The 55,821-nt window shown below is 58.7% G+C and carries 57 protein-coding genes and 1 riboswitch (1 of these 58 only partly in view); of the genes, 41 read left to right on the plus strand and 16 right to left on the minus strand.

Translation table 11 applies throughout. The features are described from left to right. The first annotated feature begins 189 nt into the window (after positions 1 to 189). The 5 genes from FHR87_RS12395 to rimI are packed head-to-tail and all read left to right on the plus strand — an operon-like array spanning position 190 to position 4,968. Entirely contained in the window at positions 190 to 834 is a 645-nt protein-coding gene (locus FHR87_RS12395; RefSeq protein ID WP_183167043.1) for a paraquat-inducible protein A, read from the plus strand. Beyond that, complete coding sequence (locus FHR87_RS12400) at positions 834 to 1,451, plus strand: paraquat-inducible protein A (protein ID WP_183167044.1); 618 nt, start codon at positions 834 to 836, stop codon at positions 1,449 to 1,451. The genes FHR87_RS12395 and FHR87_RS12400 overlap by 1 nt, the downstream gene beginning before the upstream one ends. Beyond that, positions 1,444 to 3,750, plus strand: coding sequence for a PqiB family protein (locus FHR87_RS12405; protein ID WP_183167045.1), 2,307 nt, complete (start codon positions 1,444 to 1,446; stop codon positions 3,748 to 3,750). Before FHR87_RS12400 ends, FHR87_RS12405 begins: the two co-directional genes overlap by 8 nt. 13 nt (positions 3,751 to 3,763) lie before the next feature. Beyond that, positions 3,764 to 4,519 (plus strand): energy transducer TonB, encoded by a 756-nt coding sequence (locus FHR87_RS12410; protein ID WP_183167046.1) that lies wholly within the window; start codon positions 3,764 to 3,766, stop codon positions 4,517 to 4,519. Next, entirely contained in the window at positions 4,516 to 4,968 is a 453-nt protein-coding gene (gene rimI, locus FHR87_RS12415; protein ID WP_183167047.1) for a ribosomal protein S18-alanine N-acetyltransferase, read from the plus strand. The genes FHR87_RS12410 and rimI overlap by 4 nt, the downstream gene beginning before the upstream one ends. Positions 4,969 to 5,063: 95 nt before the next feature. Here rimI and FHR87_RS12420 read toward each other — a convergent pair whose 3' ends face one another. Further along, entirely contained in the window at positions 5,064 to 5,558 is a 495-nt protein-coding gene (locus FHR87_RS12420; protein ID WP_183167048.1) for a hypothetical protein, read from the minus strand. Positions 5,559 to 5,704: 146 nt separating this feature from the next. Between FHR87_RS12420 and otsB the strand changes: the two genes are divergently transcribed. The 8 genes from otsB (at position 5,705) to FHR87_RS12460 (ending at position 14,042) form a co-directional block, all read left to right on the plus strand. Continuing rightward, on the plus strand, positions 5,705 to 6,481 hold the full coding sequence (otsB, locus tag FHR87_RS12425) for a trehalose-phosphatase (RefSeq protein ID WP_183167139.1): 777 nt from the start codon (positions 5,705 to 5,707) through the stop codon (positions 6,479 to 6,481). Positions 6,482 to 6,491: 10 nt separating this feature from the next. Beyond that, a complete protein-coding gene (gene otsA, locus FHR87_RS12430; protein ID WP_183167049.1) occupies positions 6,492 to 7,919 on the plus strand; it encodes an alpha,alpha-trehalose-phosphate synthase (UDP-forming) in 1,428 nt (475 codons plus the stop codon). 136 nt (positions 7,920 to 8,055) lie between these two features. Continuing rightward, positions 8,056 to 8,589 carry a single-stranded DNA-binding protein gene (ssb, locus tag FHR87_RS12435; RefSeq protein WP_183167050.1) on the plus strand — a complete coding sequence of 178 codons (534 nt, stop codon included), beginning with the start codon at positions 8,056 to 8,058 and terminating at the stop codon, positions 8,587 to 8,589. Positions 8,590 to 9,357: 768 nt separating this feature from the next. Beyond that, positions 9,358 to 9,918, plus strand: coding sequence for a 4Fe-4S dicluster domain-containing protein (locus tag FHR87_RS12440; protein ID WP_183167051.1), 561 nt, complete (start codon positions 9,358 to 9,360; stop codon positions 9,916 to 9,918). A 1-nt stretch (position 9,919) separates the two neighbouring features. Next, positions 9,920 to 11,821, plus strand: coding sequence for an anaerobic carbon-monoxide dehydrogenase catalytic subunit (gene cooS, locus FHR87_RS12445; RefSeq protein ID WP_183167052.1), 1,902 nt, complete (start codon positions 9,920 to 9,922; stop codon positions 11,819 to 11,821). Then, entirely contained in the window at positions 11,818 to 13,053 is a 1,236-nt protein-coding gene (locus FHR87_RS12450) for an NAD(P)/FAD-dependent oxidoreductase (RefSeq protein WP_183167053.1), read from the plus strand. Before cooS ends, FHR87_RS12450 begins: the two co-directional genes overlap by 4 nt. Next, positions 13,044 to 13,850: an ATP-binding protein gene (locus FHR87_RS12455; RefSeq protein ID WP_183167054.1), complete on the plus strand. Its 807-nt coding sequence runs from the start codon at positions 13,044 to 13,046 to the stop codon at positions 13,848 to 13,850. The genes FHR87_RS12450 and FHR87_RS12455 overlap by 10 nt, the downstream gene beginning before the upstream one ends. A gap of 54 nt (positions 13,851 to 13,904) precedes the next feature. Further along, positions 13,905 to 14,042, plus strand: a complete 138-nt coding sequence (locus FHR87_RS12460) for a hypothetical protein (protein WP_183167055.1) — start codon at positions 13,905 to 13,907, stop codon at positions 14,040 to 14,042. 232 nt (positions 14,043 to 14,274) lie between these two features. Here the strand turns inward: FHR87_RS12460 and FHR87_RS12465 are convergent, their stop codons facing one another. From FHR87_RS12465 to FHR87_RS12475, 3 genes are all read right to left on the minus strand, one after another. Then, a complete protein-coding gene (locus FHR87_RS12465) occupies positions 14,275 to 14,610 on the minus strand; it encodes a TrfB-related DNA-binding protein (protein ID WP_183167056.1) in 336 nt (111 codons plus the stop codon). A gap of 167 nt (positions 14,611 to 14,777) precedes the next feature. Beyond that, on the minus strand, positions 14,778 to 16,112 hold the full coding sequence (locus tag FHR87_RS12470) for an NTP/NDP exchange transporter (protein ID WP_183167057.1): 1,335 nt from the start codon (positions 16,110 to 16,112) through the stop codon (positions 14,778 to 14,780). A gap of 51 nt (positions 16,113 to 16,163) precedes the next feature. Further along, positions 16,164 to 17,084, minus strand: a complete 921-nt coding sequence (locus FHR87_RS12475) for an aldo/keto reductase (protein WP_183167058.1) — start codon at positions 17,082 to 17,084, stop codon at positions 16,164 to 16,166. A 205-nt stretch (positions 17,085 to 17,289) separates the two neighbouring features. On the opposite strand from FHR87_RS12475, the gene FHR87_RS12480 reads away from it, so the two are divergent. From FHR87_RS12480 to FHR87_RS12495, 4 genes are all read left to right on the plus strand, one after another. Next, entirely contained in the window at positions 17,290 to 17,505 is a 216-nt protein-coding gene (locus FHR87_RS12480; RefSeq protein ID WP_183167059.1) for a hypothetical protein, read from the plus strand. 57 nt (positions 17,506 to 17,562) lie between these two features. Beyond that, a complete protein-coding gene (locus FHR87_RS12485; RefSeq protein ID WP_183167060.1) occupies positions 17,563 to 18,531 on the plus strand; it encodes a 2-hydroxyacid dehydrogenase in 969 nt (322 codons plus the stop codon). Positions 18,532 to 18,818: 287 nt separating this feature from the next. Then, a complete protein-coding gene (locus tag FHR87_RS12490; RefSeq protein ID WP_183167061.1) occupies positions 18,819 to 19,703 on the plus strand; it encodes a sugar nucleotide-binding protein in 885 nt (294 codons plus the stop codon). Continuing rightward, entirely contained in the window at positions 19,696 to 20,625 is a 930-nt protein-coding gene (locus FHR87_RS12495) for an NAD-dependent epimerase/dehydratase family protein (protein ID WP_183167062.1), read from the plus strand. Before FHR87_RS12490 ends, FHR87_RS12495 begins: the two co-directional genes overlap by 8 nt. 69 nt (positions 20,626 to 20,694) lie before the next feature. Here FHR87_RS12495 and FHR87_RS12500 read toward each other — a convergent pair whose 3' ends face one another. Beyond that, on the minus strand, positions 20,695 to 21,378 hold the full coding sequence (locus FHR87_RS12500) for an OmpW/AlkL family protein (RefSeq protein WP_183167063.1): 684 nt from the start codon (positions 21,376 to 21,378) through the stop codon (positions 20,695 to 20,697). A gap of 370 nt (positions 21,379 to 21,748) precedes the next feature. Between FHR87_RS12500 and FHR87_RS12505 the strand changes: the two genes are divergently transcribed. Beyond that, complete coding sequence (locus tag FHR87_RS12505) at positions 21,749 to 22,093, plus strand: hypothetical protein (RefSeq protein ID WP_183167140.1); 345 nt, start codon at positions 21,749 to 21,751, stop codon at positions 22,091 to 22,093. A gap of 55 nt (positions 22,094 to 22,148) precedes the next feature. Here FHR87_RS12505 and trxA read toward each other — a convergent pair whose 3' ends face one another. The 4 genes from trxA to FHR87_RS12525 form a co-directional block, all read right to left on the minus strand. Next, on the minus strand, positions 22,149 to 23,021 hold the full coding sequence (gene trxA, locus FHR87_RS12510; RefSeq protein ID WP_183167064.1) for a thioredoxin: 873 nt from the start codon (positions 23,019 to 23,021) through the stop codon (positions 22,149 to 22,151). 85 nt (positions 23,022 to 23,106) lie between these two features. Continuing rightward, the gene (thpR, locus tag FHR87_RS12515; protein ID WP_183167065.1) at positions 23,107 to 23,628 is read right to left on the minus strand and encodes an RNA 2',3'-cyclic phosphodiesterase; all 522 of its coding nucleotides are present in this window, start codon (positions 23,626 to 23,628) and stop codon (positions 23,107 to 23,109) included. 68 nt (positions 23,629 to 23,696) lie between these two features. Next, positions 23,697 to 24,353, minus strand: a complete 657-nt coding sequence (locus FHR87_RS12520) for a class I SAM-dependent methyltransferase (RefSeq protein WP_183167066.1) — start codon at positions 24,351 to 24,353, stop codon at positions 23,697 to 23,699. Continuing rightward, positions 24,350 to 24,787, minus strand: a complete 438-nt coding sequence (locus FHR87_RS12525; RefSeq protein WP_183167067.1) for a YbaY family lipoprotein — start codon at positions 24,785 to 24,787, stop codon at positions 24,350 to 24,352. Before FHR87_RS12525 ends, FHR87_RS12520 begins: the two co-directional genes overlap by 4 nt. Before the next feature lie 231 nt (positions 24,788 to 25,018). On the opposite strand from FHR87_RS12525, the gene FHR87_RS12530 reads away from it, so the two are divergent. The 13 genes from FHR87_RS12530 to FHR87_RS12590 all read left to right on the plus strand — a co-directional run bounded on the left by FHR87_RS12530 (position 25,019) and on the right by FHR87_RS12590 (position 37,085). Beyond that, positions 25,019 to 25,357: a hypothetical protein gene (locus tag FHR87_RS12530; protein WP_183167068.1), complete on the plus strand. Its 339-nt coding sequence runs from the start codon at positions 25,019 to 25,021 to the stop codon at positions 25,355 to 25,357. Positions 25,358 to 25,609: 252 nt separating this feature from the next. Continuing rightward, positions 25,610 to 26,098 (plus strand): transcriptional regulator NrdR, encoded by a 489-nt coding sequence (nrdR, locus tag FHR87_RS12535; RefSeq protein ID WP_183167141.1) that lies wholly within the window; start codon positions 25,610 to 25,612, stop codon positions 26,096 to 26,098. Further along, positions 26,085 to 27,200 (plus strand): bifunctional diaminohydroxyphosphoribosylaminopyrimidine deaminase/5-amino-6-(5-phosphoribosylamino)uracil reductase RibD, encoded by a 1,116-nt coding sequence (gene ribD, locus FHR87_RS12540; RefSeq protein ID WP_183167069.1) that lies wholly within the window; start codon positions 26,085 to 26,087, stop codon positions 27,198 to 27,200. The genes nrdR and ribD overlap by 14 nt, the downstream gene beginning before the upstream one ends. 135 nt (positions 27,201 to 27,335) lie before the next feature. Then, positions 27,336 to 27,480: riboswitch (FMN riboswitch) on the plus strand. A gap of 119 nt (positions 27,481 to 27,599) precedes the next feature. Further along, a complete protein-coding gene (locus tag FHR87_RS12545) occupies positions 27,600 to 28,265 on the plus strand; it encodes a riboflavin synthase (RefSeq protein ID WP_183167070.1) in 666 nt (221 codons plus the stop codon). Between the two features lie 11 nt (positions 28,266 to 28,276). Continuing rightward, positions 28,277 to 29,368 (plus strand): bifunctional 3,4-dihydroxy-2-butanone-4-phosphate synthase/GTP cyclohydrolase II, encoded by a 1,092-nt coding sequence (gene ribBA, locus FHR87_RS12550; RefSeq protein WP_183167071.1) that lies wholly within the window; start codon positions 28,277 to 28,279, stop codon positions 29,366 to 29,368. A gap of 174 nt (positions 29,369 to 29,542) precedes the next feature. Beyond that, the gene (gene ribH, locus FHR87_RS12555) at positions 29,543 to 30,019 is read left to right on the plus strand and encodes a 6,7-dimethyl-8-ribityllumazine synthase (RefSeq protein WP_183167072.1); all 477 of its coding nucleotides are present in this window, start codon (positions 29,543 to 29,545) and stop codon (positions 30,017 to 30,019) included. Continuing rightward, positions 30,016 to 30,498, plus strand: coding sequence for a transcription antitermination factor NusB (gene nusB / locus FHR87_RS12560; protein WP_183167073.1), 483 nt, complete (start codon positions 30,016 to 30,018; stop codon positions 30,496 to 30,498). The genes ribH and nusB overlap by 4 nt, the downstream gene beginning before the upstream one ends. Positions 30,499 to 30,509: 11 nt before the next feature. Then, positions 30,510 to 31,466: a thiamine-phosphate kinase gene (thiL, locus tag FHR87_RS12565; RefSeq protein WP_183167074.1), complete on the plus strand. Its 957-nt coding sequence runs from the start codon at positions 30,510 to 30,512 to the stop codon at positions 31,464 to 31,466. A gap of 136 nt (positions 31,467 to 31,602) precedes the next feature. Next, positions 31,603 to 32,247 carry a retropepsin-like aspartic protease family protein gene (locus FHR87_RS12570; RefSeq protein WP_246336027.1) on the plus strand — a complete coding sequence of 215 codons (645 nt, stop codon included), beginning with the start codon at positions 31,603 to 31,605 and terminating at the stop codon, positions 32,245 to 32,247. 148 nt (positions 32,248 to 32,395) lie between these two features. After that, a complete protein-coding gene (gene ribA, locus FHR87_RS12575; protein WP_183167075.1) occupies positions 32,396 to 33,013 on the plus strand; it encodes a GTP cyclohydrolase II in 618 nt (205 codons plus the stop codon). A gap of 22 nt (positions 33,014 to 33,035) precedes the next feature. After that, positions 33,036 to 33,509: a WbuC family cupin fold metalloprotein gene (locus tag FHR87_RS12580; protein ID WP_183167076.1), complete on the plus strand. Its 474-nt coding sequence runs from the start codon at positions 33,036 to 33,038 to the stop codon at positions 33,507 to 33,509. Next, the gene (locus FHR87_RS12585; protein ID WP_221189833.1) at positions 33,506 to 35,278 is read left to right on the plus strand and encodes a DUF1302 domain-containing protein; all 1,773 of its coding nucleotides are present in this window, start codon (positions 33,506 to 33,508) and stop codon (positions 35,276 to 35,278) included. The genes FHR87_RS12580 and FHR87_RS12585 overlap by 4 nt, the downstream gene beginning before the upstream one ends. A 127-nt stretch (positions 35,279 to 35,405) precedes the next feature. After that, positions 35,406 to 37,085 (plus strand): methyl-accepting chemotaxis protein, encoded by a 1,680-nt coding sequence (locus FHR87_RS12590; RefSeq protein WP_183167078.1) that lies wholly within the window; start codon positions 35,406 to 35,408, stop codon positions 37,083 to 37,085. Between the two features lie 29 nt (positions 37,086 to 37,114). On the opposite strand, the gene FHR87_RS12595 is transcribed toward FHR87_RS12590, so the two are convergent. Beyond that, positions 37,115 to 37,573, minus strand: a complete 459-nt coding sequence (locus FHR87_RS12595) for a DciA family protein (protein WP_183167079.1) — start codon at positions 37,571 to 37,573, stop codon at positions 37,115 to 37,117. A 250-nt stretch (positions 37,574 to 37,823) separates the two neighbouring features. Here FHR87_RS12595 and secA point away from each other — a divergent pair, with 250 nt between their 5' ends. The 6 genes from secA (at position 37,824) to FHR87_RS12625 (ending at position 45,734) form a co-directional block, all read left to right on the plus strand. Beyond that, entirely contained in the window at positions 37,824 to 40,598 is a 2,775-nt protein-coding gene (gene secA / locus FHR87_RS12600) for a preprotein translocase subunit SecA (protein ID WP_183167080.1), read from the plus strand. A gap of 134 nt (positions 40,599 to 40,732) precedes the next feature. Next, complete coding sequence (argJ, locus tag FHR87_RS12605) at positions 40,733 to 41,950, plus strand: bifunctional glutamate N-acetyltransferase/amino-acid acetyltransferase ArgJ (protein WP_183167081.1); 1,218 nt, start codon at positions 40,733 to 40,735, stop codon at positions 41,948 to 41,950. 49 nt (positions 41,951 to 41,999) lie between these two features. Continuing rightward, positions 42,000 to 42,944 (plus strand): Nudix family hydrolase, encoded by a 945-nt coding sequence (locus tag FHR87_RS12610; RefSeq protein WP_183167082.1) that lies wholly within the window; start codon positions 42,000 to 42,002, stop codon positions 42,942 to 42,944. 183 nt (positions 42,945 to 43,127) lie between these two features. Next, positions 43,128 to 43,691 (plus strand): alkyl hydroperoxide reductase subunit C, encoded by a 564-nt coding sequence (gene ahpC, locus FHR87_RS12615; protein WP_183167083.1) that lies wholly within the window; start codon positions 43,128 to 43,130, stop codon positions 43,689 to 43,691. Between the two features lie 170 nt (positions 43,692 to 43,861). After that, on the plus strand, positions 43,862 to 44,986 hold the full coding sequence (locus FHR87_RS12620; protein WP_183167084.1) for a DUF3182 family protein: 1,125 nt from the start codon (positions 43,862 to 43,864) through the stop codon (positions 44,984 to 44,986). Beyond that, on the plus strand, positions 44,973 to 45,734 hold the full coding sequence (locus FHR87_RS12625) for an alpha/beta hydrolase family protein (RefSeq protein ID WP_183167085.1): 762 nt from the start codon (positions 44,973 to 44,975) through the stop codon (positions 45,732 to 45,734). The genes FHR87_RS12620 and FHR87_RS12625 overlap by 14 nt, the downstream gene beginning before the upstream one ends. A 21-nt stretch (positions 45,735 to 45,755) precedes the next feature. Here the strand turns inward: FHR87_RS12625 and FHR87_RS12630 are convergent, their stop codons facing one another. The 5 genes from FHR87_RS12630 to FHR87_RS12650 are packed head-to-tail and all read right to left on the minus strand — an operon-like array spanning position 45,756 to position 51,285. Beyond that, positions 45,756 to 46,778 (minus strand): ion transporter, encoded by a 1,023-nt coding sequence (locus FHR87_RS12630; RefSeq protein WP_183167086.1) that lies wholly within the window; start codon positions 46,776 to 46,778, stop codon positions 45,756 to 45,758. Beyond that, positions 46,771 to 47,355, minus strand: a complete 585-nt coding sequence (locus tag FHR87_RS12635; protein WP_183167087.1) for a cob(I)yrinic acid a,c-diamide adenosyltransferase — start codon at positions 47,353 to 47,355, stop codon at positions 46,771 to 46,773. Before FHR87_RS12635 ends, FHR87_RS12630 begins: the two co-directional genes overlap by 8 nt. Positions 47,356 to 47,368: 13 nt before the next feature. Next, a complete protein-coding gene (locus tag FHR87_RS12640) occupies positions 47,369 to 49,384 on the minus strand; it encodes a sensor histidine kinase (RefSeq protein WP_183167088.1) in 2,016 nt (671 codons plus the stop codon). 33 nt (positions 49,385 to 49,417) lie between these two features. After that, the gene (locus FHR87_RS12645; protein WP_183167089.1) at positions 49,418 to 50,329 is read right to left on the minus strand and encodes a putative 2-dehydropantoate 2-reductase; all 912 of its coding nucleotides are present in this window, start codon (positions 50,327 to 50,329) and stop codon (positions 49,418 to 49,420) included. Further along, the gene (locus FHR87_RS12650) at positions 50,326 to 51,285 is read right to left on the minus strand and encodes a GGDEF domain-containing response regulator (protein WP_183167090.1); all 960 of its coding nucleotides are present in this window, start codon (positions 51,283 to 51,285) and stop codon (positions 50,326 to 50,328) included. Before FHR87_RS12650 ends, FHR87_RS12645 begins: the two co-directional genes overlap by 4 nt. A gap of 128 nt (positions 51,286 to 51,413) precedes the next feature. Between FHR87_RS12650 and FHR87_RS12655 the strand changes: the two genes are divergently transcribed. Beyond that, the gene (locus FHR87_RS12655) at positions 51,414 to 51,893 is read left to right on the plus strand and encodes a YajQ family cyclic di-GMP-binding protein (protein ID WP_183167091.1); all 480 of its coding nucleotides are present in this window, start codon (positions 51,414 to 51,416) and stop codon (positions 51,891 to 51,893) included. 44 nt (positions 51,894 to 51,937) lie between these two features. On the opposite strand, the gene FHR87_RS12660 is transcribed toward FHR87_RS12655, so the two are convergent. Further along, positions 51,938 to 53,653, minus strand: a complete 1,716-nt coding sequence (locus FHR87_RS12660; protein WP_183167092.1) for an AmpG family muropeptide MFS transporter — start codon at positions 53,651 to 53,653, stop codon at positions 51,938 to 51,940. A gap of 374 nt (positions 53,654 to 54,027) precedes the next feature. Here FHR87_RS12660 and FHR87_RS12665 point away from each other — a divergent pair, with 374 nt between their 5' ends. The 3 genes from FHR87_RS12665 to groL form a co-directional block, all read left to right on the plus strand. Further along, positions 54,028 to 54,483, plus strand: a complete 456-nt coding sequence (locus FHR87_RS12665; RefSeq protein ID WP_183167093.1) for an FxsA family protein — start codon at positions 54,028 to 54,030, stop codon at positions 54,481 to 54,483. Between the two features lie 257 nt (positions 54,484 to 54,740). Beyond that, positions 54,741 to 55,034 (plus strand): co-chaperone GroES, encoded by a 294-nt coding sequence (locus FHR87_RS12670; RefSeq protein WP_183167094.1) that lies wholly within the window; start codon positions 54,741 to 54,743, stop codon positions 55,032 to 55,034. 42 nt (positions 55,035 to 55,076) lie between these two features. Continuing rightward, positions 55,077 to 55,821: the beginning of a chaperonin GroEL gene (gene groL, locus FHR87_RS12675; protein WP_183167095.1), read on the plus strand. The gene runs 896 nt beyond the window's last position; 745 of the gene's 1,641 nt are visible here — the first part of the coding sequence; its start codon is at positions 55,077 to 55,079; its stop codon lies beyond the right edge, outside the window.

A 55,821-nucleotide genomic window follows, 5' to 3' on the forward strand; every position in this document is an offset into this window, starting at 1 on the left:
TGTGGGGTTTCCCCATGTGAGAGTAGGTCATCGTCAAGCACCTATCCCGACCCCCTGGTACGCACGTGCCAGGGGGTTCGTTCGTCTGGATTCCAGAACAACAGCCGCTCGACAACTCCGCCTAATCACTTTTCCTATGTGCTACTGATTGATCTAATATGCTTCGTTTAAATTAGCGATTGATCTGATATGGCAGAGCTTGCTGATTCAGCGAAGACAGGTGGGTTGTCGCTTGACCAGTTGATAGGATGTCCAGAATGCGATTTGCTTATGGAGAAGCCTACGATCAGTGTTGGCGAAAAAGTCATCTGCCCTTGCTGCGGATATGAGCTTTATGCTCTGCATCATCAAGTTGTTGGGCGCAGTCTGGCACTTGTTATTGCTGCACTATTATTTTATGTCCCTGCAAATTTTCTACCAATCATGCACTTGAATCTTCTTGGACGAGTCAGTCATGAAACGGTATGGAGTGGAGTGCTGAGTCTTTATCGTAGTGATATGGCTGGCTTGGCGCTTATTGTCTTTCTATGCAGTATGGCTGTTCCTCTTCTCAAGTTGCTGTGTCAGCTTGCAGTCCTTCTGACGATTTTTACCGGTTATTTTAAAGGCTATGGCTTATGGTGGTATCGGAGCTATCACCATTTGAAGGAGTGGGGGATGCTGGAGGTTTATTTGCTTGGTATTCTCGTTTCGATCGTCAAGCTTGCTGGAATGGCTGATTTGGGGGTTGGCAGCGGGCTGATCTGTTTTATCGGTTTGCTTGTCGTGCAGATCCTGCTGGAATTGATAATGTCACCAGAGCAAATCTGGCAGGCATTGTCGGAATCTTCGTAATGCGGGCCATCAACGCAGGGTTGCTGTTATGCCCGGAATGCCACAAGCTGGATCGTATCCAACCTGGACAGCGCAAGCAGTTCTGTAAGCGTTGTGGCGCTCGTGTTTTTGTTCGGCGCCCTAACAGTCTTGCAAGAACTTGGGCCTTATTGATCGCGGCTACGGTCATGTATTTTCCGGCGAACCTGTTGCCAATCATGACAGTTCGAAACCTGGGGCAACACAGTCCGGATACCATCCTGTCAGGTATCGTGATGTTGTCCAAACAAGGTATGTTTGGCATCGCCATCGTTGTATTTCTTGCCAGTATTCTCGTCCCTACTCTGAAGCTTGCCGGAATTGCCCTGCTACTGTTCTCAGTGCAGCGGCATGTGCAATTATCGGCTCGGCAACGGGTTTTCATGTTTCGGTTTATTGAATGGATCGGTCGCTGGTCGATGCTGGATATTTTTGTCATTGCCGTATTGGTAGCAATCGTCAATTTTGGAAGTCTGGCCAATGTCGAGGCAGGTTTTGGGGCATTGGCTTTTGCTAGCGTGGTTGTACTGACAATGCTTGCCGCCCTCAGTTTTGACCCTCGCCTTATTTGGGACAATACGGGAGTAGAGCATGAGTGATTTGCCGAAGGCGAGCGTCCGTCCGGTTTCCAATTTGTCCGTGATCTGGATATTGCCTTTTCTGGCTCTAGCTATTGGCGCATGGCTGGCCTGGCAGGCTTATAACCAACGCGGTATCGAAGTGGATGTCGTCTTCGAAAGCGGAGAGGGTATCGAAGTCGGCAAAACTGCGGTTGTCTACAAAGGTATGTCGGTTGGCACAGTGCAGAATCTTCGTCTGACGGAGGATGGCTCGCGCCAGGTTGTCGTTGTCACGTTGGAAATGAAAAAAGAATTCCAAGACCATTTGCGTGAGCGAACGCGTTTCTGGCTAGTGAGGCCGAGCATTACCCTGGCCGGGATAAGTGGCCTGGAAACGTTGGTTTCTGGAAATTACATCGGTGTCAGTATTGGCGAAGGAGAAAAGGCTCGGCGTTTTTATGCATTGGCCGAAGAACCACCGATGCCTGACAGCCGTTTTGGGCTGCATTTGACTCTCGAAGCTGACACTTTGGGCTCTATTAGCCGAGGAAGCCCAGTGTTCTATCGTCAGATAGAGGTTGGCCAAGTGAAGAATTATCAACTGGCTGCTGATCAAAGTACTGTCGAGATAAAAGTTTTTATCAAGCCGGAGTACACGTCGCTGGTTCGTAAAAATACACGTTTCTGGAATGCTAGCGGTGTGAATGTCGAAGCGAATCTGACCGGCGTGAAACTCCATACGGAAAGCCTTGCCAGCATTGTTGCTGGTGGAATTGCTTTTTCCAGCCCGTCGAATACCACTGGAAATGAAGAGGCCGTTGATCCTTTACAGCCTTTTCGTCTATATGAAAATTTCGAGGCCGCCCAGATCGGTATTCGCGCGCAAGTTACTTTTGAGGATTATGAAGGCTTGGAGGCTGAGCATACGCCAGTAATGTACAAGGGCATGCGAGTGGGTGTGTTAAAGCATTTGAGTGTCGAGTCGGGATTTGCAAGTGCTGAAGCAGAGCTTTCCCTTGACCCATTGATCGAGCCATATTTGGTCGAGGGTACGGAGTTCTGGTTGGTCAAACCGTCCATTTCTCTCGCGGGGATTACGGGACTGGAAGCCTTGGTCAAAGGTAACTACATATCCATTCGACCTGGGGAAAAGGACGCCGCACCGAAACGCTCTTTCCAGGCGAGGGCAAAAGCTCCTCCTCTGGATATCAGTTCTCCTGGCCTGCATTTAGTGCTTTTTGCCGATACGTTGGGATCAGTCGATATAGGCAGTCCGATTCTTTATAAGCAGGTGAAAGTTGGCTCCGTACAAAGCTATCAATTCTCGCGTGATCAGAAGAGTGTCATTATCGGTGTCCATATCGAGCCTTCCTATGTCGGACTGGTCAATAGTTCCAGTCGTTTCTGGAATACCAGCGGAATTGCGTTAAATGCCAGCATTGCCGGTATACAGATGCGCAGTGAGTCTCTGCAAAGCATCTTGCTTGGCGGTATCTCTTTCGAGACACCAGACCGGAATGCTGCTGTCACTGGCAAGATCCAGCGCTTCCAGTTGTATAAGGATCGTGATGGGGCCCTGAAGCAGGGAGTACCTATTGAGATCAGCCTCCAGCGTGCCGACGGTTTGCATCCGGGAGTGCCCATTCGCTATCGAGGACTGGAAGTCGGGCGTATCGACTCGGTTGACTTGAGTGAGGACTTGCAGTCGGTTCGCCTCAAGGCTCTGATTACCGAGGCACAAGAGCAGATAGTTCGCGCAGGGTCAATATTTCGTGTTATCAGGCCTGAGCTTGGTCTGTTGAAGACAGCCAATCTGGATACGCTGGTATTTGGCCCTTATATCGAGGTTCAGCCTGCAAAGGGGAGCGCGGCCAAACAAACGCGCTTCGTTGGTCTGGAAGGCCCGCAAGCTCCTCTGGCAGACGAAGGATTATCTTTGGTTCTCAGCGCTCCTCGTCTTGGCTCGATAAAGCCAGGTAATCCGGTTACTTACCGGGAAATAGTGGTAGGGCGTGTGGTCGATTACGAGTTGGGTCCCAATGCTGATCGAGTCTTGATCAAGGTGCGTATCGAGCCTCGCTTTTCGCCTCTGGTTCATACCGGTAGCCGCTTTTGGGAAAGCAGCGGTCTCGACATGGATTTCGATTTGCTCAAAGGTGCTCGTATCCGTAGTGAATCCCTTGAAACGTTGCTGCAGGGTGGAATTGCCTTTGCCACTCCTGCTGGCGAAAAAATGGGACGTTCAGCACTTCCCGGACAAACCTTCGTTCTTTTCAAGTCACCACAGGACGAGTGGTTGGAGTGGGCACCGAAAATTGCCCTGGACAAAAAAAAGTAGTCAGGCCTCTTTTATGATGAGTGATGCACGGCGGCGCGCTTATCTGAATGCCATGCAGGTTGATAGCTGGGTTTCCCGGCTGCAGTTGCCTTTTGCTGCCCCCTTGCGTCCGGGGGCAATTGCCGAGCCTGAGCCCCTTCCTGAAAGCAAGAGCCAGATCGTCGTCGCAAAGAGTCTGGTCACCGAGATGGTTCGAAAAGAGGCTCCTGGGCCGCTGGCTCGGAAACCTGCGTCCCCAGTGCCGGTACCTGTCAAGCGAATCGATCAGAAGTCGGTGGAGCCCACGCCGCATTTCACTTTACAGTTGCTGCGCGCCGGCAGTTGCCTACTGGCCGTGACACTACCTACTGGTGGATCTTTTCAGAATCGTGATCCAGCCTATCTTTTGCTCAAGGATCTGCTGCGTGCTGCTCGATTACCGGACAAACCGCAACTGATTGGTGATGGTGAGCCCATCCGCTGGCCGCTATGGCAAGGGGGCGATTTTGGCCAGGGGGCAGAAGATGCGCGCGATTACGTCCAGGGAGTGATACTTTCCGAGCGAGATAATATGGGTTACTCCTGTTTGTGGCTGGTAGGTCGACCTGCCTGGCGCTTTGCTGGTGGAGTGAGTATAGAAGTCGGCAACAGCATTGAAATCCAGACGGATTTGCTCGGAATGGCCCTGGCTATTCCTGGTTTGGAGGAATTGATGGAAAAGCCGGTGCTCAAGGCCGAATTATGGCGAGCTTTGTGTCGCAACATACCGATCTGGACGGGCGAAGCATGAGCGAAGCCATCCATTTTCGTCCCATGATCGAAGCTGATCTGGATGCGGTATTGAAAATCGAATATGCCGCTTTCAGCCATCCCTGGACTCGCGGTATTTTTCTGGATGGCCTGAACAACTACGAATGCTGGTTGATGTTCGAAGGTTCCCAGCAGGTTGGCCATGGCGTGATTCAGGTGATTGCCGGCGAAGCGCATTTGCTCAATATAACCGTGAAGCCGCAAAACCAGGGCAGGGGACTGGGGTTGCATTTGCTGGAGCACCTGATGGTTCGGGCAAAAGCGAGACAGGCCACGGAGTGCTTTCTTGAAGTACGTGCCGGCAATACTTCTGCCTACCGGCTATATGAGCGTTACGGATTCAACGAAATCGGTCGTCGGCGTGGTTACTATCCCGCTACCGACGGCCGTGAAGATGCGTTGGTTATGGCCTGTACCCTGGTCGATTAATTTGCGGTTCAATCGTGCCGGTTGGGCTGGTTCGCCATGAAAACAGCCAGCGAAGCCGCCCAGTCCGACAACTGGATATCTCGTTTGCCAAAAGTTTACCGGCGAGGCTTTTTATAGCGGCCTGAATCCAGCGGAGCATCGCCTTCGAGCTCTTCATCCGATAAGGGATCCTCACCCTTTGTGTGCCATGGCTTGCCGTCAAGAGGGTCCACTTGTGCCTGCTCTGCTTCATCCAGCCCGCCCCCGGCGCCGATGCGGTCTGCCGAGGTTATGCTCAGATCCTTATCCATAGGCCCGCCATGACCTCGCTCGGTCGGGGAGCGTGCGCCATCCTCCTGGATAAGCGTTTCTGGGGTCAGATCATCCATGGTGGTATGGCCGTCAGGCATTTCTCCGGATGTCCTGCCTGCTTCCTGGACACGTTCAGGCGGAAAATCATCATCCAGCTCGTTTTTCGAATGCACATCGCCGACATTTTCCTGCCGTTCGTCTGTTTCCTGGTCGAAATTCAGCGGTGTGACAGAGCCCATCCGGTCTTCGATATTATCGATTTCTGCTGGAGTGCGTGACTTGCGCTTGGCCTTGTTCATAGGGCTTCTCCTGCTTCAGGGATTCGATTTCTCCCTATGGTGGACCCGGTTCTGACGGAATGATTCGAGTATTTATTTGTGGTAAGACAAGCGTAGGAATATTGCAATGTTGAGAACCTAAAGGGGCGAGCATGAGTCTGATGAGCATGACAGACCATGACGCTAAAGATGCGCTGGACCTGCAGCGCTGTAGTTTCTTCTTCGATCTGGACGGAACGCTGGCTGAACTTCAGCCTCGACCGGAACAGGTTTTCATCCCCTCCGCTACGCTTCTGGCCTTGGCTCGCTTCCAGGCTGAAGGCATACCCGTTGCGGTGGTATCCGGACGGCAATTGCAGGATATCGACCGCTTGCTTGCGCCCTTGCAACTACCCGCTGCCGGGGTACATGGCGCAGAACGTCGCCACGGTGACGGACAGATTTCACGCTTGGCCATCGATCCGCAGGTTTTCCAGGAAATCCAGGAAGCCTTGATTGCGGCATGTCGGAACTATCCGGGTGCCTATCTGGAAAACAAAGGTATGGCATTTGCCTTGCACTACCGGCAGGCGCCCGATTTGCAGGAGCCATTGCGAGCGCTGGCGGAAGATTTCGTCAATCGCCATGCCGATCATCTGATGCTGCAGCCGGGTAAGTGTGTATACGAATTGAAGCCCCGGGGTGCCAGTAAAGGCGAGGCAATCAAGGCTTTCATGCAGGAGCTGCCGTTTCTTGGGCGGCAGCCGGTCTTCCTTGGCGACGATCTTACCGACGAGGCTGGTTTCAAGGTAGTGAACCAGTGTGGTGGACTTTCGATAAAAATCGGTTCGGGAGAAACCGAAGCTTGTCAGCGACTGGATTCGGTGGCCGATGTATCCAAATGGCTGACCGGATTGCTTGTGCTTCTCGATGAGAGGCCGCTTTCTTTTTCCTATAAGAAATAAGGGGATCGCCATGAGCCGTCTAGTGGTAGTTTCGAACCGAGTCGCCCCGATCAAAGAGGGCAAAATTGCGGCAGGTGGCCTGGCTGTCGGTGTTTACGATGCCTTGCGCCAGTCAGGAGGTATTTGGTTCGGCTGGAATGGAGAGGTCAACAAGAACCCCCAGATGCGTACCGAGACGGTCGGCAATGTCGATTACGTCACAATGGCGCTGAACAAGACTGATTACGACCAGTATTACCGAGGGTTTTCCAACGCGACACTGTGGCCGATCTTTCACTATCGCGTCGATCTGGCTCGTTATAACCGAGAGGAATACGAAGGTTATCGTCGTGTCAACGCCATGATGGTGGAAAAACTCAAACCGCTGCTGCGGCCTGACGACACCATCTGGATTCATGACTATCATCTCATTCCTTTTGCCGAAGCCTGCCGCATGAGCGGTATTCGCAATCGGATCGGCTTCTTTCTACACATCCCTTTCCCTGCGCCGGGAATTATCACGGTTATCCCGCCGCACAACGAATTGCTCAAGACGCTTTGCTATTACGACCTGGTCGGCTTTCAGACCGAGTGTGACCGCCTGGCTTTCCAGGACTACATCACTCGTGAAGTTCGCGGTGTAATCGAGCGGGATGGCAGCCTCACAGCCTACGGGCGTAATTTTCATACAGGGGTCTATCCCATTGGCGTCGTACCGGACAATGTCCGCCAGTTGGCAAACTCCTATCGGGAGCGTCGTCATCTGGTCGGATATAACAGCGATGGCCGTCGCCGCAAGACCATTGTTAGCGTCGATCGACTGGATTACTCCAAGGGTCTGGTTGAGCGATTCCGTGCTTATGCTGCTTTTCTGGAGAATTTTCCCGAACATCGCCGCAAGGTCGAGTTCATTCAGATTGCACCAACTTCGCGTTCGGATGTGAAAACCTATCAGACCATCCGCCGGCAACTGGAAAGCGAGGCCGGCCATATCAATGGCCGTTTGTCCGATCTGGACTGGACTCCATTGCACTATCTCAACAAGAGCCATGATCGTCGGGTATTGATGGGGTTGTTCAGCCGGGCTGAAGTTGGCTTCGTCACACCACTGCGCGATGGCATGAACCTGGTCGCCAAGGAATACGTCGCCGCGCAGAATCCGGATGATCCAGGCGTCCTCATTCTGTCGCGTTTTGCCGGGGCGGCGCAGGAATTGAGCTCGGCCCTGATCGTCAATCCCTACGATTGTATCGGCATGGCCGAGGCGCTGGATCGGGCCCTGCGCATGCCGCTGGCCGAGCGCAAGGACCGCTACGAACATATGATGCAAGCGATTCGCGCGGCAGATCTTGATACCTGGCGAGACGATTTCCTGCGTGATCTGCAATCTTTCACGATTCATCAAGCGGTTGAAGCTGAAAAAGGCAAGTCGGTGAATGAGGCTGTGTTCGTTTCCTGAATGACGGATCGATGAGGCTGCAGGAGCGACCATCACTGTGATGATTCTCGCTGCATCAGGAATTTTTTCTTGGCCGGCGGCTGGCCTGAGGTAGAATTCCAGGCCATCCCGAACGAATCAATTAAAGGAGTTACCCATGGCTAGAGGGGTGAACAAGGTCATTCTGGTCGGCAATGTCGGCGGTGATCCGGAAACCCGCTACCTGCCTAACGGCAATGCGGTAACCAACATCACACTGGCGACCTCCGATAGCTGGAAAGACAAACAGACCGGGCAGTTGCAGGAGCGTACGGAATGGCATCGTGTAGTGTTTTTCGGCAAGGTTGCCGAGATTGCCGGCGAGTATCTGCGTAAAGGTTCGCAGGTCTATGTCGAGGGCCGGCTCCAGACGCGCAAATGGCAGGACCAGAGTGGGCAGGACCGCTACACTACTGAAATCGTCGTGGATCTGGGCGGTAGCATGCAGCTTTTGGGCAGCCGTAATAACGGCGACGATGCTGGCATGCGTCAACCACCTCCGGCTCAGCCGCGCCCGCAGCGAGACCCGCAACAGCAGGCTGCCGCCACACCTAGACAGCAAGCCGCTGTACCTCACCAGCAAGCACCCGCACCGGCCGCGCAGCAGCCGGCTCCGGACTACGATAATTTTGATGACGATATACCGTTTTAGCACCTGTTGAGGTTTTGCTACGCGCGGCGGAGTTTCGTTTGGCGCAGGCTGGCGTTATTCGTCGTGCATTTGGAATAGCCAAGCTTCTTTTGGGTTCATCGCATTTTCCCGGGGAATGCAGCCAACCTGTCAGGAGCCAGCGCTGCCCAGGCTGAGCGCTGGCGTGGCTATGCTGAAATGCCTTTCCTATTTAAAGTCGGCTGCGTGCAAGTGCGCGTTTCGGTGCGGTAGTGCCGCTATGGCCGATAGTCGAATCGTGTGTGTCCAAGCCGCAAGCTCATAGCCAGGTCGGGAATAAGTTACTTGACTTGCTTATCCCGTTCAGCTCACGGTTTTTCCTTCATCCTGGTAGACCGGTGGTGAGAGACTCTCGCCTGATAGCGGCCAGTGCCGCACTTCGAAACAATCAACGCGATGCAGCGCACTCCTGAGCATCAGTGCTATTTATCTTGATCTGCATGTGAGTGTCGGCCAACTGACAGACAGAGGCTGGCTGGCTTCGATATGGTTCCTTTCAACCCACCTTGGAAAGGAGAGTCCCCTCTCTATGAGAAGGTATCGACCTGCATTCTGGAAACTTATATGAAACGGCCCTGCCTGCCCTTGCTGCCAGTGGCGTACGAGTGATGATCCGGACACACGCTTGAGAAGACGTGATGAGCCGCATCTGCGAGAAAGCTGCCGATGCGTAAAGATGTTGCGCCGAGCTTTCGTTGTTACCGCGAAACCGGGTGGGCAAAGGTGAGTCAAGTATGAATGGAGAAGACTGTGTCTAAAACCATCTTCACCGTGGTCGAGAATTGTGTCGCCTGCAAATCCTGCGAAATCGCCTGCGCGGTCGAACATTCCTGCTCGAAAACCCTGGCGGGAGCCATTCTGGAGACGCCGCTTCCACAGCGACGGATCACCGTGGAAGGCGTCGGCGCCTACAGCTATCCATCCCGCTGCCAGCATTGCAGCGATGCCTCCTGCATCACTGCCTGCCCGACTGGCGCGATGCAGCGCGATGGCAATACCGACGCGGTCTTTTCCGATCACGATCGTTGCATCGGTTGCTGGATGTGCGTCGTCGTCTGTCCGTTTGGCGGGGTGACTGCCGATCCGGTCAACAAAAAAGCCTTGAAATGCGACCGTTGCCCTGAGCGTACGGCCAAGGGCGAGGCACCTGCGTGCGTATCGGCCTGTCCGACTGGCGCGCTCTTGTTCCTGACGCCAGAAGAATTCGCGGCGCAGCGTCGGCAAGCAACGGCTCATGCTGCTGTTTGCGGTGAATCGACGACCAAGCTCAACGGCATGGACATCCTACGATCCTTGAAAGGGGCCAACTGATATGGACGCTACTATCCTGCCTGTTATCGAAACGGCTCTTCTTCAGGTTTCCGCCGATAAAGGACTGGCCACCGCTCGCGACCGCCTGGAAGTCATGAGTCCGCAGTGTGGGTTTGGGGAGTTGGGGACCTGTTGCCGAATTTGCTATATGGGGCCGTGCCGTATCGATCCGTTCGGCAATGGCCCGAAAACCGGCGTGTGTGGTCTGACTCCCGACGCCATGGTAGCCCGTAACCTGTTGCGCGATACCGTAGGCGGCACCGCCTCGCATGTCGGCCATGCTCGCCATGTGCTGTTGACGCTGCGTGACACCCTGAAAGGCAAGGCGCCTTATCAGATCAAGGGGGTGTCCAAGGTAATGTCGCTGGCCAAAACCTTCGATGTTCCAACCGAAGGCCGGGAGGTGAATGACATCTGCCGCGATCTGGTGAATATCGCTCTGGAAGATTTTGGCCGCCAGGACGATGAACAGCCCAACAATTGGCTCAGCAAACGCGCTCCAGTGGCCGAGCAGGCACTCTGGAGCAAGTTGGGGCTGATGTATTCCAATCCGCATAACGAAATCGAAACGGCGATGCATGCCTCTTCCATGGGTAACGACGCCGATCCGTTATCGCTGATGATGCGGGTGCTGAAAATGAGCCTGATCGACGGTTGGACCGGCCTGGCCCTGTGCGTCGATCTGCAGGACATCCTGTTCGGCGTGCCGGAAATCGCGGTGACCGAAGCGGCCGTTGGCGTACTGGAGGAAAACAGCGTCAATATTGCGGCCCATGGGCATAACCCGGTGCTATCGGAAAAGATTCTCGAATGGGCCGAAAAGCTGGAAGGCGAGGCGCTGGCCGCCGGTTCCGACGGAATCAATGTGGTCGGCGTGTGCTGCACCGGCAATGAATTGAGCATGCGCCACGGCGTCAAATTGGCGGCGCACAACTCGCAAACCGAGCTGATTCTCGCCACCGGCGCTGTCGATGCCATGGTGGTGGATATCCAGTGTATCTGGCCGCAACTGGCGCAGGTGGCCAAGTGCTTTGATACGGCGTTCATCACTACCGATGCCATGGTCCGGATTCCCGATGCCCGGCATATTCCATTCGAGCCACACCATGCCGACGAAAGCGCTCGTGAGATCGTCCAGACCGCCATCGAAGCCTTCCGCCGCCGGCGTGGCAAACCGGTAGATATTCCCCAGCTCAAAAGTACTGCGGTCGCTGGCCTGTCAGTCGAAGCCATCATCGATTTGTTGTCCCGGCTGGATGCCGAAGACCCGCTGAAGCCGGTGCTCGATCAGGTGGCCAATGGCAATATCTTCGGCTTCGTCGGGGTGGTCGGCTGTTCCAGCATCAAATTCCGCGACAACGCCATGACCGAGGAGATGGTCAAGCATCTCTTGCGGCAGAACGTTCTGGTGCTGACTACCGGTTGCACTGCGCATATCTGCGCTCAGGATGGGCTGATGACCAGTGAGGCGACCTACCGCTATTGCGGCGAGGGCCTCAGAAGCGTGCTTGAGATTCTGGGCGAGGCAGCCGGACTCGGCGGCCCGCTGCCACCGGTGTGGCACATGGGGGCTTGTGTCGATAACTCGCGTATCGTCGATCTGATGGTCGTGCTGGCCGAGCGACTGGGCGTCAAGGTCGGCCAGCTTCCCGCCGTGGGGTCGGCACCTGAGTTAGTGCAGGAAAAAGCGGTTTCCATCGGCGGTTCGTTCCTGGCAATGGGGGTTTCCTGTCACATCGCGCCGGCGCCAAAAGTGCTGGGCGGGCCAATGGTCACCAAGCTGCTCACCGAGGATTTGCAGGATCTGCTCGGCGCGGTGGTCCGGGTCGAGCTGCAGCCCAAGGCCGCAGCAGACTGGATGGTGGCGCATATCGGCGAAAAGCGTGCGGCGCTCGGCATATGAAGATTGTCATCATTGGCAACGGCCCGGCGGCAATAGCCGCTGCCGAGACTATTCGCGGGCAGGACAGGAGCTGCGAGATCGTCATGCTCTCCAGGGAGAGCGTGCCATTTTATTCACCCTGTCCTCTCGCCGAATATGTGGAAGGTAGCGTACCGAAGGATCATCTCTTTCTGCGTGATCCGGCTTTCTACAGCCGCAGCGGGATCGATATTCGCTACGGTCGTCCGGTCATACGCATAGAGCCACAAACCCGACAGGTATGGCTGGCAGGAAATGAAGCCGTCGCATATGACCAGTTACTGATTGCTTCTGGCTCCAAGGCATTCGTTCCACCGATTCCCGGCCTTGCCACCGCCAAAGGCGTTTTCGAACTGAAAACCCTGGATGATGCCGAAGGCATTCTGGAGCGCATCAAGACCGCTCGGCGCGCGGTGGTGATCGGTTCCGGTTTCATTGGGCTGGAAGCTGTTCAGGCGCTGATCCGGCAAGGGCTTGACGTTACATTGCTGGAAGCTCAGGCGCAGGTTCTGCCAGCCATGCTGGACCGTGAAATGGCGGCCATCGTCCAGCAACGCCTCACTGCGCACGGTGTGCAGGTTCATACCGGTTGCGGTGCTGAACGGATTCTCGAAAATGAAAACGGTGTGCGGGCCGTCATGGCGGGTGGCTGTGAAATTCCTTGCGAACTGGTCATCTGCGCCGCTGGCGTCAGGGCGGATCTTTCAATCCTTGAAGGCAGCGGCATCGCCAGCAATCGGGGCATTCTGGTCAATGACCACATGCAAACCAATGTCGATGGTGTTTTCGCTGCTGGCGATATCATCGAGCGCCCCGACGTGCCGGAAAAATACCGGGTCTTGCCCATCTGGCCGAATGCGGTATCCACTGGCCGAATTGCGGCGTGGAACATGCTAGGGATCGCCACACGTCACCCGGGGCTGGAAGCGGTCAATGTGGTACGAGTCTTCGATACGCCAATCGCTTCGTTCGGGACGCAGACGGCTGAAGACTGCTTGCGCTGGCAAGATGGTAACGGCGCGGTACGCAAGGTTCTGTTGCAAGAGGGACGAGTGATCGGTGGCCAGTTGATTGGTGAAATCAATGGCACCGGCGTGCTGCATGAAATGATGAAAAAAGGCATCGCTGCCGAGCGATTCGGTGAGGCACTGGCTCATCCCGGCTTTAGTTATGCTCACTTTATGCAACCATCGAGGGCAGTCAAATGGGCCTGAAAATCGCCATCAGCGGCAAGGGCGGCGTCGGCAAGACGACGCTGACCGGCTTGCTCGCCCACCATTACGCCAGGCAAGGCCGCCGGGTCCTGGCTATCGATGCCGATCCGTCGCCTTGCCTCGGGCCGGCCCTGGGCTTCGCCGATTCCGCGCTGTACGACCTCTCGCCGATCTCTGAAATGACGGATCTGATCGCCGAACGTACCGGAAGCGATCCGCGCTCCGGTGGCGGCGGGATGTTCAAGCTGAATCCCAAGGTTGCCGACATTCCCGATCGCTTCTCCGCCAGTCTGGGAAATATCCGCTTATTGCTGTTGGGGGCCGTGCAAAAAGGCGGGTCGGGCTGTATCTGTCCGGCCAGTACCTTGCTGAAGCAACTGGTCCGGCATGTCCTGCTGGACCGCGACGAGGTGGTTCTGCTCGACCTCTATGCTGGCGTCGAGCATCTTGGACGGGGGACGGCTGAAGCTGTGGATGTCATGCTGGCGGTCGCCGAGCCAACCAATCGCAGCATGCGCACCGTCCGGCAAGTACAGGTCCTGGCCCGTGATATCGGCATCGACAAGCTCATGCTGGTCGGCAACAAGCTGGCCGGCCCCGAAGATCGGGCCTTCTTTCAGGACGCCTCTGGAAATATCCCGCTGGCGGGATGCCTGGAGCTGTCACCGGCAGCCGTGACGGCCGACCGTTCCGGTGAGCCTTTGTATGACCTGTCAGCCGAACTGGCCCGGGAGGTCGCCTCCATTGCCGGGGCCATCGAGCGGTTGGCCGAAACACGCGAGCTTGTAAAGGAGTAAACGACCATGTGCGAGAACTGTAATTGCAGCGCTACATCCTCTGCCGCCAATACCGTGAAGCGACCAGACCCCGAACGTGACTATGAGTACGTGCGCGTGGACGGGACGGTGCATCGCCATTCCTATGTGTTGCATGAGGCTGCTCATCACCCTCATCTGCATCCCCACGATGAAGTTGATAAAGCCAAGTGACGGGGTAGTTATCTATCCCAGGGGCGCGGCGTTGATGTCTTTCCTCGCCTGAGGCGAGTCGATGGAAAGGCGCAAACTCGTATTGTTGTGGTTTCTATACTGGAACAAATGAGTTTGCTCTTTTCTACTTTATGCCAGCCATGGGGCGGATCATCGGTATTGACTGCCCTGGCAAAAATGTCTCGCCAAAGCCCCGGTCACACTATTGATCAGGGCGATTTTTGCGGATATCTCAGCCGTGGATTGCCGCTGCTGCCTGTTGTTTTCCCAGAAGCAGGGCTTCATAGGGCTCGGCCATCGATTTGATCTGCTCTGCCAGCTCCGGCGGCAGCCATACCATGACCGGCACCAGGCTTTGCCCCTCGCTTCGATTTTCATTGAAGATTTCGCGTACCTGCTTTGCCGCTGCCTGGACGGCTTGCAAGGATGGTCCGAAATCGTCAACCAGTTCGAGCGGCCGGCGACCTTCGACCAGAATGGCATACGCCGCTTCGACGGTACCGATGGGCAAGCTTCGCAAGGCGGGTGAGAGTTGTTCCCACTGTTCGACGGTATATTCAGGGTGCATGTGAATCGTCTCCAGAATATCGAGTGTCTGTGAACCGAAATGCTGAAATGCTTCGATTACAGCTGACAGCCTACAAATCGAGGGCGTTCCGTGCTGTTCGTCAATAGTCGAATGCCGGTCATGACGCCTGATGTGGCATGGCAATACCCGCTGCGGACAAGGGGTGATTAACTGGCGCGAGCGGCTTCTTTGGGCTCGCCAGCTTCTGTTGCAAGCGGAGCTTGATCGGTACGGCTGCCCAGATACCAGCCCAGCAGCCCCCAGACAGCGGCACAGGCGGCACCGACCAGTGCCGCCAGCCAGGCCCCCTGGCCCAGCATGTCCAGCAGGTTCTTGGCCCAGCCGCTGATGGCATCGCCAGCGCGGTAGATCACCGTATCGATGAAATTCTTCGCCTTGTATTTGGTTTCCGCATCCAGGGGAGCGAACAGCATTTCCCGGCCTGGACGCACAAAGGCGTATTCGCCGATACGCCGGACGATCATGAGCGCCGCCAGTACACTGAAGGTCGGGAGCAGCGCGAGGGCCAGGAAACCCAGGCACATCAACGCAGGTACGCAGGCCAGTAATACGTGTACCCCCAGACGCTGGGCAATGCGGCCGGTAATGAATATCTGTGAGAGCAGCGCGCCGGCCTGCACCACGAAATCGATCAGGCCAAACACGCGAACCTGCTGGTTACGGTCTGGAAACAGCTCCGACACCAGACGTGCCTGCTCGAAATAGAGGAAAGTGCTGACTGTCGCCAGCAGGATCACGAAAACCCCGACGCCGATCAGATAAGGCGAACGCAGCACGCGGGTCAGGCCACTGAACGGATTGCCCGGGACCGGGCTACGCGGATTTTCGGAATGCGCAGCGCCAGGGCGACCGGCCCCCTGGATATCGCGCCAGTGCATCAGGTAATGCTTGATCGCAATCGCCACCGCCAGTAGGACGGCGGAGATCACCATCAGGCCGGATTGCCCGACTGCTTCCACCAATAGAGTGCTCAAGGCCGGCCCGGTCAAGCCGCCGACACTGGCGCCGGCAGCGATGAAGGCGAACAGGCGCTTGGCCTGCGGTGCATCGAATACATCGGCCATGAGGCTCCAGGCCACCGAGACGACGAACAGGTTGTAGACCGAAATCCAGACGTAGAACACCCGGGCCAGCCAGACGCTTTCGCCAAAGTTGCCGAAAAAGCTGGCGAACAGCAGCAGGTTGAGACAGAAAAAGCCATACACCCAATCGATGAAATAGGTTCGCGGTACGCTGGAGTTGAGCCAGGCGAACAGCGGCACGGCCAGCAGCATCACCACGAAGGTGGCAGTAAACAGCCATTGCAGGTTTTCCACGCCCCCCATGATGCCCATGGATTCGCGAATCGGCCGCAGCATGAAATAGCCAGCGAACAGGCAGAAGAACAGCGCAAAACCGGACCATGTTGCCAGCAGCTCGCCAGGTTCGGCATTGATCAGGTTAGCCAGGCGCCTGGGCAATGGTTGCTGGGTCGAAGACATGCGAACTCCTCTTGGCAAGGCATGACATGCGTGGTCGCCGCTCTCTCTGGATCAACTGAACAGCTTGACGATCTGCTCACGCTGTTCGGCATCCGGTAGCGGACCACGTCCGGCGAGCAGGTTATCGGCCATATAGCGCGGATTGGCGGTGGCCGGAATTACCGTGGTCACTGCCGGATTGGCGATCACGAATTTGAGCAGTAATTGAGCCCAGGAGGTTGCCTGAAGTTCTTTGGCCAAGGGTGGCAGCGGCTTGTCCTTGACGTTGGTCAGCAGATTGCCCTGCATGTAGGCCCGGTTGACCAATGTGGCGATGCCATGGTCGGCGCAGTAGGGCAGCAAGCGGTTCTCGGCATTGCGTGCGCCGACCGAGTAATTGAATTGGACGAAGTCGACCTTTTCCTTTTGCAGCACTTCCAGCAAATCGTCATGGGAGGACTCCACGTAGTGGGTGATGCCGATGTAGCGTACCTTGCCCATCTCCTTCATTTCGCGCAGCAGAGCCAACTGGGTCCGGGTATCGAGCAGGTTGTGCACTTGGATCAGGTCGATACGCTCGGTCTGCAGGGCTTTGAAACTGGCCTGGATCTGCTTGCGCCCGGCATCGCGGCCGACCGAAGAAACCTTGGTCGCCAGAAACAGTTTGTCCCGGGCTCCAAGCCGATGGATCAGTTCACCCGTGATCTGTTCGGCGCGGCCATAGCTCGGCGCGGTATCGATCAGGGTGGCGCCACCCTCGACGAAGGTCTGCAATACCGCTTCCAGAGGCGCCATTGCCGTATTGTCTGCGGCAGCGACATCGAACGTGCGTGACGTGCCCAGGCCGATCACCGGCAATTCTTCGCCGCTGGACGGAATCTTGCGCTTGATCAGCCCTTCGGCAGCCAGAACTGACGCTGGCAGCCATGGGGCCAGGGTTGCCATGGCCGCGAGCGTGGTCGAGCTTTTGATGAATTGTCGGCGTGTCTGCATGGGTCTTCCTCTGGTGGCGAACAGGGTCTTCGATCAAGCACTGCATCCAGACAGATGCTTCGAAGAAGTAGTGCGGCAGTCTCCATTTTTTTCGTCGACGTAGAAAACATTTATAAAGCGACTTGCAATAACCGTTGAAAATTCATCATGGACAGTTTTCGCCTGTCGATTTTCTGCGTAACGGGAATGATTATCCGAGCGGATCTTGAAAATACTGCAGCATTTATCCGCCAAGGCAGTAATTGCCACACTGTTGCAGCCAGTACCGGTGGCGTTGTTCCTGCTTGATGGTATTGTCGATCCCTTCCTCGGTAAGGTGGAAGACCTTGGCGATTCAAACAAATACCCAGTTCCTTCCGGCAGCAGGCTGCAGACTGGCCACCTTGAGCATTTTGGTTGTTGCAAAATGCTTTTAAGCTAAAGACAGATAGTTGCTGATTAGGTGGTCGCAAGGCCGCTACAACTGAAAGGATATGTCATGAAAAAGAACGTGGTGATATTCAGCCGAGCCTCGTCCGAGGCGGTGATGGAGGATCTGCGCGAGCGTTACAACCTGAGTGTGTTTCTCGACCCGCTGGGGAACGACCGTGAGGCTTTCATGGCGGCGCTGGCTGAAGCCGATGGCATGCTCGGCGCCAACCTGAAGCTGGGCGAGGAGATTCTCAAGCACGCGCCCAGGCTGAAAGTGATTTCCAGTATCTCTGCCGGCTACGACAACTATGATCTGGAATACCTGCAGTCACGGGGCATCCAGCTCACCAATACGCCGGATGCGGTGACCGAGACCACTGCCGATACTGGCTTCATGCTGCTGATGATGACCGCGCGCCGCGCGGTCGAACTGGCCGAGCATATAAAGACCGGACAATGGACTGCCAGCATCGGCGCTGCCCATTTCGGTGTCGATGTGCATGGCAAGCGCCTGGGCATCATCGGCCTCGGACGTATCGGGGCAGCCCTGGCGCGGCGTGCGCATTTCGGTTTCGAAATGTCGATTCTCTATTGTGGCAACAGCGACAAGCCGCAATATGAAGCCGAATTCGGCGCCAAACGGCTGGAAATGGACGAGTTGCTCGGCGAGGCGGATTTCATTTGCGTCTGCGTACCCTTGTCGGAGCAGACTCGCCATCTGATCGGCGCCCGGGAGTTTGCCCTGATGCGTCCGGACACCCTCTTCATCAATATCGCCAGGGGGCCGGTGGTCGACGAGGCTGCCTTGATCGAAGCACTCCGAGCCGGGCAGCTACACGGCGCTGGTCTCGATGTATTCGAGCAGGAGCCGCTACCGACTGATTCCCCCTTGCTTGCCATGCCGAATGTCGTGGCTCTGCCACATATCGGTTCGGCTACCGTCGAGGCCCGCGAACTGATGGCGCGAACCGCCGCGAACAACCTGATTGCCGTACTCGACGGCGAGACCCCGGCTTATCCGATACTTATTTTCTGATGCTTGCCTTGTCCGGTTCCGGATGGTGCGGGCGAACATCGTTCCGTTTCCGGTGCCGGCCGCACGTCGCGCCTACAGCTCAAACCGAACTTTCGCGCTGTCTTGCCGCTCTCTGCTGGCTGATGTTGTCGTTGCCCGTGCTTTCTCTTTACACTGGTCGGCCTTGTTGATTTCGAGTCCCTGGCCGAGGTCAGGTAATGCAGTTTTCTTCTGGCGTCGCTGCGAGCTTCAGGCAGGGCGCGAAAGCGTCTTTATATGAACCACTTTCTGACAGGACTTTTCCAGCGATGCGCATGCGCCTGATGCTGTTGGGTGGCGGTAATGCCCTGGGTCAGGCAATTGTCCGCCTTGGTGCCGAGGAAGACATAGAATTCTATGCGCCCCGGCCACCACTGGGCGGTTGGGATGCACCGAGCCTGACCCGGCTACTCGATGAGAACCGTCCCGACGCGGTGATCAACCTGGCCTACTACTATGATTGGTTCCAGGCCGGCCAGGTTGACGAATGCCGTTTCGTCGGCCAGGAGGCGGTCGTCGAGCACTTGGCGATACTTTGCCGGGAACTTGATCTGATTCTGCTGCAACCTTCTAGCTACCGCGTCTTCGATGGCATCCGTACCACGGCCTATACCGAAAAGGATGAGACAGCACCACTGGATTTCCGTGGTCGCCTGCTTTGCCGTACCGAGCAACTCGTGCGTGAGCTGAATCCGAGGCACATCCTGCTACGCTTTGGCTGGCTGCTCGATGACAGCTCGAAAGGTTTGATGGGGCGTTTCCTGCACCGGCTGGAGCAGGAGGACGAACTGCTGCTTGCCGATGACCGGCGTGGCAATCCTACGCCGGTCGAGGATGCGGCGCGGGTCATCATGGCTGTGCTCAAGCAACTCGATTGCCAGGCCGGGCTCTGGGGAACCTATCATTATGGTGGCCATGAAGCGGCCACGCCGATGGCGGTCTGCCAGTCGCTCATGGCTGAAGCGGCCGCGTTCCGCCGGCCGCGCCTGAAAGGGTTGGTGCCGATCGCCCATGCCAAGTGTGATGATGCGACCACTGAACCCCAGTACGGCGTGCTGGCCTGCAAGAAGATCTTCAATACCTTCGGCATCAAGCCGCGTCCCTGGCGTGCCGGCCTGTCGGGGCTTTTGCATAGCTATTACCGGCATGACTGATTCTCCTGTATTGATTACCGGTGGAGCTGGCTTCATCGGTTCCAATCTGGTCGATGCGCTGTTGGCGCGTGGGGTTGCTGTGCGTGTGCTGGACAATCTGTCGACCGGCAAGCAGGGCAACCTGCCACGCAACCCGCGTCTCGAATTGATCGTCGGCGATGTCGCCGATCCCGGCTGCGTGCGCAAGGCTGTACGCGGTTGCCGCGCGGTGGTGCACCTGGCAGCGGTCGCGTCGGTACAAGCCTCGGTGAACGATCCCGTCGGGACCCACAAGAGCAACCTGATCGGCACGCTGAACCTATGCGAAGCGATGCGTGAGGCCGGTGTGCATCGGGTCGTCTATGCTTCCAGCGCAGCGGTCTATGGCAACAATGGTGAAGGGGAATCGATTGGCGAAGACACGCCCAAGGCGCCACTGACACCCTATGCCGCGGACAAGCTGGCCAGCGAGCACTATCTGGATTTCTATCGTCGCCAGCATGGGTTGGAGCCGGTGATTTTTCGTTTCTTCAATGTCTACGGCCCACGCCAGGACCCGTCTTCTCCCTATTCGGGCGTAATCAGCATCTTTACCGAGCGGGCTCGCCAGGGCTTGCCGATCACGGTATTCGGTGACGGCGAGCAGACGCGGGATTTCATTTATATTGGCGATCTGGTCGATGTACTGGTGCGGGCATTGATGGCTGGGCAGGTGGAGTCGGGAGCGATGAATGTCGGCTTGAACCGGGCTACGACGCTCAACCAGTTGCTGGTTATCATCCAGGATCTGCTTGGCGGATTGCCGTCGGTCGAATACCAACCGGCGCGCTCTGGCGATATTCGTCATTCGCGCGCCGATAATTCACGCCTGTTGGCACGCTATCCATTGTCCGAGCCAACCGGCATGCGCGAAGGCTTGGCAAAGCTGATGGATTTGTCCTGAGGCTTGCCGCTATTGCAGAAAGCACAACGGCGCCTTCGGGCGCCGTCGTTGTGCTGGGTGGGGCGGGTTTCAGAAGCGATAGCCGACGCTGAACATGTAGACCATTGGATCGATGTTGACGTCCACATCCACTTTCTGGCCATTCAGTTTGGTCGTGGCCTGGGTGGAAATGTCGATATAGCGTACCTGGGCATTGACCAGGAACTGGTCGGTCAGCATGTAGTCGAGTCCGACCTGAGCCGCCAGACCGATAGAGTCATCGATCTGTAGCTGATGGAAACCATCCCGGTGGGCCGAGGTTCCCAGGCTTTCCTTGAAGAAAGCCGTGTAGTTGACCCCGACTCCGACATAGGGCTGGAAGCGATACAGGTCGCTCAACGGAAAATAGACCACGCTGAGGGTTGGCGGCAGGTATTTGGTGTCACCCAGACGACCATTCAGGCTGGAGTAAGGGCCAGGCATGCCTTTGAGCTTGACTTCCCCCAGGAACGGCGTGGCTGCCAGCAGTTCGACTCCGAAATGATCGGTCATCATGTAGGTGTAGTTGAGGCCCAGTTGGGTTTCACTGTCGAGACTGACCTTGCTGCCGGGGACTTTGCCGAGTGTGGCATGGTCGATTTCTTCGCTGCGTTCGTGAGGGTCGACCGTGACCAGGCCTGCGCGAAAAATCAGGTCACCTTGCTGATAAGCGTGAGTAATAGAGGGGGCCAGCAGACTGACTAAAACTGAAGCGGCGAGCAGAAATTTACGCATGGTGTAGCCCCACTATTGTCGCAAAGGTGACGTTTGTTACAAAACCTACAGTTGCAATGTTAGGGGTTCGAAACGAGCGAATCTTGACGTAACTCAATGGTTGAAAGGGGCTTGAATAGGGCCTTTGATCTGGCTCAAAAGATATGGTGAACCTGTGAGTCGAGCTTTGTCAGTGCTTGCCAGCCCGTTGTGCGAGGCGTAGTTTTGATCGATTTAGCTACTTTCAGACAAAGCGCTTCAGGTGTTTTCAGCCCAGCTTGCCGCCGCTGAAGTAGGGGATTTCGTTCTCTGCTACACACGATGGCGAAGTAAATGTCCGTTCGACTGACAAGACGGACCCCAATGAAAGAATTGCCAAGGGAGGAAAATGATGATCCGTATTCGTGGACGCGTAGGTGACTGGCCGGTGGATCTGGAAATCGAATTGGATGCCGCCGATTGGGCTGGGCTGGGACAAATCCTGCCGGAGGTTCAAACGATATCCAGCCCGGCGGTCAAGACACCAACTGCCGTGCCGGTGGATACCCTTTGGCAAGCCGCCCAGGATCTGCTGCGTCAGGCCGGAGAGATCAGCGGTCCTGAATTGCTCGGCCAGCTCGAGGCTTTGGCGGGTAACGTTCAAGCTGCCAAGCGTCTGGTCGTACGCTTGCGCCACTGTGTCCAGGTAGAGGTGAAAAACGGCGCGGATGCGCCGGTTTATCGCTGGATAGGGTAAGCGGCTGTAGATGGCAAGCCTATGGGTAAAAGTAGAAACAGCTTGCCGCCTGCCGTCAGTAGATCGCTTGGTACAGCTTCCGGCGATAAGTCGTTACCAAGGGGTGGTCGTTGCCCAGCAGTTCAAAGACTTGCAGCAGCGTCTTGTGCGGCTGGCCTTCTGCGTAGCTACGGTTGCGGATAAAAAGCCGGAGCAGGCCTTCCAGTGCGGGCTCGTATTGTTGGCGGGCGAGTTGCTGGATGCTTAATTGATAAAGCGCTTCGTCATCCTGGGCGTCCTGTGCCAGGCGGGATTTCAGCAAGGCGACTTCCGGCAGGTCGTTGGCCTGGCGCAGGAAGGTCAATTGTGCACGGGCTCCGGCCAGGGCTTGCTTGTGCTCATCGCCGCTGACGGCATCAAGGAGCGTTTCGGCTTCGCCAAGCTCACCGCGCTCGGCCAGGCAGCGGGCATAGAGAATCAGCGCGGCGCCGTTGGTGTTGTCTTCGCTGAGCAGTTGTTGCAGCAGGTTCTCTGCCTCACCGAAGCGAGCCGCATCGAACAGTGCCTGGGCGCTTTCCAGTGGATTGGCTGGGGGAACGGCAACCGGAGCCTGTACATGTGGCTCGAGCATGGCGAGGATCGCCGATTCCGGTTGCGCGCCACTGAAGCCGTCTACCGGCTGGCCGTCGCGAAACAGCACTATGGTAGGCAAACTGCGGATGCCGAGCTGCATCACGATCTGTTGTTCGATATCGCAGTTGACCTTGCCCAGCAGCAACTCGCCCTGATAGTCCTCTGCGATTTTTGCCAGTAACGGCATCAAGGCTTTGCAAGGGGCGCACCATTCGGCCCAGAAATCTACCAGAACAGGCTTATTGAAAGAGCTCTCGATGACCAGTTCGTTGAAGGTGGCATCGGTGACATCGAAGATATAGGGGCTTTGGCTCATCGTGGTTCTCTACATCGGCACATGCGGCGGAATATGACGTGCATGGTAAGTGGCCGGGCGCTCGACGGGAAGCGAGAGCCGGGCTTCAACCGGTAAGCGGCCAGCTTGCCAGGGGGCGGTAGTGGACGCCTTGCTCGGTGATTTGCGAAGCGTACAGGCCGAATTCGCGCACCGGCCAGGCGAATGCTGGGGTGTCAGGTAACGACGATCCGCGAGCCTCGCGTAGCAAGGTCACATGGGCACGGAACGGCTTGCTGTCGTCGAAGGCAATCCCGGCAGCGCTCAAGGAGTTGCGCAGGCGTTCGGCCAGTTCAAGCAGCGGTGCGGGAGCATCGCTCGGTTCGATCCAGACCAGCCCGTGACTGGCAATATGCAGGCGATCGAGGCGCAACTCGAAAGATGCAGGGGAGAGGGCGTTGCCCAGTTGCTTGAGCGTGGCCAGCGCTTCGGGCGGCTGGGCGCCCAGAAAGGCCAGGGTCATATGCAGGTTGGCTTTGGCCACTGGCCGGCCGGGTAGGTCGAGTGCGGCGCGCCAGGTGCACATTGCCGCGGATAATTCGGGGGGGCAGGGCAAGGCGAAGAACAGGCGCAGCGGGTCGGCAGGCATGAGGCTTTCTGCGAAGGTCGTTGTGGTTTGTATGCTGGAAACGCCAGCGAAAGACAAGCGCGGGGCGCTCAGTTTCGCGCAGCATGATAAAGATTCACCTGGCGGAATTCATCCGGCTCGGCGAGATCCGGCCAGGTGCAAGCCTCGAGCCTGGCGAGGCGTCGATAGCCTGGATAAGTGAAATCCTTCACACGTGAGTCGGCCACCAGCACCTCGCGACCATGATCGAGAAAATGCTCGAGCAGCGGCAGGTTGGCACGGTCGTAGAGTACGTCGGCGACGAGCACGAGATCGTAGCCGTCGTCTGCGGCAGGCAGCTCCGTCGCATAGCCCAGCCGCACGCCATTGAGTTCTGCATTGGCTCGGCACGCTGCCAGGGCCAGCGGATCGAGATCGCAGGCCACGACTTCGGCTGCTCCGGCCTTGGCGGCGGCGATGGCCGCGATGCCACTGCCTGCACCGAAATCCAGTACGCGCCTGCCGCGAACCCATTCGGGCCGTTCGGCCAGCCACCGTGCCAGCGCCAGGCCGCTGGCCCAGCAAAAGCACCAGTACGGTGGCTCAGCGAGAATGCAGCGGGTTTCTTCCGGGCTGAAGGCGCGTTCCATGTTGTGCGAGTCGATCAGCCAGAGGAGCAGTTCGGTACCGGGCAGGGATGCCGCGTGTAAACGGGCGTCCCCCAGCAGCCTGTGCAAGGTGTCTTGCAAAACGACAGGAGCAGTCAAGGCGCCGGAACCAGCTGTAACTGTCCCAGCGATTGATTGATTGCGCTACCGATGGTTCTGGGCGGTAGTTGCATGATCAACTGACCAGACTGGATAACACGCCCTCTGAGTTCCACGCGCCGGCTGGCATTGAAGATTTCCGGATTGAAATGCAGGAGAAATGGTAGCTCCTTGCCCAGGCTTTTCAGACGAGTGTTGCTCAACAGGCGCTCGGGTTTCTCACGCTCGTTCACCTCGAGCAGGGCCAGTTCGATTTCAGCACCGGCGGGGGCGCCGATCAGGCTGCCGCTGAGGGCGCGCATGTTTGGCGATCGCGGGTCGTACGCGGCCGGTGCCGAAGGCGCGAGCGGCGGTATTTCAGGATCTGTCGGCGCACTCGAGCAGCTGGCCAGCATGATCAGCAGGACGGGCAGGAGAAGGGGGCGAAAGGACACGCAGGAAACTCCTATCGACGACTGAAAACTCTATTGAATCAGGCACGCACTATAGGGGGGACATCTGGTTTTACCCAGGCTTTTCTATTGGGGAAGCTGTCGCTGGCAAGGCTGCATCGGGGCGGGACGGGTTTACCGAACGAGACAGGTGTCCGTTCGGCGCGTTCTTCTGTGATTTTCGTCGGGACAACTAGACTTTTATCACGTAAGGGCTCGACGGAGGGCTTCAACATGAACCACAGCAATGCAACCTATTACAAGTATGAGTTCGATGGGCAGAACAGAGGCGTATTTGCTGTTGATCTTCCTTATCCCGAAGATGAAAAGAATGTGGATGACTACACCGATCTGCTTACGGAAATAGGCCGTGATATCAGCAACAGAGAGCACTGCATCGTGTTGGTCGGAGGCAGGCGGATCGTCCCGGATTTCGACGATTTCCTGGAAGACGATGTCATCCAGTACAACAATGAAAAACTGCCGGTGTACTTGAGCTATGAAGAAGCCAGGAAGCATTGGCCGCTGGCGCTGATGGAAACGTTCGAAGTCAAGCGGATCGCAGAGCATTAGCCCTAGGCCTGTTGAGGCTACTGATACGGCAATGTGGCTCGCGACAACAGTAGTGGCAACAGGCCCTGGAGGTTATCCGGCAAGCAGGAACGGGCTTGGGCAAGGATCCGTTACTCGAGCTGTATGGATATGGCGATATTCCTTAGGTTGGATCCGTCGCGTGGATCGTCGCCCGGATCGATTGATGCCATGCCATGCGGTCGGCTGGGCGGATGCGCTACCATGCCCTGTCATTTCCGGGTCCATCCAGCCATGCATTGTCCTTTCTGTAGCGCGCACGATACCAAGGTCATCGATTCGCGCTTGGTCGCCGAAGGCGAACAGGTGCGGCGTCGGCGCGAATGCCTTGCCTGCGGCGAACGCTTTACGACCTTCGAGACCGCCGAGCTGGTGTTGCCGCGCCTGATCAAGCAGGATGGCAGCCGCCAGCCGTTCGATGAAGAAAAACTGCGCGCCGGCATGCAGCGTGCGCTGGAAAAACGCCCGGTGAGCGTCGAGCGGCTGGAGGCGGCCATCGCCCACATCAAACACCGGCTGCGGGCCACCGGCGAGCGCGAGGTCAAGTCACGGGTAGTCGGCGAACTGGTGATGGCTGAACTGCGCAAGCTCGATGAAGTGGCCTATATCCGCTTCGCTTCCGTATACCGGCGCTTCCAGGATCTCAGCGAATTCCGTGAAGAAATCGAGCGCTTGTCCCGCGATCCCCGTCAAGCTGATGAAAAAACCGATGAGCAATCCTGATCATGCCTGGATGGCCCGGGCGCTGCGCCTGGCCCGCCGCGGGCTGTATTCCACCCACCCCAATCCACGGGTCGGCTGCGTCATTGTCGCGGCTGGCGAGAGTGTCGGTGAAGGCTGGCATGTGCGGGCCGGCGAGCCGCACGCTGAGGTCCACGCGCTGTGCCAGGCTGGCGCACGGGCTCGTGGTGCCACTGCCTACGTGACATTGGAGCCCTGCAGCCATTTCGGCCGCACGCCACCCTGCGCCGAGGCGTTGGTCGCGGCCGGCGTCGACCGCGTCGTGGCGGCCATGCAGGACCCCAATCCGCAGGTGGCCGGGCGCGGCCTGGAGCGGCTGCGCAGCGCCGGTATCGACGTGCTTTGCGGCGTTCAGGAAGCCGCGGCGCGGGAACTGAACGTCGGCTTCATCAAGCGTATGGAAACGGGGTTGCCATTCGTCCGCGTCAAGCTGGCCATGAGCCTGGATGGGCGCACCGCCATGGCCAGCGGCGAGAGCCAGTGGATCACCGGCCCGGCTGCGCGGGCCGAAGTGCAGCGGTTGCGGGCTCGTTCCAGTGCAATCGTGACTGGCGCAGATACGCTGCTGATGGATCATGCACGGCTTACCGTGCGGGCTGAAGAGCTGGGGCTTGATGCTGAGCAGACGCGCTTGGCACTGGGGCGCCAGCCGCTGCGAGTGCTGGTGGATAGCCGTCTGCGCGTACCGCTCGCGGCGCCATTCTTCCAGGCTGGCCCGGCGTTGGTAGCAACGCTGGCCGGCGGGTCGGCACAGATCTATCGATCTGCCGGTCATGAGGTACTGGAGCTGCCGGCCAGCGCAGGCCAGGTGAATCTCGCGGCGTTGCTGCGCGAACTGGCCGCGCGTGGCGCCAATGAGGTGCTGGTGGAGGCCGGTCCGCGTCTGGCCGGTGCTTTCGCCCAGCACGGGCTGGTCGATGAATACCAGTTGTTCGTTGCGCCGAAGTTGCTTGGCTCATTGGCTCGTCCGCTTCTTGAGCTACCGCTGGACCGCATGAGCGAAGCGCGTGAGCTGCAGATCACGGATATCCGTGCGGTAGGCACTGACTGGCGGATCGTCGCCGTTCCCGGTAAAGCCGGCTAAACAGCGCTGCAGGCCGAAGGTTGGACAAAAAAGCTGAAAGCCTTGTCGATCCTGCCGTTCAGTTTTCCAGCTTTCTGCGCTTTTTATCGACTTTCGAAGTGTGGTACAAACGCGCCCGGGGTCTGGATCAGGCCCCTTCGTTCTCAGGGCGGGGTGTAATTCCCCTCCGGCGGTAATGGCGCCAGCGTCTAGCCCGCGAGCGCTTGCCCCATGGGCAAGGTCAGCAGACCCGGTGTGATTCCGGGGCCGACGGTCATAGTCCGGATGAGAGAGAGCGGGATGTTCCAGCGCGCGCCCCCTTGGGCTGTGCGTGCGATCCCTTTCGATCTGCATGCCCTGTTTTTCGCAAACAGGAGACGCTTTCATGCATCACTGCAATCGCTTTGCCGGGGAGGTTTCATGTTTACCGGCATAATCGAAGCAATCGGCACCATTCGCGCAATCACGCCCAAGAGCGGCGATGTTCGCGTGCTGGTCGAGACCGGCAAACTGGATCTGGCGGACGTCAAGCTGGGCGACAGTATTGCGGTCAACGGCACCTGCCTGACCGTCGTGGAGCTGCCCGGCAATGGCTTCTGGGCCGATGTCAGCCGCGAAACGCTGGCGCATACCATTTTCAGCGAGCTGAAGGCCGGCAGCCCGGTCAATCTGGAAAAGGCTCTGACTCCCAGCAGCCGCCTCGGCGGCCATCTGGTCAGCGGGCATGTGGACGGGGTCGGCGAGGTGATCGCCCGCGAAGACAACGCTCGTGCCGTGCAATTTCGTATCCGCGCCCCGCGCGAACTGGCCAAATACATCGCCCTGAAAGGCTCGATCACCGTCGATGGCACCAGCCTGACGGTGAACGGCGTCGAGGGTGCCGAGTTCGAGCTGACCATCGTGCCGCACACCCTGGCCGAGACCATCATGATCGACTATCGCCCGGGTCGCCGCGTTAACCTGGAGGTGGATCTGCTGGCGCGCTATCTGGAACGCCTGCTGCTTGGCGACAAGGCGAGCGAATCGCCGGCAGCAGGCAGCATCACCGAAGGATTTCTGGCCGAACACGGCTACCTGAAGCATTAAGGAGTGGCCGTATGAGCTTGAATACTATTGCTGAACTGATCGAAGACATTCGCGCCGGCAAGATGGTCATCCTGATGGATGACGAGGACCGGGAAAACGAAGGTGACCTGATCATGGCCGCCGAATGTGTACAGGCCGAGCACATCAACTTCATGGCGAAATACGCCCGTGGGTTGATTTGTATGCCGATGACCCGCGAGCGCTGCGAACTGCTCAAGCTGCCGTTGATGGCGCCGCGCAATGGCTCCGGCTTTGGCACCAAATTCACTGTTTCCATCGAAGCGGCCGAAGGTGTCACCACCGGCATCTCCGCCGGCGACCGCGCACGTACCGTGCAAGCGGCTGCAGCGGTCGACGCCAAGGCTGAGGATATCGTCAGTCCCGGGCATATCTTCCCGCTGATGGCCCAGGCCGGTGGCGTGCTGGCGCGCGCCGGGCATACCGAGGCGGCCTGCGATCTGGCGCGGATGGCCGGTTTCGAGCCGAGCGGAGTGATCTGCGAGGTGATGAACGACGATGGCAGCATGGCGCGTCGGCCGGAGCTGGAGGCGTTCGCCGAGCAGCACGGCATCAAGATCGGTACCATCGCCGAGCTGATCCATTACCGGCTGCTGCACGAACGCACCATCCATCGGGTCGCCGAGCAGCCGCTGGATACCGAGCAGGGCCAATTCAAGCTGGTGACCTACCGTGACTCGGTGGAGGGCGACGTGCACATGGCCTTGACCCTGGGGCGGATCGTTGCTGACCAGCCGACCCTGGTGCGGGTGCACAACATGGACCCGATGCGCGACCTGCTGATGGTCCGCCAACCCGGCCGCTGGAGCCTGCGCGCAGCCATGGCCAAGGTGGCCGAGGCCGGTTGCGGCGTGGTGCTGCTCCTGGGGAACGCGGTGAACCAGGAGGATCTGCTGGATCAGGTACGTGAAGGCACGGCGGGTCAGGCCAGCAAGAACCCGGGTACCTACAGCATGGTGGGCGCTGGCTCGCAGATCCTGCGCGATCTGGGGGTACGGCGGATGCGCCTGCTGAGTTCGCCGATGCGCTTCAACGCCATATCCGGCTTCGACCTGGAAGTTGTAGAATACCTGCCCGCCGAATGAGGTAAGGGCGCTGCTGCTGGTTCGCATGGTCGGCTCGCTCGACGGGCTTGTATCGTTACTGCGCTGTCTTGGTCATGTCTTTGGCAGCCGCGTCACGAATACAGGCCCTTCGAGTGAGCCCTTCCTGCGGGCCGCGAGCGGCGCCCTTGCTCTTTGAACAGATAGAGAATCGTTATGACCGTGAAGACCATCGAAGGAACTTTCATCGCCCCCAACGGAAAATTCGCCCTGGTGGTCGGCCGTTTCAACAGCTTTGTCGTCGAGAGTCTGGTCTCCGGCGCCATCGATGCCCTGGTTCGCCATGGCGTACAGGAAGAGAACATTACCGTCCTGCGCGTACCCGGTGCTTTCGAGCTGCCGTTGATTGCGCAGAAGATTGCCGAACAGGGCGAGTATGATGCGCTGATCGCCCTTGGCGCGGTAATTCGCGGTGGCACCCCACATTTCGATTATGTCGCCGGTGAATGCACCAAGGGCCTGGCTCAGGTATCGCTGGAGTTCGGTGTACCGGTGGCCTTCGGTGTGCTAACGGTCGATTCCATCGAACAGGCCATCGAGCGTTCCGGCACCAAGGCCGGCAACAAGGGCGCCGAAGCTGCGCTTTCCGCCCTGGAAATGGTGAGCCTGCTGGCGCAGTTGGAGGACAAGTGAGTCTCAATCGCGACGACGACACACCGCCAGCCCGGCCGGCCAAAGGCAAGAGCGCCACACGTCGCGCAGCGCGCAGCCTGGCAATGCAGGCGCTTTACCAATGGCACATGGCCGGGCAGTCGCTTAGCGAGATCGAGGCGCAATTCCGCGTTGATAACGATTTCATGCCAGTGGACGGCGCTTATTTCCATGAGCTTCTGCATGGCGTGGCACGCCAGAAGTCGGAGATCGACCAAGCCATCGAACCCTTGCTGGATCGTCCGCTGACCGAGCTGGACCCGGTGGAGCTGGCCATCCTGCGGCTCTCCACCTACGAGTTGATGCAGCGTCTCGATGTGCCTTACCGAGTGGTGATCAACGAAGGCATCGAATTGGCGAAAACCTTCGGTGCCACGGAGGGGCACAAGTTCGTCAACGGCGTACTGGACAAACTGGCGCCACGTCTGCGTGCCGCTGAGGCCGGTCGCGCCAGGCGCTGACCACCACTAACATGGGCGAGTTCGAGCTGATCCGCCGCTATTTCGCTGCCGCCGCCTGTGCCAGGCCCGGCGATGAACTGGCACTCGGTATCGGCGACGACTGCGCTCTGCTGGAGCTTCCGCCCGGGGAGCAGTTGGCGGTTTCGACCGATACGCTGGTAGCCGGCGGGCACTTTCCCGATCCCTGTGATCCGTTTCTCCTTGGCCAGCGCGCCCTGGCTGTATCGGTCAGCGACCTGGCGGCGATGGGCGCCATGCCTGTCGCTTTTACTCTGGCCTTGAGCCTGCCGGCTGCCGATCCGCAATGGCTGAATGCGTTTGCACGTGGCCTGGATGCCATGGCCCGGCAGTGTGGCATTCGCTTGGCCGGAGGTGATACCACACGCGGTCCGTTGTGTCTGACGCTGAGCGTATTTGGCCGGGTGCCCGTCGGCCAGGCCCTGACCCGCAGCGGTGCGCGACCGGGCGATCTATTGTGTGTCGGTGGTCGGCTCGGTGACGCCGCCGGAGCGCTGCCTCTGGTGCTTCAGCAGGAACAAGCCGACCCGGCGCTGGCCGAGCCTCTGCTCGCGCATTACTGGTCGCCGCCGCCGCAGTTGGCTCTGGGACTGGCCTTGCGCGGCAAGGCGACGGCGGCATTGGATATTTCCGATGGCCTGCTGGGTGATTGCGGACATATTGCGGCAGCATCCGGCGTCGCCTTGTTCGTCGAGCGTGAACGGCTGCCGCTTTCCCCGGCGCTGCTTGCCTTCGCCGGTCGGGAAAAAGCCCTGGAATGTGCGCTGGGCGGTGGCGATGACTACGTGCTGGCCTTTACCTTGCCACCTGGCGAACTGGCGGCTTTGCAGGCTGGTGCCGATGTGCATGTCGTCGGATGGGCAGAACAGGGCACGGGTGTACACCTATTGGACGCCCAGGGTAACGAGATCCTGGCTGGCCGGCGTGGTCATGTGCACTTCGGTGGTTGAACCGGGTCGAGCCGCTTGAGGATGAAAACAAGGACGAATACCGATGGATGGAATATCCACTTGCGTTGCTCCAGAGCGCTTCATCTTCGATTCCGGTCATGTGCTTGAAAAAAGCAAGGCGCGAACGCGCGGAAGCTTGCGCGTGTTCCGCATGGCATTTTCTGTGCTCCTGGCGTTGTTCTCGGTGAATGCGCTGGCGATCCAGGTTCAGGTTGTCGGCTTGTTTCCCGGCGCCGTGGTGCTCAATGTCGATGGTCAGCGCAAGTTGGTGAGGGTCGGCCAGAGCGGGCCGGGTGGCGTTACGGTGGTCAATGCCGACAACCGGGGAGCGCTGCTGCGCATCGATGACCGCGAGCGTTTCTACGAGCTCAGTCGCGATTACGGCCAGGCGGCGCCGGCGACCGGTCGCGAGCGCCTGAGCATCGCCCGAAGCGCCGGCGGACATTACCGCCAGGCCGGCTCGATCAATGGCCGGTCGGTACAGTTCTTGGTCGATACCGGTGCCACGTCCGTCGCCATGAATGAAATCCAGGGGCAGCGCTTGGGGCTCGATTATCGTCGCAAAGGGCAGCCGCTGCTGGTCGCGACCGCCAGCGGCAAGGTCAAGGCATGGAAGCTCCAGGCCAACAGCGTCAAGATCGGCGGCATCGAAGTATTGGGTGTCGATACCGTGGTGATCGAGGGAACGGCACCGGACGAGATTCTGCTCGGCATGAGTTTTCTCAGTCAGGTGCGCTGGGGCGAAGAGAACGGCATGCTGACGCTGGAAGCGAAATTCTAGCGGTCGTTGCGGTTTCGTCGTGGGCGGGCCAAAGCGAAATGCCAGGCCGATGTAGCCAATGGTTATAGACCTCTCGTTCGGTCCTGCCGCAAATCGGTGTGCAGCTAATGTTACACTGCCCGCTTTTCCGTCTTCTGGAGCTCCTCCGGTGTCTGTCGTGTTCGTCGCCGTTTCCCAATTACCGACGCCTTTCGGTGTATTCAGCATGCATGGCTTTCTCGATCAGGACACCGGCAAGGAGCATGTCGCGTTGACCATGGGCGAGGTCGGCAACGGCTTGCCGGTGCTCGGGCGCCTGCACTCGGAATGCCTGACCGGCGATGCGCTGTTCAGCATGCGCTGCGATTGCGGTTTCCAGCTGGAAGCCGCTTTGCAGGCGATCGCCACGGAAGGGCGCGGCGTGCTGCTCTATCTGCGCCAGGAAGGCCGGGGGATCGGCCTGCTCAACAAGATCCGCGCCTACGCCTTGCAGGATGCCGGTGCGGACACGGTCGAAGCCAACGAGCGCCTGGGGTTTGCGCCCGATCAGCGCGACTATGCGATCTGTAAGCCGATGCTGGAACATCTGGGGATCGCCGAACTCAATTTGATGACCAATAACCCGCGCAAGGTCAAGGCACTGGAGGAGTTCGGTATCCGTGTGGCCGAGCGTAAACCACTGCAAATCGCTGCCAATCCGCACAACCGCAAGTACCTGCTCACCAAGGCTGGCAAGCTGGGCCATCTGCTGGGTGATATTCACCAGGGCGAGGCCGAGCAGTCCTGAGTTCGTCTCGACGGAGCCCCGCATGTCCGCACCGCGCTTTCTTGATCGCAAGCTGTTCGATGGCCTGGCCGAGACGGCGCGGACGGTACCGCGCCGGCGCTACCACCATGGCTTCCATGCGCTGAGCGAGCCTTGCCATCGGATGGTGGTCGGATTGCAGCCGGACAGCTATATCGCGCCTCATTGCCATCTCGATCCGGACAAGTCGGAAAACCTGATCGTACTGCGTGGGCAATTGGGTTTGCTGCTGTTCACCGAAGGTGGCGCAGTGAGCGATACTCGGGTAATGGCTGCCGGAGGCGATTGCCTGGGCGTCGATCTGCCGCCGGGGACTTTCCATGCACTGGTAGTGCTGGCGCCGGACACCATGATGTTCGAGTGCAAGGCCGGCCCCTACCTCCCGTTGCGTGAAGACGAGCGCGCTGCCTGGGCGCCGGGCGAGGGCGGGGCCGGTGTGGCCGAGTATCTGGCGTGGATGCGCGGTCACTTCAGTTGACTCTGCCTGGCCGGCTGCAGCCGGTATTGCTGGTGCTGAGCGTTTGCTGTTGCGCTTCGGCAAAGGCGGTGGTTTTCAATATCGGCGCAATCGAGGCCCAGTTCGACTCTTCCCTGTCGTTCCAGACCCACTGGTCCATGGCTGGCCGTCACCGCTCGCTGGTCGGCTCGGCCAATGGTGGCAGCGGCGCATCGCAGGCCGGCGATGATGGGCGTCTGAATTTCAAGCAGGGCGAGATCTTCACCAAACGCCTGGAAGGTGTCCATGCTCTCGAACTGCATCAGGGCGACAGCGGATTATTTCTGCGCGGTCGTTACTGGTACGACTTCGAATTGATGGACGAGGGTCGGCTGCACAAGGACATCAGTGACGACAACCGCAAGACGGCAGCCAAATCTTCCGGTAGTCAGCTGCTGGATGCATTCTTTTATCGCAACTACCAGTGGCATGAGTTGCCGGGCACCCTGCGCTTGGGGCGGCAAACGGTGAGATGGGGAGAAAGCCTCTTCATCGGCGGCGGCATCGATGCGATCAATCCCCGCGATACCGCCAGGCTGCTGGGGCCGGGAACGGAGCTGCGTGACGGGGCCTTGCCGGTCAATCTATTCTACCTGTCCCAGAGCGTCAGCGACCGACTGTTGGTGGATGGTTTCTATCAACTGGATTGGGAGCAGGACATCCTGCCCAATTGCGGCACCTTTTTTTCTGCCTCCGACGCGATGGCCGATGGCTGCGGCGATTATGACGTGGGCAGTAACGCCTTGGCTGCTTCTGGACTGGCGGCTGCCAAGGCGATTCCCGCGGCCTACGGCCAGGGCTATCGAGTGGGCGCGGAAGGCGTGCGGGTAACCCGCGCGGGAGATCGTGATGCGCGCAATTCAGGTCAATTCGGCCTGGCCATGCACTGGTTGGGCGATAGCGCCGGGTTCGGCCTGTATTTTCTCAAGTACCACAGCCGCCAGGCCATGTTCGGGACCAAGGGGGCCGCGAACTCGACCTTTGCGGCGTTGCCGGCGATCCTGGCGGACACCTCGACGGCCTTGCAGTCGCTTGTAGCTCAAGATTCCATCCCGGCGCTATTGGCCGCCCAGGCGACGGGCGTATCGGTGGGCAATGGTCGCTATTTTCTCGAATATCCCAAAGATATCCGTCTTTATGGGCTTAGCTTTGCCACTTGGCTGCCGTCCGGTTCGCGCTGGAGCGGCGAGCTGAGCTACCGCCCGAACGCACCGGTGCAGCTCAATACGGGGGATCTGATCCAGCGCCTCGCCGATCCCGCTGCCGCCGGTATGGTGGATAAGGGCTATCGGCGCAAGGAAATCACCCAGGTGCAAACTGCGCTGACCCACGAATTCGATCATTTGCTGGGTGCCGATCTGGTCACCCTGGTCGGCGAAGCGGGGTATGTGCATGTCGGTGGTCTGGAACGTCATTCGCGCTATGGCCGCGATCCGGTGTTCGGGCGCTCAGGCCGCCATGGCTTCGTGACCAGCGATGCCTGGGGTTACCGGCTGCGCGGGGTTGCCGAATATCGCAACGTGCTGCCGCGTATCGTTGTGCGACCGAGCCTGGCCTTTTCCCATGATGTGGATGGCTACGGCCCGAACGGCTTGTTCAACCAGAACGCCAAATCCGTCAGGGTCGGGCTAGAAGCCGAATATATGGGGACTTACCGTGTCGGTCTTGCCTATACGGAGTTTTTCGGCGGGCAGTACAACACGCTGGTCGACCGCGATTTCCTGGGGATGAGTATCGGCGCGAAATTCTGAGCGATCCGGCCTGACCGGAATTGCTCCATTTTTTTGCGCGCTGGTAGGACGGCAAATGTTAATCGATCATTCAAGTTCGGTGCGGCAAGACCGATATCCCGGAAACAGAATTGCCTGAGATTGCGTCATGAGTCTGAAAGCCAAGGTGTTGCTTCTTGCTGTACTGCCCGTCGTGCTGTTCACGATGATTATCGGTGGCGTGTCTTATGTGACCTTGAGCCGGCAGGCGGTGAACGATATCGAAAACGCGCGTGCCCAGTTGCTGGAGCAAAGCAGGATGGCCTTACGCCAGCAGGTCGAGCTTGCCGTCACGATCATCAAGCCTCTCTACGATACGGCCCCTGCCGGCGATGCAACGGCACGCGCCGAGGCGATCCGCCTGCTGTCGGCAGCGTCTTTCGGCAAGGATGGTTACCTGTTCGGCTACGATTCGAATGTGGTTCGCCTGTTCAAGGGTACCGATCCGAGCGGGATAGGCCAGAGTTTCAGTGACAACAAGGACCCCAAGGGAATCTATCTCAATCGGGAACTGGTACGCGCGGGTAAGGATGGCAGCCACTTCGTGGAGTACAGCTCTTCCCTGCCGGGCAACCAGGATGGCTTGGTGCCCAAGCTGAGCTACACCGAATACCTCGCCAAGTGGGACATGATTGTCGGCTCGGCCGTGAACCTGGATGGTATCGACGCGCGGGTGGCTGTCATCGAAGCCGAGATTCGCGCAGGTACCTGGCAGCAACTGGTCATGATCCTGGGAATATCAGTAGTCGTTTCAATCCCCATCGCCCTGATAGGCCTGGTCTTTGCCGGGCGCATCCTGCAACCGTTGCTGCAGATGCGCCTCAATCTGGATGATATCGCCCAAGGCGAAGGCGACCTGACCCGGCGTCTGCCGGTCACCAGTCAGGATGAGCTGGGCCAGTTGGCGCAATCCTTCAACCGTTTCGTCGATAAAATCCAGGGCACCATTGTCGACGTGGTGGATATCACTCACCAACTGACCAGCCTGCTCGACGAGGTCGCGACCCAGGCGCAGCAGACCGAACGCTCCATGCAGCAGCAGCGTCAAGAGACGGATCAGGTAGCCACGGCCATCAATGAAATGTCGGCGGCCGCCCAGGAAGTCGCGAAAAGCGCCCAGCAGGCTGCCGAAGCTGCCCGGCAGACCGACGAGCAAGGCAGTCTGGCCAAGCAGGTCGTGGATGGCAGCATTTCCCAGATTCATTCGCTGGTAAAGGAAATGCAGCAAAGCAGCGGATCGCTGGATAGCCTGCAACGCGATGTGCACTCCATCGTCAGCGTGCTGGGTGTGATCCGCTCCATTGCCGAGCAGACCAACTTGCTGGCACTCAACGCCGCCATCGAGGCGGCCCGTGCCGGCGAGGCTGGGCGCGGATTCGCCGTGGTGGCCGACGAGGTGCGGGCGCTGGCCAGCCGTACCCAGCAGAGCACCCAGGAAATCCAGGGGATGATCGACCGGCTGCAGCAAGGCACCTCATCGGCAGTCGAATCCATGCGGCGCTCTGGAACGACCGGCGAAAGCACGACCGAGCACGCCAATCAGGCTGGCGTTTCGCTGCTGGAGATCAGCCGGCTGATTTCCACCATCAACGCCATGAATGCGCAGATCGCCAGTGCTGCCGAAGAACAGACGGCGGTTGCCGAGGAAATCAACCGCAGCGTGCACGCCATCGCCGATGCGGTCGAGGATATGGCGCAAGGCGCCGAGAGGAGTGCATCGACCAGCACCGGACTGGTTCTGCTGGGCGATCGCCTGAAGGGCCTGGTGGGGCAGTTCCGCGTTGCCTGATCAGCTCGCTTCGAGAAGAGACGGAAAGGTCAGCGCTTGCGGTCCACCTTGGACTTGCTGGCCAAACGCTCCAGGGCTGCGCGCAGCTTGGGGTCGGCAATACCCTGAGCGGTTGCCTTGAGGCTGTTGGCCGCGGTGGACGACAATTCCGGTGGTTTGGGCAAGGGCTTGTCTGTGGCAGATGGTCTTACCTTGAAGACAATTCTGCTCAGCCCCGCGAACTCCGGCGTCGCTTGCAGATTACGCCGCAGACGCCGTTCCAGATAGCGCAGGCGGGTAGCCCAGCCGCCATCGCTGACGATCAACAACAGGCAGCTGTTCCGCCAGGAAGCGACCTGGCAATGCGCCCGCGCGGCTGGCTGCAACTGCTGTTCCAACACGTGCTGCAGATGTGCCAGGCGTCGGGCCTCGCTGAACAGAGCCTGCAACGGCCTGGCTTCGCGCAGTAAGGCGGCGGGTGTGCGGGCTGGCAAGGGGCGGAGTGACATGACGGATGCCTCGATTCGAGTGGGTGATGATAGCAAGCCGACACACCTGGCGCCGAACGGGTGCTTTCATAGGATAGCGTTGTGTTCACCGAACCAAAGATGCATTGACATGAGGTATTTCTCGTCGCCTAGGGTGACATGCCCGGCTTTTATCCTGATCGTTTCTGAGTAGAATGCCTCCTTTGCGTGCAGCCCCGGTGATTCCGGAATCGTGCTGCCCTCCATCCCCAGAATGGAAACCCTTGCCGATATGCTCGCCCCTTTGTTTAAGATTTTCTTTGGTAGCAAGAACGACCGTGAGGTCAAGCGTATGCGCAGGGCGGTCAAGGCCGTCAACGCGTTTGAAGAACAGCTGCTCGGCTTGTCCGATGAGCAACTGCGTGGCAAGACCGAAGAGTTCCGGGAACGCCTCGGCAAGGGGGAAACGCTCGACCGCCTGCTCCCCGAGGCGTTCGCGGTATGCCGCGAGGCAGGCAAGCGCGTGATGGGCATGCGTCACTTCGACGTACAGCTGATCGGCGGTATGGCGCTGCATGAAGGTCGCATCGCCGAAATGCGTACCGGCGAGGGCAAGACCCTGGTTGGAACCCTGGCGGTCTACCTCAATGCGCTGGAAGGCAAGGGTGTACATGTGGTGACCGTGAACGATTACCTGGCTCGCCGCGATGCCAACTGGATGCGCCCGCTGTACGAAATGCTCGGTCTCACCGTTGGCGTGGTCACGCCGTTCCAACCACCGGAAGAAAAGCGCGCCGCCTACGCTGCCGATATCACCTATGGCACCAACAACGAGTTCGGCTTCGATTACCTGCGCGATAACATGGCTTTCAGCCAGGAAGACAAATTCCAGCGCGAACTCAATTTCGCGGTGATCGATGAAGTCGACTCCATTCTTATCGACGAAGCGCGTACGCCGCTGATCATCTCCGGCCAGGCTGAAGACAGTTCGCGCCTGTACCAGCAGATCAACGCGCTGATCCCGCAGCTCAAGCAGCATATCGAGGAAGAAGAGGGCGTGGTCGTTCAGGAAGGCCACTTCACGGTCGACGAGAAAACCCGCCAGGTCGAGCTCAACGAGCAGGGGCACCAGTTCGTCGAGGATCTGCTGACCGAGGTTGAGTTGCTCGCCGAGGGCGAAAGTCTCTATTCGGCCCACAACCTGTCGCTGCTGACCCACGTCTACGCCGGTCTGCGCGCCCATATACTGTTCCACCGCAACGTCGAGTACATCGTGCAGAACAAACAGGTGCTGCTGATCGATGAGCATACTGGCCGAACCATGCCGGGACGACGCCTGTCCGAAGGTCTGCACCAGGCCATCGAGGCCAAGGAAGGGCTGCAGATCCAGCCGGAAAGCCAGACTCTGGCCTCGACCACCTTCCAGAACTATTTTCGTCTCTATGGCAAGTTGTCCGGCATGACCGGAACGGCTGATACCGAGGCGTTCGAATTCCACCAGATCTACGGGCTGGATGTCGTGGTCATTCCGACCAACAAGCCGATTGCGCGCAAGGATTTCAACGACCTGGTCTATCTGACCCAGGAAGAAAAGTACGCCGCCATCATCGAAGATGTGAAGGACTGCCAGGCCAAGGGCCGTCCGGTACTGGTGGGTACCGCCTCCATCGAAAGCTCGGAGTACGTCTCGCAGCTGTTGCAGCGCGCCGGTATCGAACACAAGGTGCTCAACGCTAAGTATCACGACAAGGAAGCTGAAATCATCGCCCAGGCCGGTCGGCCGGGCGCCGTTACCATTGCCACCAACATGGCCGGTCGTGGTACCGACATCGTGCTCGGCGGTAACTGGGAAGTCGAAGTTGCCGCCTTGCAGGAGCCGAGCGCCGAGCAGGTCACCCAGCTCAAGGCCGACTGGCAGCTCCGCCACCAGCAGGTGATCGAGGCGGGTGGTCTGCATGTGATCGCCTCCGAACGCCACGAATCGCGCCGTATCGACAATCAGTTGCGCGGGCGTTCAGGCCGTCAGGGCGATCCGGGCTCCAGCCGTTTCTACCTGTCGCTGGAAGATAACCTGATGCGTATCTTCGCCTCCGACCGGGTGAAAGGCTTCATGAAAGCGCTGGGAATGGAATCCGGCGAAGCCATTGAGCATCGCATGGTGACTAACGCCATCGAAAAGGCCCAGCGCAAGGTAGAAGGCCGCAACTTCGACATGCGCAAGCAGTTGCTTGAATACGACGATGTATCCAACGAGCAGCGCAAGGTCATCTATCGTATGCGCGACAGTGTGCTGGATGCGGAGGATATCGGCGAAACCGTGGCGCAATTCCGCGAACAGGTGTTGAACGATGCCATCAGCCAGCATGTGCCGCCGAACTCGTTGCCGGAACAGTGGGAAATCCCGGCATTGGAGGCGGTTCTCTACGGTGATTTCGGCGTGCAGCTGCCGATCCAGCAATGGCTCGATGAGGACGACCGGTTCCACGAAGAGGCCCTGCGCGAGCGAATCCTGGAGGCGGCACTTGCAGCCTATCGCGAGAAGGAAGAAATAGTCGGCGCCGAAGCCCTGCGCTCGTTCGAGAAGCAGATCGTCCTGCGTGTGCTGGACGATCTGTGGAAGGAGCATCTGTCCACCATGGATCACCTGCGCCATGGCATTCACCTGCGCGGCTATGCGCAGAAGAATCCGAAACAGGAATACAAGCGCGAGTCCTTCAATCTCTTCCAGGAACTGCTGGAAAGCATCAAGCGTGACAGTATTCGCGTGCTGTCCCATGTGCAGGTGCGCCGCGAAGATCCGGCCGAGGAGGAAGCGCGCCTGCGGCGCGAAGCCGAGGCCCTGGCCCAACGTATGCAATTCCAGCATGACGAGGTATCGGCCCTGACTCAGCCTGATCCGGCGAGCAGCATTATCGAAACCATTGCTGAAACGACCGACGAAACGCCGGCCGTCGTTACGGCGCCCGCTGTTACCCAGGCGCGCAGCGAACCCAAGATCGGCCGCAACGAGCCTTGTCCCTGTGGTTCGGGCAGGAAATACAAGCATTGCCACGGCCAGATTGGCTGACTCCTTTGCCAAGCGCCTCGACCGGATCGCCCGGTCTGAGGATTCGGAGCAAGCGCGAGCCCTGAGCGTAATCAGGGCTTCATTTGAACGTACGAATCTGTTCCAGCGTTTTTCCTTCTTCAGGAGCATCTTCAATGGCTGTCGGTCTTGGTCCTCTACCTCGGTTGTATCCGGTCCCTGGTTTCGAACTGGGTATCGCTTCGGCAGGCATCAAGCGCCCTGGGCGCAAGGATGTGGTCGTGATGCGCTGTGCCGAAGGCTCGAGAGTTGCCGGTGTGTTCACCCTGAACGCGTTCTGTGCAGCCCCGGTAATTCTGGCCCGGCAGCGGGTCGCCGGAGCCGTGCGTTACCTGCTGACCAATACCGGCAACGCCAATGCCGGTACCGGTGAGCCCGGCCTGGCGTCGGCCCGAAAAACCTGTGCGCGTCTGGCGGAGCTGGCGAATGTCGAGGAAGGTGCAGTGCTACCGTTTTCCACCGGCGTGATCGGTGAGCCTCTGCCGGTCGAAAAGATCGAGGCCGCATTACCGGCCGCGCTGGCCGATCTCAACGCGGATAATTGGGCGGCCGCTGCCAGCGGCATCATGACCACCGATACCCTGCCCAAAGGTGCCAGCCGCCAGTTTCAGCACGCTGGCGTGACGGTTACCGTCACTGGTATCAGCAAGGGTGCCGGCATGATCAAGCCGAACATGGCGACGATGCTCGGTTATATCGCTACCGATGCCAAGGTCAGCGCCCTGGTGCTGCAGGATCTGTTGCGTGAGGCGGCGAACAGGTCGTTCAACCGTATTACCATCGATGGCGATACTTCGACCAACGATTGCTGCATGCTGGTGGCGACCGGCCAGGCTGCGTTACCCGAGATCGACCAGGCGGGTGGTGAACTGTTTGCCGCGCTGCAACAGGCGGTGCTGGAGGTTTCGATGGAGCTGGCCCAGGCCATCGTCCGTGACGGGGAAGGCGCCACCAAATTCGTTACGGTTCGGGTCAACGGCGGTGCGACCTATCAGGAATGCCTGGATGTCGGCTACGCAGTCGCCCATTCACCACTGATCAAGACTGCCTTGTTCGCTTCCGATCCGAACTGGGGGCGTATTCTTGCGGCAGTCGGCCGAGCGGGTGTACCGCAACTGGATGTCGGCAAGATTGATGTCTTTCTCGGCGCGGTCTGTATCGTCAGCCAGGGTGGTCGCGCAGCCAGCTACACCGAAGAGCAGGGCGCTGCGGTGATGGCGCAGGCGGAAATCGACATCCGTATCGAACTGGGGCGTGGCAACTGTAGCGAGATCATCTGGACTACGGATCTGTCGCATGAATATGTGAAGATCAATGCGGAATACCGGACTTGATGGCAGGCGAAAGCCTGAGCGGGCAGGTTTCAAGCGTTTGGAGAGGTCGATGAGTGAGTCCATCCATGTTGCCGCTGCCGTGATTCGTGCTACAGATGGCCGGGTACTGATCGCCAGACGGCCCGACGACAAGCCCCATGGCGGTTTATGGGAGTTTCCAGGCGGCAAGGTGGAAACGGGTGAAACGGTCGAGGCCGCTCTGGCACGCGAGCTGGATGAGGAGCTGGGGATTGCCGTGACGGTGGCGCGTCCGCTGATTCGGGTCACGCACGATTATTCCGGCAAGCGTGTACTGCTGGATGTATGGGAAGTGACTGGTTTTTCCGGCGCGCCTCGCGGTGCTGAAGGGCAATCCATTGTTTGGGTTGCGCCGCGTGCATTGACGGATTACGAATTCCCTGCCGCCAACCAACCGGTCGTTGCGGCGGCCCGCTTGCCGGATCGCTATCTGGTCACGCCGCAGGATTTGACTGCACAGCAGTTGCTGCAGGGAGTGCGAGCTGCCCTGGACAGCGGTATCCGCCTGATCCAACTGCGGGCACCGGACATGTTCAGTGCTGACTACCGGGATATGGCCGTCGATGCCATTGGCCTTTGTGCAGGACGTGCGCAGTTGATGCTCAAGGGCCCGTTCGAATGGTTGGGCGATTTTCCTGCAGCGGGCTGGCATCTCACTTCCACGCAGTTGCGCGAGCATGCTTGCAGGGGGCGTCCTTTCCCGGTTGGGCGCTGGCTGGCCGCTTCCTGCCACGATGCCGAAGAGCTGGCTCTGGCCACAGAAATGGAGGTGGATTTCGTCACTCTTTCGCCAATCCAGCCAACCCGGACTCACCCTGAGGCCGTTCCGCTCGGCTGGGCAGGAGCGGCAGCGCTGCTAGACAATTTCAACCGGCCGGCCTATCTGCTCGGCGGCATGACACCGGCTGACCTGCCCCAGGCCATGCAAGCCGGCGCCCAGGGGATTGCTTCCATTCGTGGTTTGTGGCGCGTTTGAACCTCGAAGCGAGGTTCCGGTCTTTGCCAAAGTTATGCCACCCTTTACCTCTACACTCTGACCCTGGTTATTATTGAATGAGTCAATTCATGTGATTTTTTCAATCAATTAACTATATAAGGGTGGTTGGAGTAAGGTAATCCCCAGTAAAGTTTGAACCCCCCAGTAACAGGAGAGAATTCAATGTCTCTGATCAACACCGAAGTCAAACCATTCAAATCCACCGCTTTCCACAATGGCAAATTCGTAGAAGTGACCGAAGCCGATCTGAAAGGCAAATGGTCCATCTTCTTCTTCTATCCGGCCGACTTCACCTTCGTCTGCCCCACCGAGCTGGGTGATCTGGCCGATAACTACGAGGCCTTCAAAAGCATCGGCGTGGAAATCTACGGTGTTTCCACCGATACCCACTTCACTCACAAAGCCTGGCACGACACTTCCGAGACTATCGGCAAGATCCAGTTCCCGCTGATCGGCGACCCGACCGCAGTCATTAGCCGCAACTTCGAAGTCCTGATCGAGTCAGCCGGCCTGGCCGACCGCGGTACCTTCGTGATCGATCCGGAAGGCAGGATCCAGATCATCGAAGTCAACGCTGGCGGTGTCGGTCGCGATGCCCTCGAACTGCTGCGCAAGGTCAAGGCCGCCCAGTACGTCGCTGCCCATCCGGGCGAAGTCTGCCCGGCCAAGTGGAAAGAAGGCGAAGCCACTCTGGCGCCTTCCCTGGATCTGGTTGGCAAGATCTAAGTTCAAGATTCCCGCGCAGGCCTTTCCAGGCCCCGCGCAGTAAACGCCCGGTGGCCCAAGCCCGGGCGTTTTGCTTTTCAGGCTGATACAAAGCCGATCGACTCGGGTTGGCAGGGATAGTTGACGAGCCAGGGATGTCCTAATTCCGATACTTCTTGGGAGTCGGATTGATGACGATAGCGAACTCAGCGATTGCACGCGGTGTGGTAGTGACCTATCCCAACCGAAAAAACGAACCCGAACACGAGAAAATCGTTCACCAGCAACTTGCCCGGCGCCTGGCTGTACTGACAGGGCGGGAGTTCGCTGGAGAATATGACCCAGCGGTGCATGATCGCGAGCATTGCTACTTCGTTCCCTCCGGCTCGATAGTCGGAGCCGAGCGGAGCCGTGATCTGGGCATAACCGGAGAGCAGGATCTGTTTGGCGGCGTCGTGCCGTATTCCTTTGTAGCTACCAAGGCCATAACCCATCCGTTGATTCGTGAGCACAGCCGTGCGCCAAAAGGCTGGTCACAGGCATTCTGTGAACAGGTTCGCGACGCCGTACTGCCAGGCTATACCGCCTTTTCTCTGGAGGACGCCCGGGAGGCCGGACTGCATCTGTTGCAGCAAGGGCCACTGCGCCTGAAGCCGGTGCTGGCCACGGCGGGCCGGGGCCAGGTCCGTATCGACGACCCTGTGGTCCTGGATCAGATGCTGGCCCAGGTGAATGGCGGGGAAATGAATGAGTGCGGTTTGGTATTGGAAGCGAACCTGGAGGATGTGACCACCATCAGCGTCGGCCAGGTTCGACTCGGGGGACGCATTATCAGTTATCACGGTACCCAGCGCTTGACCGTGGACAATCGCGGCGAGCAAGTCTATGGCGGCTCCGATCTGGTTGTTGTCGATGGCGATTTCGATACGCTACAGGCCCTGGATATGCCTGATGATATTCATCTGGCCATAGAGCAGGCGGCCGTCTACGACCAGGCAGCTTCTGCTTGTTTTCCGGATTTCTACGCGTCCAGGCGTAACTATGATATTGCCAGAGGAATCGGTCCCGGTGGTCATGCATGTTCCGGGGTGTTGGAGCAGTCATGGCGGATCGGTGGAGCCAGTAGCGCAGAAATAGCCGCGCTGGACGTTTTCACGCACAACGACGCACCTGCCGTAGTGCGTGCTTCGTCACTGGAGCTCTATGGCTACGGGCGGCAACTGCCGACCAATGCCACCGTACTGTTCAGCGGCGAAGATGCAGAGGTTGGGTATATCAGTAAAAGCGTAGTGGTGGAGGACTATGGCCGCACGTAGTGAAGCTCTGGAAATCGACGTTGAGGGCGAACAGATCGCCGGAACCTTTCTCGAGCCTTTGGCCAAGATGCCCGGTGTGCTGTTCGTGCATGGTTGGGGCGGCAGCCAGGAGTTCGATCTGACCAAGGCCAAGGATCTGGCCGGGCTCGGTTGTATCTGCCTGTCGTTCGATCTGCGTGGTCATGGCGAGACGCTCGCTCAGCAACAGACGGTGACGCGCGAACACAATCTCAAGGATCTGCTGGCGGCTTACGACCGCTTGGTCGAGCACCCGCATACGGATCGTTCGTCGATCGGTGTGGTAGGTACCAGTTATGGCGGGTATTTGTCGGCCATCCTTACTTCTCTGCGCCCCGTGAAGTGGCTGGCGCTGCGCGTGCCGGCGCTCTATCGGGATGAGGACTGGCATTTGCCCAAGCGCAAGCTGGATCGGGACGAGCTCAACCGTTATCGGAATTCCCGAGTGACCCCCAAGGAAAACCGAGCCCTGGCTGCCTGTGCGGCGTTTACCGGCGATGTTCTGATTGTCGAGTCCGAGCATGATGCCTTCGTGCCTCACGAAACGATCATGAACTATCGCGCGGCCCTGCAGAAAACCCATTCCCTGACCCACCGTATTATCGATGGTGCCGACCATGGCTTGAGCGAAGAGCATTCCCGTCAGGCCTGGAAGGACATTCTGGTGAGCTGGGCCGAGGAAATGGTCATCGGTGCACGGCTTGGCGAGCGCCGGGATCGCTATCTGTGAAGGCGATCTCTTGGCGCGTATTCAGACTGGCTGATCGACTGGAACCTGTGGCCCGACGAAATTGCTCCAATGTCGGTCTACGATTTGCTGCTTGAGGACTTCGATGATATCGACCAGCAGTTCTTCCAGTGCCAGATCCGTGTTGTCCTCCTGATGCAGCCAGGCTTCGAAGAATTGATCGGCGAGGTTGCGCGCCAGCGCCTGGAACGGTGCACTCTGTAACCCACTGACCGCGCCCTGCAGCAGGCGGCCCGCGATGTCCGTCAGGGCTTCGTCGATACCATCGGCCAGGCGTTCACCCAATGGCAGGCGGCGTAGGTTGTGCAGCTTCGGCGTATCGGTCAATGCCTGGTGAATCAGGCCGCTTACATAGTTTTCAATGGCACCGCGATTATTATGATAGCCACCTTCCAGCATGCCTTGCAGGCGGCGTGCAAGATCGTCCAGCAAGCGCTGTTTGCGAGGCCTGATGACTTCATGGATCAGGCGCTGGGCCAGATCGTCGCGGGCGCCGATCTCTTGCTGCAGGCGGGTGAATACCTTGATCATGACCCGGTCGGACACCTCTTCGAGCAGTAATTGATAATAACGATTGACGAATCCATAGATGGCCCAGCGGCGCATGTCGATCAACTGGAGCCGCTGCAGACGCAACAACAGCGCGAAGACCCGGAGGATGCGCAACCAGCGGAATCCGCCGAGGGGAATGCAGCCGAGTACGTCGTACCAGTGGGCGAACGGATAGTAATACCAACGCGCATAGCGTTTTTCCTGCAAGGCTACGGCCCAGCCGAACAGGACATCGAAAACGAAGAAGGCGATGAAAACCAGATCGATCTGCACGAGGTGCGCGTGTATCCGCTGGATATAAAACCCATGCAGTTGCGGTAGCCAGACAGCCAGCGTCTGGTCGATCGGTGCAAGCATGAACAGACTATCGAACAAAAGCAGCCCCAGGTTCAGGCAGACCAATGTAACGATGAAGGTTTCCCATAGCGCGTGCAGGCGGTCGCGTTCAGGCGTATATCGCGGGTGCTCAGCCATGCCGGTTCGCTCCGCAAGCCTGCCAGAGAACTTCTGACCGTCCCTGACGTCGGGCGATCAGGCGGGCCGCAACAAACAGGGCATCGGAAAGCCGGTTCAGATACGCCAGGCAGACCGGCCGCAGCGGTTCGTCAGTATGCAGTGCCAGACAGCGACGCTCCGCCGTACGGGCCGCGCTACGGCACAGGTGCGCCTGGGCGATCAGTCGTGAGCCGCCCGGCAGGATGAAATCTTCGAGCGGCCCAAGCTCCTGGTTCCACCGATCAATGGCCTGCTCCAGACGGGTGATTTGCGTTTCATCCAGCGCCTGATAGTCCGGCATGGCCAGCTCGCCGCCTAGATCGAACAGGCGATGCTGACAAGGGGCGAGCAGGTCACGAAGTTCACTGAGGGTTGGCCAGTTCGCCATGGCTTCGTCCAGTTCGGCAAGCAGCAGGCCGAGCTGGCAATTCAAGGTATCTACCTCGCCGATCGCCTCTATGCGTGGATGATTTTTGGCTACGCGCCGACCATCGGCCAGGCCAGTTTCACCAGTATCGCCAGTGCGGGTGTAGATCCTGGATAAGCGGTTGCCCATGTGTGGCTCCGGGTCAGGCCGATACTCTCTGGCGAGGCGATACCAGCGGCAGGCGCAGGGTGAAGATGGTTCCCTGACCGGGTCGGGACTGTACTTCCATCTGGCCTTTGTGATTGTTGGTGATGATGAAATACGAGACGGAAAGACCCAGTCCGGTTCCCTGACCGACCTCCTTGGTGGTGAAGAACGGCTCGAAAATCCGCTGGCGAATGTGCTCCGGCATGCCACTGCCATTGTCTTCCACCTGGATTTCCACCCATGGTGGACTGAGCCGGGTGCGCAGGATGATCCGGCCAGGTGTCCGTTCACCTTTCTGGTGAATGGCCTGGGCAGCATTTTTCAACAGGTTGAGCAGAACCTGTTCCAACTCGTTGCCGATACAGGGAACCCGATCAATTCGTGGGTCGAAATGTTTGATGATCTTGATGGCGCGAAAATCGAACCCTTCGGCCAGATCAAAATCGTTATCGGCAATTTCCAATGCCTGTTCGATCAGGCTCGGCAATTGGCACTCGTCCAACTGACGGTTGCTCATGCGGCTGAAGCTGAGCATATGACTGACGATGCGAGCGGCACGCTTGCTGGCTTGCTGGATGCCATCGAGCAACTGGGGGATCTGGCGTGCCTGCAGGTAAAGATTGATGGCATCGAGCTTGACGCCGGTTTCCCGGGCGACTTCCTGGTTTCTTTCCAACTCGGGCGAGAGCCGGCGGCGGATGTTTTGTGCATTGTGCATGACGGCGCCGAGCGGGTTGTTGATTTCGTGAGCCATGCCGGCTGCGAGGCTGCCGACCGAACGCATCTTTTCGGATTGCACCATGATTTCTTCCAGGGCGATGCGCTCGGTGATGTCGTCGATCCGGATCACCGCACCAAGGCCACCGCCACCTACCAGCGGATAGAAGGTCAATTCATAGGTACGCGGCTCTTCACCGCGTAGCCAGGTAATTCGCTCGATCTTCTCCATTTCCTGCTGGGCGGCGACGCTACGAATCTGATCAAGAAACGGATCGAGTGCGGCGAAGGCGGACAGCAGTGGCTGACCGATCGCATCGTCAAGGGAGGTTCCAGAAAGTATGCTGGCCTGCTGGTTCCACTGGGTAACGCTAAGATCTTCGTCGACTGCGATCAGCGCCGAAGGCATGGAGTCGATGATATTGTTGAGGTAGCGCTGGAAGCCGGTGAGCTTTTTCTCGATCTTGCTGCGGACCTGGACTTCCAGCTCCAATTGGCGATGCGAGCGGCGCGTTTGCTCGGCCATGGCTTGGGATTGATCGAGCGCGACCTGCGTATCGTCGCGGGCGCGCCTGAGCTGGCTTTCGCGGGACTCCATACGTGCAAGCATGGTATTGAACGCATCGGCAAGATGACCGATCTCGTCTGCAGCCTTGGGCGTTGCACGCAGCGAGTAGTTTTCTTCGCGGGTCACGCGCCGGGACAGTTCCTCCAGGCGCCGGATCGGCCTGGTAATCAGTCGTCTGATCTGTCTCGAGACCAGTACCCAGAACAGCAGGCTCACCAGCAGGATGCCCAGGCTGGCGCTCAGTGTGCCGGTATAGAAAGCGCCAGGCAGCTCGCTGGTGGCTACCAGCAGCAAGTGGCCAGGCGGTCCTTCGGGCTGGGGCAGTTCGGCCAGCAGCGTGGCGCGAAATTCGCCCAACCTCCAGCTATCGAGCTCGCGGATATCGCGAGGAATATCCAGGTGCTGTCCCTTGTAAAGTGTTGCGAGGATGTTGCCCTGGGCGTCGTAGATGATTGCAGCGCGCAGTTGCGAGTAGTTGTCCAGGCGCAGCAGCAAGGCCTTGGCCGATTCTTGCGAGACCAGGGCACTGCGGCTCAGTTCCGGCGAAGCGAGCAGCTCGGCGATGCTCTGCATGGCCTGGGGCGCTACGCTCTGGCGCGAAATCCAGTAGACGGCGCTGATGAATGCCAGGTTTGCGGTCAGCAATACCGCGGTGAGCAGGACCAGCATGGCCACCAGCAGCTTGCGGCCGACCGGAAGGTTTTCAAGGCGCTGGCGCAAAGTCATTCACCCTCCGGGACAGGTGAGGCGGATGGCCACTCAGTTATTAGGCAGGCCATTGGCAATGAGTCGTTCGCCAAGGCGATGCCGAAGCTCTTTCAAGTGGGGTAGGTGCAGGTCGAGCTGACGGGCATGGGTCAGAGCATAATCGAGTAGGTAAGCAATTTCGGTACGCCGGCCGTTGGCGACATCCTGATGCATGGAAGAGTAGTTGCCGCTGGTTGCCTGGATTACCCGCAGGACTTCTTCTTCCAGGTTTTCGGCGGCTTCGCTTTGGTTGCACGTTCGCAATAGGCCAATCAATTCGGCACAGAGCACGCTCAGCGTATTGCGGTGCTGCAGCAGGTCGCCATTGTGACAGTCGAGCAGCACGGTCAGTGGATTGATCGCGCAGTTCAGCGCTAGCTTGCGCCATAGCCGGGCCATGATGTCTGTCGTCCAGCAACAGGGAATCTTTGCTGCAGCGAGTTCGGCGAGCCAGGCGGGTGCTGGGCCGTTCTGGCGGTCGCCCAGCCAGGTCTGGCCGCAGCCGGCAAACACCACGCGAAAATCGGCCTCGCGATAGGCTCCTTCAGTACTGGAGAGAAACAGGCAGCGCTGCTGCGGCAGTTGTGCTGCCACTGCCTGCTGGCTCCCCAGGCCGTTCTGCAACAGCAGGATTTGCGCGCTGCTGCTCAGGCGTGGGGTTACGCTGGCAACGGCCGCTTCGGCATCGTAGGCCTTGCAGGCCACCAATAGTCGCTCGATGGGTAAGTGCTCGGCCGGCAGCTCGGCAGCGAGCGGATAATGCTGGGCCTGGCCGTCTTCGATCAGGATGAGACCGCCGGCCTGGCGGTAGGCTGCAAGCCGAGCCGGGTTGCGCAGAATCAGCCGGACAGGCTGGCCGTTGCGGGCCAGGCGTGCCGCCCATAACGTGGCCAGGCTTCCGGCGCCGAGGATATGCCAGGTCATGCGCCTATCTGCATGGGGACTATTCGGCCTGCCGCGCTGGCGGTCGGCAGCAGCTTGTCGGCCTGCTCCATAATGCGTAGCGGGTCGGTCGGCAGGGCGCGCGCATCCAGGCAGGCCATGACGATAGCGGCCTTGAGATCGAGCACGCCTGCAGCGGTATCGAAGGCTTTCGTGTTCAGGTTCTCGTGCAGACGTTTGAACGAATCGGGTGTGCAGCCGTCTGCTTCGTCGAGCAGGATCAGTATGGCGAAATGGCCGTTGTCCAGGCGGAACAGGCTGTCCAGCGGGCGTATCGATTGTTGCAGGCGATTTGCGATATCGCGCTGCAGGTCCAGGTAGATACTGTGGTCGTACTGGCACCGTAGTGCCTCGGCTTCGGGCAGGCCTATCAGCAGGTAGCATAGGGCTCCACCACGTGCTTCGATCAGCTTCAGCGTATCGGGCAGGCGTTGCCGGAGGCAGCGGAGATTGCCAAGCCCGGTCAGGGCGTCGACCGTGCTTTGCCGTTGGATATGGTCCAGTTCCTTGGACAACCGGCGCGTTTCATCCAGCAGGTTTCGCAGTGTGTCGCACAGGCGTCCGGCAGCCAGGATTCGTGGAATCAGCTGTTCGCTGATCTCGGCTTTGCCGATGAAGTCATCGACGCCTTTTTCGAAAGCCCTGGCCAGCGCCGGCTCTTGCTCATGTCCGGTGAGAAGCACGATATAGCTATAGTGACCGGTACCCCGGTCGTGTTGGCGGATTTGTTCGGTAAGCTCCAGGCCGCTGGTTTGCGGCATCATCCAGTCGGCGATCACCAGGCTGGCCGCGCGCTCGTTCAGTTGCCGCAGCGCATCCTCGGCACTTTGTGCATGGCGTATGTCGCGATAGCCAGCCTTTGCCAGTAGACGGCGGATCATGGCGATCGAAAATGTCGTATCGTCGACTATGAGAATGCTGAGTTCGTTGTCGAGCATGATTCCGATCCTGCCAATCAAGGACGAGACTTGCTTGTCCAACCGTTATAATGATCGTTCCTTTCAACCCATCGAAAAGCCGGGTACGCCAGGTTCCGTCCTGTCACACCCCGCTCTGGAGAGATTCCATGCCTTCGTTCGACGTGGTGTCCGAACTGGACAAGCACGAAGTCACCAACGCAGTGGACAATGCCGCCAAGGAGCTTGACCGCCGTTACGACCTGCGTGGCAAGGGCAGCTTCGAGCTGAAGGAGCTGACCGTCAGTCTGACTGCCGAAGCCGACTTCATGCTGGAGCAGATGCTCGATATCCTGCGCAACAACCTGGTCAAGCGCAAGGTCGATATCCAATGCCTGGAATGCAAGGACTCGTATGCTTCAGGCAAAGTAGTCAAACAGGAAGTGACCTTGCGTGAAGGTATCGACAAGGACCTGGCGAAAAAGATCGTCGCTTACATCAAGGATACCAAGCTGAAGGTCCAGGCAGCGATCCAGGGTGAGCAGGTGCGAGTGACTGGCAAGAAGCGTGACGATTTGCAGGAAGCCATCGCCGCACTGCGCGCCAGGGATTTCGAGATGCCGCTACAGTTCAACAACTTCCGCGATTGATGCCATGCCTGGCCGGCTGCGCAGGCCAGGCACAAGCGGCCGGATCAGGGGTCGGTTTCTCCAGCCAATACCTGTTCACCGCGCTTGTCCAAGGGTTTTGGCCCCCAACCCCATTGCCAGGCGATCAGTAGTAGCGTCGGTACCCCGAGCAGGGTGGTGAGCAGAAAAAACTCCTTGTAGCCGAGCGCTTCCACCATCACGCCCGAATACCCGCCCAGCAGCCGGGGCAACAGCATCATCAGCGAGCTGAGCAGGGCATATTGGCTGGCCGAGAACTTCAGGTTGGTCAGGCTCGACAGATAGGCGATGAATGCCGTGGAGGCGAGTCCGGCGCTGAAATTGTCGAACGAGATGGTCATGATCAGCATCTGCAGGTTGGCACCCATGTCCACCAGCAGGAGGAACAGCAGGTTCGTCGCTGCCGAGGCGGCGCCGCCGAGGAACAGGATCGGCAGGATGTGGAAGCGCACGATCAGCACACCGCCTGCACCGGCACCGAGCAGCGTCATGATCAGGCCGAACACCTTGCTCACGCTGGCAATCTGTTCCTTGGTGAAGCCCTGGTCGATATAGAACACATTGGCCATTACCCCCATGACCGTGTCAGACATCCGATAGGTGGCGATCAATCCCAGCAGCAGAGTCGCCTGCCAGCGATAGCGCAGCATGAATTCGGTGATTGGTGACATCACCGGCCCCATCAGGATACGGCCGGGAGCCGACAGGCAGATGGCGCAGATCAGCAGGTACATGAGGCCGCGCGGCCAATAACCGCCATAAAACGCCTGGGTCATGCCGGTGAACGAGATCAGCAGAATAATCAGCACGATCACCGAGACACCCTGATGCGCGAAGTCCGTGTGTTCGGGGCCGGAACACTGGCGCTGGCGCCGACGCGCATCTTTCAGAATGTGCCGTACCGGCACCAGCAAACTGCGGCCGTTGCTGGACAGCGAGCCGGCAATGAACAGCGCGTAGAGTGTAGCTCGTGGCCAGGCCTGATCCATCAAGGCATTGACCATCGCCGGAAAGGAAATCAGCAGGATCAGCAGCAGGCCGATAGCGGCCAACTGGTGGTTGAAGCTGTAGAACGTAGCTCCAGGGGGCAGGGGATCGGCCTTCGGCTCGCGGATCACCAGGCTGGTGACCAGGCCCGGTAGAATCAGCAGGGCGAAGGCGAGGTAGGTCATGGTCCAGGCGGCTTGATCGTAGACCAGGTCACTCGACCCCAACCAGTCGGCGATGAAGAGTGCACCGGCGCTGGCTAGCAGCATGGCGACCCGGTAACCAGTCATGTAGCAGGCAGCCAGGGTGGCTTGCAGCCGATCTTCGGCGATTTCCAGCCGATAAGCGTCGATGGCGATATCCTGGGTGGCTGATGAAAAAGACACCATGACGGCAAAGGCAATCAGTAGAGCCAGGTTGTGTTGCGGGTTGCACAGCGCCATGCCTGCCAGGCCGATGGCGATCAGCGCTTGCGACAAAACCAGCCAGGAACGGCGTCGGCCCAAGCTGCCGATCCAGGGCAGGCGCCACTGGTCGAGCATGGGCGACCAGACCCATTTGAAGGCATAAGCCAGGCTGATCCAGCTGGCATAGCCAATGGTTTCCCGTGAAACGCCAGCCTCGCGCAGCCAGACCGAAAGTGTGGAAAAAACCAGTACTGCAGGGAGGCCAGCGGCAAAACCCAGTAGCAGCAGGGTCAATGAGGCAGGACTGGCATAGACAGCCAGTGCTTCGCGCCAGGATCTAACGGACATAGGGCCAGAGCAGGTCGGTTGGAATAAACGTACACTCTAACCGGTGCGATCCATGGAATGCCAGCAGTGGTTGCACGTACCGCGGATAATCTGGCTGTCTGGATTTTTTAGTAAAATCAGTATGTTAAAGATATTTTTGGGAAATTTCTTTTAAATCAAATGGTTGGTTGTATGACACAGCTGCTTGAATATTCACCTGTACAAGCATCGGCGATGTAGGCAATGGTCGGCTTGAAAGCGGGCTCTTTAGCCGTCACCATTAATGACTTGAGCGAATCATCCGGTTACAGCCGTTTTCAATTCAGGGGCTTGAATTCGCTGCGGCTTGTCGTCACTTAGCGTAGACCGGAAGCTGCTCTTCCGAGGAATCAACGATGCAGATCCTTTTTCTCTTCCTCCTTTTTCCGCTGGCCGAACTGGCACTGCTGATCAGGGTTGGTAGTTCGATCGGGGTACTGCCCACCTTGCTGCTGCTGGTGTTGAGTGGGGTGGTTGGTATTCTGTTGATGCGTCTGGCCGGCTTCGCCACGGCCTGGCGTGCCCGTGAAAGCCTCGCCCGTGGACAATTGCCCGAGCGTGAAATGCTGCAAGGAGTCGTCATCGCGGTGGCGGGCGGGTTGTTGTTGCTGCCTGGTTTTCTGAGTGACCTGCTGGCCTTGCTGGTACTTTTTCCGCCGTCTCGTCGGCTTATGCTGACGTTCTTGCAGAGGCGTATCGAAGCCAAAATGCAACGCCAGCCACCGTTCGACAAGCAGACAAATTCCCCACCGGGCGCCGAGCATCATCGTCCCGAGGTAATCGAGGGCGAATGGGAGCGCAAGGACAAGTAATTGTTCTCTGCCGTATTGATCCTGGAACCGGCATGCTTGGCATGCCGGTTCTGTTTTGGATAGCAAAAAAAACCTGAGCGCCCCTTGAAATAACTCTTGCAGCCCGCATGTAGCGGTCACCGAAAGGTCGCTGTCAAAAAACGACAGTCCGTAATCACGCGGTTCGCCCTGCGAGCCGCGACCGGCCAGGCCGGATTTGCCAACCAGCCGATGGAGTGGCCATCGGTATGAAACCCTTCAGTAAGGAGAGATCGACAATGAAGCTTCGTCCTCTGCATGACCGCGTCGTGATCCGTCGCAGCGAAGAAGAAACCAAGACCGCTGGCGGTATCGTCCTGCCGGGTTCCGCAGCCGAGAAGCCCAACCGTGGTGAAATCGTGGCGGTCGGTACTGGTCGCGTGCTGGACAATGGCGAAGTGCGTCAGTTGGCCGTCAAGGTCGGTGACAAAGTGGTATTCGGCCCATACTCCGGCAGCAATACCGTCAAGGTCGACGGCGAAGACCTGCTGGTCATGGGCGAGAGTGAAATTCTCGCAGTCATCGAAGCCTGATATCCGGCGAATCTCCATAAACAAGATTGAGGAACGATCAAAATGGCAGCAAAAGAAGTCAAGTTCGGTGATTCCGCCCGCAAGAAAATGCTGACTGGCGTGAATGTCCTGGCCGATGCAGTCAAGGCCACCCTCGGCCCGAAAGGTCGCAATGTCATCCTGGAAAAGAGCTTCGGTGCTCCGACCATCACCAAGGACGGCGTCTCGGTCGCCAAGGAAATCGAGCTGAAGGACCGCTTCGAGAACATGGGCGCCCAGTTGGTCAAGGACGTTGCTTCCAAGGCCAACGATGCTGCCGGTGACGGCACTACCACCGCTACTGTACTGGCCCAGTCTATCGTCAACGAAGGCCTGAAGGCTGTTGCCGCCGGCATGAACCCGATGGACCTCAAGCGCGGTATCGACAAGGCCACCATCGCCATCGTCGCCGAGCTGAAGAACCTGGCCAAGCCGTGTGCCGACTCCAAGGCCATCGCCCAGGTCGGCACCATCTCCGCCAACTCCGACTCCTCGATCGGCGACATCATTGCCGAAGCGATGGAAAAAGTCGGTAAAGAAGGCGTGATCACCGTCGAGGAAGGTTCCGGCCTGGAAAACGAACTCTCTGTCGTCGAAGGCATGCAGTTCGATCGCGGCTACCTGTCTCCTTATTTCATCAACAAGCCAGACACCATGGTGGCCGAGCTGGATGGCCCGCTGCTGCTGCTGGTCGACAAGAAGATCTCCAACATTCGCGAACTGCTGCCGGTGCTGGAAAGCGTCGCCAAGGCCGGTCGCCCGTTGCTGA

Source organism: Azomonas macrocytogenes (assembly GCF_014191985.1).
Taxonomy (GTDB): domain Bacteria; phylum Pseudomonadota; class Gammaproteobacteria; order Pseudomonadales; family Pseudomonadaceae; genus Azomonas; species Azomonas macrocytogenes.

Excerpts from the sequence above, each read along its gene's own strand:
- otsB (WP_183167139.1), top strand. The coding sequence starts at position 5,705 with ATGACAGACCATGACGCTAAAGATGCGCTGGACCTGCAGCGCTGTAGT.
- FHR87_RS12580 (WP_183167076.1), top strand. The coding sequence starts at position 33,036 with ATGTCCGCACCGCGCTTTCTTGATCGCAAGCTGTTCGATGGCCTGGCC.
- FHR87_RS12450 (WP_183167053.1), top strand. The coding sequence starts at position 11,818 with ATGAAGATTGTCATCATTGGCAACGGCCCGGCGGCAATAGCCGCTGCC.
- ribH (WP_183167072.1), top strand. The coding sequence starts at position 29,543 with ATGACCGTGAAGACCATCGAAGGAACTTTCATCGCCCCCAACGGAAAA.
- FHR87_RS12455 (WP_183167054.1), top strand. The coding sequence starts at position 13,044 with ATGGGCCTGAAAATCGCCATCAGCGGCAAGGGCGGCGTCGGCAAGACG.
- ahpC (WP_183167083.1), top strand. The coding sequence starts at position 43,128 with ATGTCTCTGATCAACACCGAAGTCAAACCATTCAAATCCACCGCTTTC.
- FHR87_RS12410 (WP_183167046.1), top strand. The coding sequence starts at position 3,764 with ATGATGAGTGATGCACGGCGGCGCGCTTATCTGAATGCCATGCAGGTT.
- FHR87_RS12635 (WP_183167087.1), bottom strand. The coding sequence starts at position 47,355 with ATGGGCAACCGCTTATCCAGGATCTACACCCGCACTGGCGATACTGGT.
- FHR87_RS12590 (WP_183167078.1), top strand. The coding sequence starts at position 35,406 with ATGAGTCTGAAAGCCAAGGTGTTGCTTCTTGCTGTACTGCCCGTCGTG.
- FHR87_RS12400 (WP_183167044.1), top strand. The coding sequence starts at position 834 with ATGCGGGCCATCAACGCAGGGTTGCTGTTATGCCCGGAATGCCACAAG.
- rimI (WP_183167047.1), top strand. The coding sequence starts at position 4,516 with ATGAGCGAAGCCATCCATTTTCGTCCCATGATCGAAGCTGATCTGGAT.
- FHR87_RS12500 (WP_183167063.1), bottom strand. The coding sequence starts at position 21,378 with ATGCGTAAATTTCTGCTCGCCGCTTCAGTTTTAGTCAGTCTGCTGGCC.
- FHR87_RS12495 (WP_183167062.1), top strand. The coding sequence starts at position 19,696 with ATGACTGATTCTCCTGTATTGATTACCGGTGGAGCTGGCTTCATCGGT.
- FHR87_RS12545 (WP_183167070.1), top strand. The coding sequence starts at position 27,600 with ATGTTTACCGGCATAATCGAAGCAATCGGCACCATTCGCGCAATCACG.
- ribBA (WP_183167071.1), top strand. The coding sequence starts at position 28,277 with ATGAGCTTGAATACTATTGCTGAACTGATCGAAGACATTCGCGCCGGC.
- FHR87_RS12670 (WP_183167094.1), top strand. The coding sequence starts at position 54,741 with ATGAAGCTTCGTCCTCTGCATGACCGCGTCGTGATCCGTCGCAGCGAA.
- nrdR (WP_183167141.1), top strand. The coding sequence starts at position 25,610 with ATGCATTGTCCTTTCTGTAGCGCGCACGATACCAAGGTCATCGATTCG.
- FHR87_RS12505 (WP_183167140.1), top strand. The coding sequence starts at position 21,749 with ATGATCCGTATTCGTGGACGCGTAGGTGACTGGCCGGTGGATCTGGAA.
- thiL (WP_183167074.1), top strand. The coding sequence starts at position 30,510 with ATGGGCGAGTTCGAGCTGATCCGCCGCTATTTCGCTGCCGCCGCCTGT.
- FHR87_RS12640 (WP_183167088.1), bottom strand. The coding sequence starts at position 49,384 with ATGACTTTGCGCCAGCGCCTTGAAAACCTTCCGGTCGGCCGCAAGCTG.
- FHR87_RS12645 (WP_183167089.1), bottom strand. The coding sequence starts at position 50,329 with ATGACCTGGCATATCCTCGGCGCCGGAAGCCTGGCCACGTTATGGGCG.
- cooS (WP_183167052.1), top strand. The coding sequence starts at position 9,920 with ATGGACGCTACTATCCTGCCTGTTATCGAAACGGCTCTTCTTCAGGTT.
- FHR87_RS12630 (WP_183167086.1), bottom strand. The coding sequence starts at position 46,778 with ATGGCTGAGCACCCGCGATATACGCCTGAACGCGACCGCCTGCACGCG.
- FHR87_RS12465 (WP_183167056.1), bottom strand. The coding sequence starts at position 14,610 with ATGCACCCTGAATATACCGTCGAACAGTGGGAACAACTCTCACCCGCC.
- otsA (WP_183167049.1), top strand. The coding sequence starts at position 6,492 with ATGAGCCGTCTAGTGGTAGTTTCGAACCGAGTCGCCCCGATCAAAGAG.
- FHR87_RS12490 (WP_183167061.1), top strand. The coding sequence starts at position 18,819 with ATGCGCATGCGCCTGATGCTGTTGGGTGGCGGTAATGCCCTGGGTCAG.
- secA (WP_183167080.1), top strand. The coding sequence starts at position 37,824 with ATGCTCGCCCCTTTGTTTAAGATTTTCTTTGGTAGCAAGAACGACCGT.
- FHR87_RS12655 (WP_183167091.1), top strand. The coding sequence starts at position 51,414 with ATGCCTTCGTTCGACGTGGTGTCCGAACTGGACAAGCACGAAGTCACC.
- FHR87_RS12660 (WP_183167092.1), bottom strand. The coding sequence starts at position 53,653 with ATGTCCGTTAGATCCTGGCGCGAAGCACTGGCTGTCTATGCCAGTCCT.
- FHR87_RS12405 (WP_183167045.1), top strand. The coding sequence starts at position 1,444 with ATGAGTGATTTGCCGAAGGCGAGCGTCCGTCCGGTTTCCAATTTGTCC.
- FHR87_RS12485 (WP_183167060.1), top strand. The coding sequence starts at position 17,563 with ATGAAAAAGAACGTGGTGATATTCAGCCGAGCCTCGTCCGAGGCGGTG.
- FHR87_RS12470 (WP_183167057.1), bottom strand. The coding sequence starts at position 16,112 with ATGTCTTCGACCCAGCAACCATTGCCCAGGCGCCTGGCTAACCTGATC.
- FHR87_RS12610 (WP_183167082.1), top strand. The coding sequence starts at position 42,000 with ATGAGTGAGTCCATCCATGTTGCCGCTGCCGTGATTCGTGCTACAGAT.
- FHR87_RS12475 (WP_183167058.1), bottom strand. The coding sequence starts at position 17,084 with ATGCAGACACGCCGACAATTCATCAAAAGCTCGACCACGCTCGCGGCC.
- FHR87_RS12665 (WP_183167093.1), top strand. The coding sequence starts at position 54,028 with ATGCAGATCCTTTTTCTCTTCCTCCTTTTTCCGCTGGCCGAACTGGCA.
- thpR (WP_183167065.1), bottom strand. The coding sequence starts at position 23,628 with ATGCCTGCCGACCCGCTGCGCCTGTTCTTCGCCTTGCCCTGCCCCCCC.
- argJ (WP_183167081.1), top strand. The coding sequence starts at position 40,733 with ATGGCTGTCGGTCTTGGTCCTCTACCTCGGTTGTATCCGGTCCCTGGT.
- FHR87_RS12395 (WP_183167043.1), top strand. The coding sequence starts at position 190 with ATGGCAGAGCTTGCTGATTCAGCGAAGACAGGTGGGTTGTCGCTTGAC.
- FHR87_RS12625 (WP_183167085.1), top strand. The coding sequence starts at position 44,973 with ATGGCCGCACGTAGTGAAGCTCTGGAAATCGACGTTGAGGGCGAACAG.
- FHR87_RS12420 (WP_183167048.1), bottom strand. The coding sequence starts at position 5,558 with ATGAACAAGGCCAAGCGCAAGTCACGCACTCCAGCAGAAATCGATAAT.
- FHR87_RS12620 (WP_183167084.1), top strand. The coding sequence starts at position 43,862 with ATGACGATAGCGAACTCAGCGATTGCACGCGGTGTGGTAGTGACCTAT.
- FHR87_RS12650 (WP_183167090.1), bottom strand. The coding sequence starts at position 51,285 with ATGCTCGACAACGAACTCAGCATTCTCATAGTCGACGATACGACATTT.
- FHR87_RS12530 (WP_183167068.1), top strand. The coding sequence starts at position 25,019 with ATGAACCACAGCAATGCAACCTATTACAAGTATGAGTTCGATGGGCAG.
- trxA (WP_183167064.1), bottom strand. The coding sequence starts at position 23,021 with ATGAGCCAAAGCCCCTATATCTTCGATGTCACCGATGCCACCTTCAAC.
- ribD (WP_183167069.1), top strand. The coding sequence starts at position 26,085 with ATGAGCAATCCTGATCATGCCTGGATGGCCCGGGCGCTGCGCCTGGCC.
- ssb (WP_183167050.1), top strand. The coding sequence starts at position 8,056 with ATGGCTAGAGGGGTGAACAAGGTCATTCTGGTCGGCAATGTCGGCGGT.
- FHR87_RS12595 (WP_183167079.1), bottom strand. The coding sequence starts at position 37,573 with ATGTCACTCCGCCCCTTGCCAGCCCGCACACCCGCCGCCTTACTGCGC.